Source organism: Methyloversatilis sp. RAC08 (assembly GCF_001713355.1).
GTDB lineage: Bacteria > Pseudomonadota > Gammaproteobacteria > Burkholderiales > Rhodocyclaceae > Methyloversatilis.
Genome location: NZ_CP016448.1, coordinates 3,811,936 through 3,869,033, shown reverse-complemented (window position 1 = coordinate 3,869,033; position 57,098 = coordinate 3,811,936). Strand labels below are relative to the sequence as shown.

Annotated in this window: 51 protein-coding genes (2 of these 51 only partly in view); 22 read left to right on the top strand and 29 right to left on the bottom strand. The window is 66.1% G+C overall.

Annotated elements, in window-relative coordinates; genetic code table 11:
- The 5 genes from BSY238_RS17570 to BSY238_RS17550 all read right to left on the bottom strand — a co-directional run.
- On the bottom strand, positions 1–164 hold the beginning of the coding sequence (locus BSY238_RS17570; protein WP_069040285.1) for a putative bifunctional diguanylate cyclase/phosphodiesterase. It extends 1,954 nt beyond the left edge of the window; 164 of the gene's 2,118 nt are visible here — the first part of the coding sequence; it begins with the start codon at positions 162–164; its stop codon lies beyond the left edge, outside the window.
- 284 nt (positions 165–448) lie between these two features.
- The gene (locus BSY238_RS17565) at positions 449–3,487 is read right to left on the bottom strand and encodes a chemotaxis protein CheB (RefSeq protein ID WP_069040284.1); all 3,039 of its coding nucleotides are present in this window, start codon (positions 3,485–3,487) and stop codon (positions 449–451) included.
- A 138-nt stretch (positions 3,488–3,625) separates the two neighbouring features.
- Positions 3,626–4,771 (bottom strand): methyl-accepting chemotaxis protein, encoded by a 1,146-nt coding sequence (locus BSY238_RS17560; RefSeq protein WP_223300201.1) that lies wholly within the window; start codon positions 4,769–4,771, stop codon positions 3,626–3,628.
- A gap of 205 nt (positions 4,772–4,976) precedes the next feature.
- Positions 4,977–5,672, bottom strand: coding sequence for a Bax inhibitor-1/YccA family protein (locus BSY238_RS17555; protein WP_069040282.1), 696 nt, complete (start codon positions 5,670–5,672; stop codon positions 4,977–4,979).
- Positions 5,673–5,691: 19 nt separating this feature from the next.
- Positions 5,692–6,036 carry an HPF/RaiA family ribosome-associated protein gene (locus BSY238_RS17550; RefSeq protein WP_069040281.1) on the bottom strand — a complete coding sequence of 115 codons (345 nt, stop codon included), beginning with the start codon at positions 6,034–6,036 and terminating at the stop codon, positions 5,692–5,694.
- A 109-nt stretch (positions 6,037–6,145) separates the two neighbouring features.
- On the opposite strand from BSY238_RS17550, the gene BSY238_RS17545 reads away from it, so the two are divergent.
- On the top strand, positions 6,146–7,015 hold the full coding sequence (locus BSY238_RS17545; RefSeq protein WP_069040280.1) for a LysR family transcriptional regulator: 870 nt from the start codon (positions 6,146–6,148) through the stop codon (positions 7,013–7,015).
- A 311-nt stretch (positions 7,016–7,326) separates the two neighbouring features.
- Here the strand turns inward: BSY238_RS17545 and BSY238_RS17540 are convergent, their stop codons facing one another.
- The 4 genes from BSY238_RS17540 to BSY238_RS17525 all read right to left on the bottom strand — a co-directional run bounded on the left by BSY238_RS17540 (position 7,327) and on the right by BSY238_RS17525 (position 11,743).
- The gene (locus tag BSY238_RS17540; RefSeq protein WP_069040279.1) at positions 7,327–8,175 is read right to left on the bottom strand and encodes a DUF429 domain-containing protein; all 849 of its coding nucleotides are present in this window, start codon (positions 8,173–8,175) and stop codon (positions 7,327–7,329) included.
- A 42-nt stretch (positions 8,176–8,217) separates the two neighbouring features.
- Entirely contained in the window at positions 8,218–10,041 is a 1,824-nt protein-coding gene (locus BSY238_RS17535) for an ATP-dependent DNA ligase (RefSeq protein WP_335625440.1), read from the bottom strand.
- 116 nt (positions 10,042–10,157) lie between these two features.
- Positions 10,158–10,802, bottom strand: a complete 645-nt coding sequence (locus BSY238_RS17530) for a lamin tail domain-containing protein (protein WP_069040278.1) — start codon at positions 10,800–10,802, stop codon at positions 10,158–10,160.
- Between the two features lie 29 nt (positions 10,803–10,831).
- Positions 10,832–11,743 (bottom strand): SdiA-regulated domain-containing protein, encoded by a 912-nt coding sequence (locus tag BSY238_RS17525; RefSeq protein ID WP_069040277.1) that lies wholly within the window; start codon positions 11,741–11,743, stop codon positions 10,832–10,834.
- A 390-nt stretch (positions 11,744–12,133) separates the two neighbouring features.
- Here BSY238_RS17525 and BSY238_RS17520 point away from each other — a divergent pair, with 390 nt between their 5' ends.
- On the top strand, positions 12,134–12,706 hold the full coding sequence (locus tag BSY238_RS17520; RefSeq protein ID WP_223300200.1) for a PEP-CTERM sorting domain-containing protein: 573 nt from the start codon (positions 12,134–12,136) through the stop codon (positions 12,704–12,706).
- On the opposite strand, the gene BSY238_RS17515 is transcribed toward BSY238_RS17520, so the two are convergent.
- Positions 12,635–13,717 (bottom strand): ligase-associated DNA damage response exonuclease, encoded by a 1,083-nt coding sequence (locus tag BSY238_RS17515; protein WP_069040275.1) that lies wholly within the window; start codon positions 13,715–13,717, stop codon positions 12,635–12,637. The two genes, BSY238_RS17520 and BSY238_RS17515, sit on opposite strands and share 72 nt — an antisense overlap.
- Positions 13,718–13,741: 24 nt before the next feature.
- On the opposite strand from BSY238_RS17515, the gene BSY238_RS17510 reads away from it, so the two are divergent.
- The gene (locus BSY238_RS17510) at positions 13,742–14,188 is read left to right on the top strand and encodes an MEKHLA domain-containing protein (RefSeq protein WP_069040787.1); all 447 of its coding nucleotides are present in this window, start codon (positions 13,742–13,744) and stop codon (positions 14,186–14,188) included.
- A complete protein-coding gene (locus tag BSY238_RS17505; RefSeq protein WP_069040274.1) occupies positions 14,185–15,411 on the top strand; it encodes a M20 aminoacylase family protein in 1,227 nt (408 codons plus the stop codon). Before BSY238_RS17510 ends, BSY238_RS17505 begins: the two co-directional genes overlap by 4 nt.
- A 32-nt stretch (positions 15,412–15,443) precedes the next feature.
- Here the strand turns inward: BSY238_RS17505 and BSY238_RS17500 are convergent, their stop codons facing one another.
- Together BSY238_RS17500 and exaC are read right to left on the bottom strand one after the other, a co-directional pair.
- The gene (locus BSY238_RS17500; protein WP_069040273.1) at positions 15,444–15,821 is read right to left on the bottom strand and encodes a DUF779 domain-containing protein; all 378 of its coding nucleotides are present in this window, start codon (positions 15,819–15,821) and stop codon (positions 15,444–15,446) included.
- Between the two features lie 187 nt (positions 15,822–16,008).
- Positions 16,009–17,523 (bottom strand): acetaldehyde dehydrogenase ExaC, encoded by a 1,515-nt coding sequence (gene exaC, locus BSY238_RS17495; protein WP_069040272.1) that lies wholly within the window; start codon positions 17,521–17,523, stop codon positions 16,009–16,011.
- 121 nt (positions 17,524–17,644) lie between these two features.
- Between exaC and BSY238_RS17490 the strand changes: the two genes are divergently transcribed.
- The gene (locus BSY238_RS17490; RefSeq protein WP_069040271.1) at positions 17,645–18,835 is read left to right on the top strand and encodes a helix-turn-helix domain-containing protein; all 1,191 of its coding nucleotides are present in this window, start codon (positions 17,645–17,647) and stop codon (positions 18,833–18,835) included.
- Positions 18,836–18,848: 13 nt separating this feature from the next.
- Here BSY238_RS17490 and BSY238_RS17485 read toward each other — a convergent pair whose 3' ends face one another.
- Positions 18,849–19,937, bottom strand: a complete 1,089-nt coding sequence (locus BSY238_RS17485) for a substrate-binding domain-containing protein (protein WP_069040270.1) — start codon at positions 19,935–19,937, stop codon at positions 18,849–18,851.
- Between the two features lie 123 nt (positions 19,938–20,060).
- Here BSY238_RS17485 and BSY238_RS17480 point away from each other — a divergent pair, with 123 nt between their 5' ends.
- From BSY238_RS17480 to BSY238_RS17470, 3 genes are read left to right on the top strand one after another with little or no spacing between them, the layout of a single operon-like run.
- Positions 20,061–20,765, top strand: coding sequence for an ABC transporter permease (locus BSY238_RS17480; RefSeq protein WP_069040269.1), 705 nt, complete (start codon positions 20,061–20,063; stop codon positions 20,763–20,765).
- Positions 20,758–21,465: an ATP-binding cassette domain-containing protein gene (locus tag BSY238_RS17475; RefSeq protein ID WP_069040786.1), complete on the top strand. Its 708-nt coding sequence runs from the start codon at positions 20,758–20,760 to the stop codon at positions 21,463–21,465. The genes BSY238_RS17480 and BSY238_RS17475 overlap by 8 nt, the downstream gene beginning before the upstream one ends.
- Positions 21,456–22,286 carry a substrate-binding domain-containing protein gene (locus tag BSY238_RS17470; protein ID WP_069040268.1) on the top strand — a complete coding sequence of 277 codons (831 nt, stop codon included), beginning with the start codon at positions 21,456–21,458 and terminating at the stop codon, positions 22,284–22,286. The genes BSY238_RS17475 and BSY238_RS17470 overlap by 10 nt, the downstream gene beginning before the upstream one ends.
- A 231-nt stretch (positions 22,287–22,517) precedes the next feature.
- Here BSY238_RS17470 and hyi read toward each other — a convergent pair whose 3' ends face one another.
- Positions 22,518–23,318, bottom strand: coding sequence for a hydroxypyruvate isomerase (hyi, locus tag BSY238_RS17465; protein ID WP_069040267.1), 801 nt, complete (start codon positions 23,316–23,318; stop codon positions 22,518–22,520).
- A gap of 109 nt (positions 23,319–23,427) precedes the next feature.
- Here hyi and BSY238_RS17460 point away from each other — a divergent pair, with 109 nt between their 5' ends.
- Positions 23,428–24,177 (top strand): 2OG-Fe dioxygenase family protein, encoded by a 750-nt coding sequence (locus BSY238_RS17460; protein WP_069040266.1) that lies wholly within the window; start codon positions 23,428–23,430, stop codon positions 24,175–24,177.
- A gap of 111 nt (positions 24,178–24,288) precedes the next feature.
- On the opposite strand, the gene BSY238_RS17455 is transcribed toward BSY238_RS17460, so the two are convergent.
- The 7 genes from BSY238_RS17455 to BSY238_RS17425 all read right to left on the bottom strand — a co-directional run bounded on the left by BSY238_RS17455 (position 24,289) and on the right by BSY238_RS17425 (position 30,853).
- Positions 24,289–24,744: a GFA family protein gene (locus BSY238_RS17455; protein ID WP_083224093.1), complete on the bottom strand. Its 456-nt coding sequence runs from the start codon at positions 24,742–24,744 to the stop codon at positions 24,289–24,291.
- A 195-nt stretch (positions 24,745–24,939) separates the two neighbouring features.
- Positions 24,940–25,302 (bottom strand): Na+/H+ antiporter subunit G, encoded by a 363-nt coding sequence (locus BSY238_RS17450; RefSeq protein WP_069040264.1) that lies wholly within the window; start codon positions 25,300–25,302, stop codon positions 24,940–24,942.
- An 11-nt stretch (positions 25,303–25,313) separates the two neighbouring features.
- Positions 25,314–25,583, bottom strand: a complete 270-nt coding sequence (locus BSY238_RS17445) for a K+/H+ antiporter subunit F (RefSeq protein WP_069040263.1) — start codon at positions 25,581–25,583, stop codon at positions 25,314–25,316.
- Entirely contained in the window at positions 25,580–26,086 is a 507-nt protein-coding gene (locus tag BSY238_RS17440; RefSeq protein WP_069040262.1) for a Na+/H+ antiporter subunit E, read from the bottom strand. The genes BSY238_RS17445 and BSY238_RS17440 overlap by 4 nt, the downstream gene beginning before the upstream one ends.
- On the bottom strand, positions 26,086–27,702 hold the full coding sequence (locus BSY238_RS17435; protein ID WP_083224092.1) for a monovalent cation/H+ antiporter subunit D: 1,617 nt from the start codon (positions 27,700–27,702) through the stop codon (positions 26,086–26,088). Before BSY238_RS17435 ends, BSY238_RS17440 begins: the two co-directional genes overlap by 1 nt.
- Complete coding sequence (locus BSY238_RS17430) at positions 27,699–28,040, bottom strand: Na+/H+ antiporter subunit C (RefSeq protein ID WP_069040260.1); 342 nt, start codon at positions 28,038–28,040, stop codon at positions 27,699–27,701. Before BSY238_RS17430 ends, BSY238_RS17435 begins: the two co-directional genes overlap by 4 nt.
- Positions 28,037–30,853, bottom strand: coding sequence for a monovalent cation/H+ antiporter subunit A (locus BSY238_RS17425; RefSeq protein WP_069040259.1), 2,817 nt, complete (start codon positions 30,851–30,853; stop codon positions 28,037–28,039). Before BSY238_RS17425 ends, BSY238_RS17430 begins: the two co-directional genes overlap by 4 nt.
- Positions 30,854–31,074: 221 nt before the next feature.
- Between BSY238_RS17425 and BSY238_RS17420 the strand changes: the two genes are divergently transcribed.
- The 4 genes from BSY238_RS17420 (at position 31,075) to BSY238_RS17405 (ending at position 34,506) form a co-directional block, all read left to right on the top strand.
- A complete protein-coding gene (locus BSY238_RS17420; RefSeq protein WP_069040258.1) occupies positions 31,075–32,316 on the top strand; it encodes a tyrosine-type recombinase/integrase in 1,242 nt (413 codons plus the stop codon).
- A gap of 163 nt (positions 32,317–32,479) precedes the next feature.
- On the top strand, positions 32,480–32,770 hold the full coding sequence (gene bufA2, locus BSY238_RS17415; protein ID WP_069040785.1) for a BufA2 family periplasmic bufferin-type metallophore: 291 nt from the start codon (positions 32,480–32,482) through the stop codon (positions 32,768–32,770).
- Positions 32,771–32,893: 123 nt separating this feature from the next.
- Positions 32,894–33,742 carry an MNIO family bufferin maturase gene (gene bufB / locus BSY238_RS17410; protein ID WP_069040784.1) on the top strand — a complete coding sequence of 283 codons (849 nt, stop codon included), beginning with the start codon at positions 32,894–32,896 and terminating at the stop codon, positions 33,740–33,742.
- Entirely contained in the window at positions 33,739–34,506 is a 768-nt protein-coding gene (locus tag BSY238_RS17405; protein WP_069040257.1) for an HvfC/BufC N-terminal domain-containing protein, read from the top strand. The genes bufB and BSY238_RS17405 overlap by 4 nt, the downstream gene beginning before the upstream one ends.
- A gap of 52 nt (positions 34,507–34,558) precedes the next feature.
- Here the strand turns inward: BSY238_RS17405 and gdhA are convergent, their stop codons facing one another.
- Entirely contained in the window at positions 34,559–35,902 is a 1,344-nt protein-coding gene (gene gdhA / locus BSY238_RS17400) for an NADP-specific glutamate dehydrogenase (protein WP_069040256.1), read from the bottom strand.
- A gap of 270 nt (positions 35,903–36,172) precedes the next feature.
- Here gdhA and BSY238_RS17395 point away from each other — a divergent pair, with 270 nt between their 5' ends.
- Positions 36,173–37,375, top strand: coding sequence for an ammonium transporter (locus BSY238_RS17395; RefSeq protein ID WP_069040255.1), 1,203 nt, complete (start codon positions 36,173–36,175; stop codon positions 37,373–37,375).
- Between the two features lie 106 nt (positions 37,376–37,481).
- Positions 37,482–38,687 carry a phospholipase A gene (locus BSY238_RS17390; protein WP_069040254.1) on the top strand — a complete coding sequence of 402 codons (1,206 nt, stop codon included), beginning with the start codon at positions 37,482–37,484 and terminating at the stop codon, positions 38,685–38,687.
- A gap of 45 nt (positions 38,688–38,732) precedes the next feature.
- Here BSY238_RS17390 and BSY238_RS17385 read toward each other — a convergent pair whose 3' ends face one another.
- From BSY238_RS17385 to BSY238_RS17375, 3 genes are read right to left on the bottom strand one after another with little or no spacing between them, the layout of a single operon-like run.
- Positions 38,733–40,745, bottom strand: coding sequence for a sensor histidine kinase (locus tag BSY238_RS17385; RefSeq protein WP_223300198.1), 2,013 nt, complete (start codon positions 40,743–40,745; stop codon positions 38,733–38,735).
- Positions 40,746–40,792: 47 nt separating this feature from the next.
- Positions 40,793–41,662: an NAD(P)-dependent oxidoreductase gene (locus BSY238_RS17380; protein WP_069040252.1), complete on the bottom strand. Its 870-nt coding sequence runs from the start codon at positions 41,660–41,662 to the stop codon at positions 40,793–40,795.
- Positions 41,659–42,558 carry an NAD(P)-dependent oxidoreductase gene (locus tag BSY238_RS17375; protein WP_335625448.1) on the bottom strand — a complete coding sequence of 300 codons (900 nt, stop codon included), beginning with the start codon at positions 42,556–42,558 and terminating at the stop codon, positions 41,659–41,661. The genes BSY238_RS17380 and BSY238_RS17375 overlap by 4 nt, the downstream gene beginning before the upstream one ends.
- A gap of 86 nt (positions 42,559–42,644) precedes the next feature.
- On the opposite strand from BSY238_RS17375, the gene ybiB (BSY238_RS17370) reads away from it, so the two are divergent.
- Positions 42,645–43,559 (top strand): DNA-binding protein YbiB, encoded by a 915-nt coding sequence (gene ybiB / locus BSY238_RS17370; protein ID WP_069040250.1) that lies wholly within the window; start codon positions 42,645–42,647, stop codon positions 43,557–43,559.
- 55 nt (positions 43,560–43,614) lie between these two features.
- Here ybiB (BSY238_RS17370) and BSY238_RS17365 read toward each other — a convergent pair whose 3' ends face one another.
- Positions 43,615–45,102, bottom strand: a complete 1,488-nt coding sequence (locus tag BSY238_RS17365) for a methyl-accepting chemotaxis protein (protein ID WP_069040249.1) — start codon at positions 45,100–45,102, stop codon at positions 43,615–43,617.
- Entirely contained in the window at positions 45,099–45,287 is a 189-nt protein-coding gene (locus tag BSY238_RS17360) for a hypothetical protein (RefSeq protein WP_069040248.1), read from the bottom strand. Before BSY238_RS17360 ends, BSY238_RS17365 begins: the two co-directional genes overlap by 4 nt.
- A gap of 733 nt (positions 45,288–46,020) precedes the next feature.
- Between BSY238_RS17360 and nirB the strand changes: the two genes are divergently transcribed.
- The 6 genes from nirB to ybiB (BSY238_RS17330) all read left to right on the top strand — a co-directional run bounded on the left by nirB (position 46,021) and on the right by ybiB (BSY238_RS17330) (position 56,051).
- Positions 46,021–48,489, top strand: a complete 2,469-nt coding sequence (nirB, locus tag BSY238_RS17355) for a nitrite reductase large subunit NirB (protein WP_069040247.1) — start codon at positions 46,021–46,023, stop codon at positions 48,487–48,489.
- 124 nt (positions 48,490–48,613) lie between these two features.
- Entirely contained in the window at positions 48,614–48,931 is a 318-nt protein-coding gene (gene nirD / locus BSY238_RS17350; RefSeq protein WP_069040246.1) for a nitrite reductase small subunit NirD, read from the top strand.
- A gap of 268 nt (positions 48,932–49,199) precedes the next feature.
- A complete protein-coding gene (locus BSY238_RS17345; protein WP_069040245.1) occupies positions 49,200–50,414 on the top strand; it encodes a nitrate/nitrite transporter in 1,215 nt (404 codons plus the stop codon).
- 17 nt (positions 50,415–50,431) lie between these two features.
- Positions 50,432–52,243, top strand: a complete 1,812-nt coding sequence (locus BSY238_RS17340; RefSeq protein WP_083224091.1) for a bifunctional protein-serine/threonine kinase/phosphatase — start codon at positions 50,432–50,434, stop codon at positions 52,241–52,243.
- 29 nt (positions 52,244–52,272) lie between these two features.
- Entirely contained in the window at positions 52,273–55,002 is a 2,730-nt protein-coding gene (locus tag BSY238_RS17335; protein WP_069040244.1) for a nitrate reductase, read from the top strand.
- 44 nt (positions 55,003–55,046) lie between these two features.
- On the top strand, positions 55,047–56,051 hold the full coding sequence (ybiB, locus tag BSY238_RS17330; protein ID WP_069040243.1) for a DNA-binding protein YbiB: 1,005 nt from the start codon (positions 55,047–55,049) through the stop codon (positions 56,049–56,051).
- Positions 56,052–56,082: 31 nt separating this feature from the next.
- Here ybiB (BSY238_RS17330) and BSY238_RS17325 read toward each other — a convergent pair whose 3' ends face one another.
- Both BSY238_RS17325 and BSY238_RS17320 read right to left on the bottom strand, forming a co-directional pair.
- A complete protein-coding gene (locus BSY238_RS17325; protein WP_223300197.1) occupies positions 56,083–56,964 on the bottom strand; it encodes a dienelactone hydrolase family protein in 882 nt (293 codons plus the stop codon).
- Between the two features lie 12 nt (positions 56,965–56,976).
- Positions 56,977–57,098, bottom strand: partial view of a hypothetical protein gene (locus BSY238_RS17320; protein ID WP_069040241.1) — the final stretch only. The gene runs 469 nt beyond the window's last position; only the last 122 of its 591 coding nucleotides appear in the window; the start codon falls outside the window, past its right edge; it ends in the stop codon at positions 56,977–56,979.

Genomic DNA, 57,098 nt, shown 5'->3' with positions numbered 1-57,098 from the left:
GCGCCGGTCAGGTTGATGGCGCTGATCTGGTCGCTGCGGGTCAGCGTGATGTAGCCGATCGGCGCCAGTTCGTAGAGGTCTAGGTAACGGTCGCGCGACTCTTCCAGCGCGATCTGGGCCTGGACGAGGGCCTCGTTCTGCATTTCGAGCTCGAGCTGGTGCACCTGAAGTTCGTACAGCAGTTCGTCCGCAGGGCGTGGGTGCCCGTCCGCAGCGCGTGCGCTCGGGTGATCAAGCCTTGCTTCCGCGGCGATTCGAAGACCCGCTGGAGCGTAGTCCCGTTGTTTTCCTCTCATCGGCAACGGCCTCTCCGGGTGAAGCGCGCGATTGTCCGGACGCGCTTGGGTCTTCGCCTCATCTACTCCTTAGGTAGTATCGCTCGCAGCCGGCCACGCCGCGTCGCCGCAAAGCAAAAAAAGGTGACGCGCTTCCGCAGGCCGGCAGAGGCTCAATCGTCGGCAGACGGGATCGTCAGAGGGCCCGTCTCCATCGCCAGCAATATGAGCGGCTTCTGGCCGCTTTCACCGACGATGCGACGCGCGTTGAGCGTCATGCGGCAGCGCACGCCGGCAGAGGTTTCAAATTCCATTGCAAAGTCGTTCATGCTCTCGTCGCGCGGCAGAAGGTTTTCCAGCAGTTCGCGCAGCGCTGGCACATTCCACTGACCTTTGCCCCGGTCTTTGCTCCGGCCTTTGCTCCGCTCCATGCCCAGTTCGTAGAGCGATCGTCCCACGGTGTCGTCCGGGTCGGTATCGAAGTACCGGTAAAAAGAGCGGCTCGCCGACACCACCCGCATGTCGGCGTCGAGCACGACCAGCGGCTCGCGCACCGTATCAACGATGCTTTCGGCCAGCTGACGGGCCTTGTGTTCAGCGGCTTCGGCCTCGATGCGCCGGCTGATGTCGTTGAAGGTCAGCACCACGCCTTCGATCACGTTGTCCAGCGTGCGATAGGGCTGGATCCGTGCGAGATAGCTGGCACCGGCAAGCGTGCGTACTTCGCGCTCGAACGGCACCAGCGTGTCGAGCACGCTCTGCGCCGCGCCGCCGAGCTCTTCGGTCAGATCCGATTTGATGTCGCCGAGGGAACGCCCGACATCCGTTGCGACCAGCCGGTAGATGCGTGCCGCCTCCCGCGTATAGCGGCGAATCGCCAGGTGCTGGTCGAGAAAGACGGTGCCGACATTGATGTTGTCGAGCACGTTCTTCATGTCGTCCTGCATGCTCGCCAGCTGTTCGATCTTGGCCTGCAGTTCGGTATTGACGGAAATCAGCTCCTCGTTGACCGACTGCAGTTCTTCCTTGGACGTTTCGAGTTCTTCATTGGTCGACTGCAGTTCTTCATTGGTCGACTGCAGTTCTTCGTTGGCAGACTTCAGCTCCTCGTTCGAGGCCTGCTGCTCTTCTATCGTCGCCTGCAGGTTTTCCCGCGTGTAGGCGAGGTCGCGTTCAAGTTCGCCGATGCGCTGCATTTCCGGTGAGCCCTCCTTCTGCAGCTTGCGCCGGCGCTTCTGCGGAGCCGGTTCATTCACGTCCTCGAAGCTCACGAGCAACAGATTCTGGCCGCTTTCCGGGCCCGGTAGCGGGCGCACGCTGAGTTTCACCTTCGGCGCATCACTGCCGTCGGGACCAATAGACGCCTCCCGGCCCAGCATCGCCTGACCCTGTGCAACCGCGGCATTCAGCGCGGCGCGCAGTTCGACCTGCAGCCCTTCGCGTGCCATGTCGACCACGTTCAGAGACGCCTGCCCCGGCGCCGGCCGCAGATACCTGCCGGTTTCGCCATGCACGAAAAGGATGTTGCCCTTCAGGTCGGTCACCACCGAGGCCGGGGCGTAGGACTGCAGCAGCACGCGCCGCGTGAAGTCCGAAAAGTTCGCTGCCTTGACCACCTTTGTCGTCGCTCCGGCTTCCTTGCTGCCGCTTTCGGCCGCCGCCGCCGGGTGGTCGCTCAGCATGAGCCGCATCGGCAGCACCGAATGCACTGCCCGATAGAATTTCCACTTCCGGTTGATCGCCGAAAAAAGCTCCGGGTGGTTGCCGGTGCTTTCCGATGGCGACAGGAAGAGCACGCCACCGGGTTTCAGGGCGTAATGAAAGGTGCTGATCAGCCGATTCTGCAGCTCCGGCTCGAGATAGATCATCAGGTTGCGGCAACTGAGCATGTCCAGCCGGGTGAAGGGCGGATCCTTGATCGCATTCTGAGCCGCGAACACGACCATTTCCCGGATCGCCTTCTTCACCCGGAATCCGATCTCTTCTTTGCTGAAGAAGCGGCGCAGCCGCTCCGGCGTGATGTCGGGCGTGATGTTCGGCGGATACAGCCCGGCGCGGGCCAGCGCGATCGCATCGTCGTCCAGATCCGTGCCGTAGAGCTGGACCTTCAGCTCCTGATGCGTGTCGTCCATGAATTCGCGCAGCACCATGGCGATGGAGTACACCTCCTCGCCGGTCGAGCAGCCGGCCACCCAGATGCGGATTACGTAGTCCTCCGGCTTTCCGGCGAACAGCAGCGGCAGGATGTCCTGCTTCAGAACGTCGAACGCTCCGGGGTCGCGGAAGAAGCTGGTGACGTTGATGAGCAGTTCCTTGAACAGCGCCTGCGTCTCTTCGGGATGTTCCTTCATGTAACGCGCATACAGCTCGATGTCATCAAGGTCGTGCTGCGCCATGCGCCGCTCGATGCGACGGCCTATCGTGCTTTTCTTGTAGAGGGAGAAGTCGTGCCCGGTGGCCGTGCGCAGCAGGCTCAGCAGGCGATCGATGCCTCCCTTGCGCACGGGTTCTGCAAGGGGCTGAGTGGCCTCGGCACGTACCTGGGCGGGTTCGGGCAGCTTCGGCAGATTGGCAAGCAGCAGCGGCGGCATTTTTTCGACCGGCAGCACATGCATCGCGTAACCGGACTGAATGGCGCTGAGCGGCATGCCTTCGTATCGGGCGCTCGCCGGCTCCTGCGCCAGCGTGATGCCGCCAGCGCCGAGGATGGCACGCAGGCCCTGAGTACCGTCGGTGCCCGTGCCTGACAGGATGATGCCGACCGCGCGTTCGCCCTGATCTTCGGCCAGCGACCGGAAGAAGGCGTCGATCGGCATGCGCTGCCCGCGCGGTGCGTCAGGCAGCGACAGCAGCAGCGTGCCGTTCGCGATCGTCATGTCGCGGTTGGGCGGAGCGACGTAGAGCGTGTCGGCCATGACGACCATGCCGTCCTGTGCCTCGACGACGCGAAGACCGGTGTAGCGCTGCAGTATTTCCGTCAGCATGCTGGCGTGGCTGGGGTCGAGATGCGCGACCAGCACGAAGGCGAGGCCGCGGGCCGCAGGCATGCTCCGGAAGAAGGCCTCGTAGGCGTCGAGCCCGCCGGCCGAGCCACCCAGCGCAACGATGGTACGCGGCAAAGATGCAGCGATATCGGCGGATGCTTCAGGGACCGGCTGCGCGGCCTTGCCCGAGTGGCGCCGCGGCGTGCTGCTGTTCTTCTTTTCGGTCATCGTCGTTCCATCACCGCGTTTCGAGGCCCTGGCGGGCTGTTACGCTTGGTAATGTAGCCGGGTGACGACCGTTTTGTTCAGTCCGATCCGTTGAATTTTCCGGTCGCCCGGTGGGCCGGCGCTTCCCCGCTTGCCGGGTCAGATGCGGAAGGCGCTGGCGGCTTCCTGCAGCGCCTGCGCCGAACTGGCCAGCTCGTCGCCCTGACGCGCCGTATCCTCCGCGCCGTGCGCGTTCTGCTGCGACAGGTTGAACAGCAATTCGGTGTTGCGGACGATTTCCGCGACCGAAGTCGTCTGTGCGCCGAGGCTGCTGGAAATCGTCCCCGACTTGCCGGACAGGGACTGCAGCTGCTGCAGGATGGCCTCGAATTCGCTCACCGCCCTGGCGGTATCCTGCATCGCGCCTTCGACTTCTTCACTCGAACCGCGCACCAGCGTGATGGTTTCTTCCGCGTCGTCGCGGATGCGCACCACCAGTTCGCTGATGTCGTTCGACGAGGCCTGGCTGCGCTGCGCCAGCTTGCGAACTTCGTCGGCCACCACCGCAAAGCCGCGTCCCTGTTCGCCGGCACGTGCGGCCTCGATGGCCGCATTGAGTGCCAGCAGATTGGTCTGGTCCGACAGCTCCTTGATCAGTTCGTTGATGCGGTTGATGGCGCGTGAATCATCGACCAGCCGTTCGATCACGGCGAGCGAGTCGGCCATCTTGCCGGACGCCGCGTGCACGCTGCCCAGCGCACCTTCGAGAGTCCGCTTGCCGACCTGCGACGCGGCCCCCGCAGCTTGCGACAGATCGCTCGCTTCGCGCGACAGCGATTCCACATCCTGGATCTTGCCGCTCATCTGCTCGATCGCACTGCCGACCGCGCGGATCGAATCGAGCTGACGCGTGACCGTTTCACGTGCTTCGCCCGACGCCTGCGACAGTTCCACTGCGGAGCCGGTAAGCGTGGTCGACAGCGCCTGCAGGCGCTCGACCAGCTGCTTTACGGCCTTGCGTGCCGCGTTGTATTCGTAGCCGAGCCAGGCGAAGTCGTCCTTGCCGTCGAGACTGATGCGGTGATCGAGCTGTCCCTTGGCCAGCGCGTGCAGGCCGCCGACGATGATTTCCGCCCGCGCGCCGTAGAAGCGGCCGATGAAGTGACCGGTCAGCGCGCCGCCCGCCAGCAGCAGCAGAGACACGCCGATCTGCAGCGGCCAGTTGCCACCCCCCGAAACCATGTTGAATGCGACGCAGCAGATCAGCGCAGACGACGCGCCGAACAGCGTGAACGCCTTTTTCACGCTCAAGTTCTTAAGCATGTCTCCCCCCGCACGAAGACATGGCGAACGATGGCCCGCGCAACTGTCCCGAACTTCTGATTACGGAAGATCGGCAGGTCAGCTTGAGCTCGGCCCTGCGAAATGGCCATCGCGGCCCGGCATGGGCGAAAAAAATCCGCGGGCGGACACGCCGCGCGCGGACAAGGGGAATGTCCTGCCGCAAGACTCAGTCGCTGCTGCTCATGAAGCCGAACAGCTGCAGCAGGGATGTGAAGAGGTTGAAGATGGACACGAACAGCCCGGTCGTCGCCATCACGTAGTTCGTCTCGCCGCCGCGCACGATGCGCTGGGTTTCGAAGGCGATCATGCCGGCCATCAGCAGCACCACTGCAGCGGACACGGTCAGCGACAGCGCGGGCATCTGGAAGAAGATCGCACCCAGACCGGCCAGTATCGCCACCACCATGCCGATGAACAGGAAGCCGCCCATGCCGCTGAGGTCGCGCTTCGTGACACTGGCCCACGTCGACATCGCCAGGAACACGCCAGCCGTGGCACCGAGCGCCATCGTCACGATCTGGCCGCCGCCGGGCAGCGCGACGACCGACGACAGCAGCGGGCCGATGGTGTAACCCATGAAGCCGGTCAGGGCGAACGTCAGCAGCACGCCGACTCCGCTGTCGCGGAAGCGGCTGATGGCGAACAGCAGTCCGAAGAAACCGGCCAGCGTCAGCAGGATGCCCGGCGCCGGCCACGCCATCGCCGCAGACGTACCGGCGATCAGCGCGCTGAAAGCCAGATTGAGGCCAAGCAGCATGTAGGTATTGCGCAGCACCTTGCGCGGCGCATCGGCCAGCGTCGAGCCGACCTCTTCATAGGGCAGCGTCGTGATATCGGCGCCGCGTTTCGATCTCAGTTCCATATATGCATCTCCTGTGAATTCAGACCGCTTCAAAGTCGTGGTCGGGCGCCGCCATCGTGGTGGCCTGACGGGCGCGCCGCATGGTGCGCACCACACGCTGACTCGCCCGGGCGAGCGCGGTATCGATCGCCTTGCGCCAGTTGCGTCCGGTGGCGGACACCACGACCGGACGGGCGCCGGTCAGCCGCAGTTCCACCTGCACGTGCTTGTCTTCGCCACCTTTCGGCCCATTCAGATCGGACAGGCTGACCCGCGCCTTCGGTATCCGCCAGGCGAGACGCCGCAGCACCACGCGCAGCCGGTTTTCGGCCACGCTGCGCAGGGCACTTGATTCGGCACTTCGTGATTCGACGATGACTTGCATGACAGTCCTCCTTTGGATGAACGAGCGCTTACCTTACGCCTGGAGAAACTTCATTTAAATGTACATTTGTAGTATCTTTACTTCGTATTTTTAGAACCATGGAGTACCTGTGCTCAACTACCGTCACCTGTATTACTTCTGGGTCGCGACGAAGGAGGGCGGCATCGCGCGCGCGGCCGAGCGACTCGACATGGCGGTGCAGACCGTCAGCACACAGATCCACACGCTGGAAGCGGCGCTCGGCCATGCGCTGTTCAAGCCATCCGGCCGCAGCGTCGAGCTGACCGCCGCGGGCGTCGCTGCGCTGCGCTACGCCGAACAGATCTTCCAGCTGGGCGAACAGCTGCCGCTCGCCGTGCGCGAAGCGGCGTCATCGCAGGGGGTGCGCCTGTCGGTCGGCATTTCCGACGGCCTGCCGAAGCCGGTGGCGCGCCATCTGCTCCTGCCCGCCACCGATACGGAAGGCCTGCATCTGCTGTGCAGCGAAGGTGAGTTCGACGACCTGCTGGCCGATCTCGCACTGCACCGGCTGGATGTGGTGCTGGCTGACCGCCCGGCGCCGGTCAATCCGAATCTGAAGGTGTACAGCCATGCGCTCGGCGAGGCCGCGCTGATGTGGTACGCCTCGCCCGCGCTGCGCGCTGCGTCCGACGCGGCCTTTCCGGCCTGTCTCGACCAGATGCCGCTGCTGCTGCCGAGCCGCCACGCCGCGGTGCGCGCCCGCATCGACGACTGGTTCGACCGCAAGAACCTGCGCCCGCGCGTGGCGGGCGAATTCGAAGACAGCGCATTGCTGGCCACCTTCGGCGAAAGCGGTCTGGGTGCGTTTCCGGCGACCGAGTGGTCGCACGACGAGCTCACCGGCCAGCGCGGCCTGCAGCTGCTCGGTCGCTGCGACGAAGTGGTCGAGCACTTCTACGCCATCTCCGCAGAGCGCCGCGTGCAGCATCCGCTGGTGCAGAAGGTGCTCGGCCAGTAGCACTCCCGATCGGTCATCCGGCGGCGATGCTGGGCTGTGGGCCTGGGCTGTGGGCCTGGGCTGTGGGCCTGGGCTGTGGGCCTGGGCTGTGGGCCTGGGCTGTGGGAGCGGCGGCCTCGCCGCGATACTCACTCTGCAAGGCGATCATCACTGCACTGATCGCGGCGAGGCCGCCGCTCCCACAGCCGCTGCTCCCACAACCGCCGCTCTTACAGCCGCAACTCCCACAGTGGCCGCTCGCACAAAAACGGCGCGCAAGGGTCCCGCCGTGTTCCACCGCGCGCCTCGAATGAACCGACGCCGCGATCCGTTCAGTGCTGGCGCCCGTCCGGCGCACTGGCCGGCTGGACGCCGACAATCCATCCCTCTACCGGGTCGATCTGCAGCGGCAGCCCGTAGCCGGCATCGCGCCGCGTCCAGGCCCAGGCCGCTTCGACCAGGCACAGCACGCAGTCGAGCAGGTCGCCGGTGCCGTCGGTGGCCATCGCATCGGGCAGCGCGGCGTCGTCACAACGCAGGGCCACGCCGAGCGGATGGGCACCGCGCAGCAGCGCCTCGATGATGAGCATGCGGTTGGCCAGTCTTGCCTGCGTCTGGCCGACGGCCGATTCGCTCTTGTACGACGCCGGCACGATGCTGCGCGCCAGCCAGCCCGGGTAAGCCTCCAGCGCCACGCGTGATCCGTCTCCGCCATGCATGCCGGGCAGATGCACGCCGGCGTCGAGCAGACGGCGCGCACCTTCCTGAAACATCCAGCCGACCGGCGGATTGACGAATTTCATCGGGCTGTGGGAGCCGGCGGGTCGGTCGGTCGCGCGATGGGTGTATTTCTGCCCGACCGGCCGCGGCGCCCGTTCGGCATCGGCCAAGGCCTTGAATTCATTGCGGGAAAGTTGTGACACCGCACGCACCATACCCGCCCAGTGGGTCGGCCAGCCATGTTCCAGCACCGATTCGCGCGGCAGGCCGAACGGAAAATCGAACGCGCCCAGCCACGGACCTGGCCGCATCAGGAAAGCTTCGAAGGCGCTCCAGGCGGGCAGTCGTTCGATCGATTCGAGGATCAGGACGCCGTCGTCTGCAACGTGCCCGCGGGCAACAGTGACCGGTTTGCGTGACGACGGGGAAGAGGTGAAATCGATGCCGTACAGGGTGCTCATGGCGCAAAGGTAGCCCATCGCGCCGGCTCAGCCAACCCGGTGTCAGCCTGACTTGACACCTTGCGCAGCCGTGGGGGACCCGATCAGCGCGCGCAGCGCATCGATCGTATCCGCCTCTGCGGCCGGCTTGTCCAGTCGCCGCCTCAGCATGCGCGGGAAGCGTACGGCGATGCCGGACTTGTGGCGCGGCGAAGGCTGTATGCCCTCGAAACCCAGTTCGAACACCAGTTCGGGCGTGACCGAACAGACCGGGCCGAAGCGTTCGATCGTGTGGCTGCGGATGTAGGCGTCGACTTCGCGCATTTCGGCGTCCGACAGGCCGGAATACGCCTTGGCGAACGGCACCAGCGCGCGCGTGCCGTCGGCCGCGACCGACCAGACCGCGAAGGTGTAATCGCTGTACAGCCCTGCGCGTCGGCCGTGGCCGCGCTGGGCGTAGATCAGCACGGCGTCGATCGTGTAGGGGTCGATCTTCCATTTCCACCACTGGCCACGCGGGTCGAGCTTGGTGCGGCCGATGCCGTAAGGCGCGTCGGCGCGCTTGAGCATCAGGCCCTCGACGCCGTGCTCGCGGGCGCAATCGCGCTCGGCGGCCAGCGTGGGCCAGTCACCGCGCAACAGCGGCGACTGGCGCAGCACCGGCGTTGCCCTGCCGGCCAGCAGACCTTCAAGCCGCGCGCGCCGGATCGACTGCGGCTGCGCGCGCAGGTCAGCATCGTCGCATTCGATGAGGTCGTACGCCATGAATACCGCCGGCACGTCGTCGAGCAGGCGCCGCGTGAGCCGCTTGCGGGTGATTCGGGTCTGCAGCTGCGCGAATGGCAGCGGTGCGTCGGCGCGCCAGGCGAGCACTTCGCCGTCGAGCACGCAGCCGTCGGGCAGCGCAGCAGCAGCTTCGATCAGCTCCGGAAAGCGCTCGCTGATCAGCTCTTCGCCACGCGACCACAGCGCGACTGCGCCGGCACGGCGCACCAGCTGGGCGCGGATGCCGTCCCATTTCCACTCTGCCATCCAGTCGGCGGCATCGCCCAGCGCGTCGCCGGGGCTCGTCTGCAGCGGATGGGCGAGGAAGAAGGGGTAGGGCTGCATGCCGATTTCGTCGTCGCCGGCGGGTGCGACCAGCGCGACAAAGCGCGCCGCACCCATGCCGGTGCGCGCCGGGTCGGCCGCCAGATAGCCGATCAGACGCTGTGCGACAAGTTCGGCCGGCACCTGTGCAAACGCCGCCAGCGCCCGTGTGACCAGCAGGCGCGACACGCCGACGCGCAGCGCGCCGGTAATCAGCTTGTTGAACAGGAAGCGCTCGCCGCTGCCCAGCACCTGCCAGGCGTCGTTCAAGAGGTCGGGCTTTTCGTCGGGGGGTGAGGCGCGCAACGCACCCAGCACGCCGACCCAGTGGTGCAGCGGAAGGTCGGTGACGGCTCGCGGTGGCGGCAGGATGAGCGCCAGCGTTTCCGCCAGATCGCCGACCGCCTCGTAGCATTCGTCGAACAACCAGTCCGGCATACCGGCGGCTCGCGCGCCGGTTTCGCGCAGCACGCGCGTGCCCACCGCCTGACGCGGCTTGCCGCCGGCCAGGAAGTACACCGCCCACGCGGCGTCTTCCGCCGGCACCTGCGCGAAATAGTCCTGCATCGCCTGCACGCGATGGCGGGTCGAGGTGCTGCTGTCGAGCGACAGGTAAAGGGCGGCGAATCGCTGCATCGGGCCATCGTAACCGGGGGACGCCGCTTTGATGGCGCACCGGTGCAGCGGTTCGGCCACTTCGACCCGCAGTGCCGCACCATCCCGCCGCTGCGCGCGCAGTTCGACCGCGAGGCCCTGCGCGCCGCGCTCGCCGACGGGCACAGCGGGATCGTTGGGCATCGCTATGCTCACCCCAACCTACTGGGCAGCAAGTCAATTGGGGTGGGCGCAGCAACAGTCGCTCAGTCAACGAAAAACGCCGGCCAGCGGCCGGCGTCTGCCTGCGCGCCAGACGATCACGCGCGGCGACGGGCCATGAAGCCGATCAGACCGAGACCGGCCAGCAACATGGCGTAGGTTTCGGGTTCCGGCACCGGTGCGGCAAAGGAGGTCATGCCAGGACTCGCCACGGCACCGCTGAGCGACTGGTACGACCCTTCGACGTCGCCGACCGACGACAGCACCCACAGCGTCGCATCGTTGGCACCCAGTGCCGCTGCCGTGGCGGCGCGGCCGCTGGCGTTCTGGGTGCGCGGGCCGCCGATGGTTGCATCACCGTAGGCCAGCCGATCGACCAGCGAACCGTCGCCATCGAACAGGTTCAGTTCATCGGCGCGGCCGATGTTGTTGGTGTAGCCACCGAGCACCTTGACGCTGTCGGCGAGGCTCCAGTCGAGACGGAAGGTCGCTGCTTCGGTTTCGGTGATGACGACCGATTCGCCTGCGCCGACCAGACCAAAGCCGCTGAGGCTGAACACACCGGGTGTCCGGCTGTCGTCGTCATAGCTCCAGCCGGTGAAATCGACCGCCGAGGTACCCAGGTTGGTGAATTCGATGAATTCACCGCTGCCGCCCGAGTACATCCATTCGGTGATGCGGACATCTGCCTGGGCCTGCGATGCGAAACCTGCGACGAGCAGTGCGGCGAGAAGCTTGTTCATGGTGTGACCTCCTTGTTGGATTGAACGAATCAGATAAGACGACGGCGGGCGGCGGCGCCGATCAGGCCGAGACCGGCCAGCAGCAGCGCCCAGCTTTCGGGTTCGGGAACGGCGGCAATCGGCGCCAGCACGTAAAGGCGCGGGGTTTCTCCGACGATGTAGATGACTCCATTGCCGTCTATCGTCACGCCTTCGGCGTCTTCGGCGATGGCGGAGAAATCGAACTGGCTCAGCACTTCGCCGCTGCGCGTGACTTCCATCAGGCGCGGCGTTTCCTGGCTGTAGATGAGCAGGTTGTCCTGGTCGGCGGTACCACGCAGCGACATGACAGTGGTCAGCGTCTGCACGTCGGACAGGTCCAGCGTGTCGAACAGTCGTGCGAACTGATTCGCCGGCGGCACCAGCTCGGTCACGGTGGCAATGCCTGTCGTGAAATCGAGTGCCGCGTCATACACGGCTTGCGGCGTCTTTTCCTTCACGATGATGAAGCGGCCGCTCAGCGGGTCGTATGACAGGCCTTCCAGCCCCACATTGCCGACCGTCGGCCCGACCGACACCGCAGGCGTTGCGTTGCGACCGATCGCGCCCCCCGCGGTGTAGCTGAAGCGATAGACGTCCTGCAGGCGTTCCTCGACGAGAACGAACTGCCCGTTGCCGACATAGCTCAGCCCCTCGGTGTCGTCGAAGCCGAACAGGTTCATCGAACTGATCAGCTGGCCTTGCTTGTTCACCTCGACGACATAGTCGCCTTCGTCGCCGAGGACGAACAGCGTGTCGCTATCCCAGTTCCAGGTCACCGCCGACGCTTCGGACGCCTGGACCGACGGCAGGTCGTAGGTGGCGACCAGACGGTAGTCGGCAAGATCGAGCGAATTGATGGCGGCCGATGCGGAGCCCGTAGCGATCAAGGCAAAGGCGGCCGCGAGATGGGAGCGGAACATGGAAAGACACCGGGACACAGGAAAGAGCCCGGACGGTGACGCAGGGTTGTTGCCGGTTGATGAAGGCGAATAGTCTTTTCGGACTACTTTGCGCGAAAGGTGGCAGACCCGTGCATGGCTCGCTGCCTTAGACGGCGACGACCCAGGATCAATCGGATTGCGGAGTCGCCGCCTCGACCGGTGACGTGGCGTCGACAGTTTTTACAGCACGCATGCGCTCACGCTGCACACAACAGAAATTCATTTCCGAATCATCAACTTACTGTTTCGGCTCATTATTTGCATTTAAATTGATGCAGTGGTTGATCAACTACAAAAAGGATGATTTCCGTGACTCGATGCATTTCGCTCCTTCGCGCACTCACTGTCGCACTTGTCGCTGGCGGCGTCATGCAGGCCCAGGCCGCCACGCTGGCTGGCAGCTACACCGCTGACGACAGCCTGAAGATCTACCTGTCCGCCGATCTGACGGCCACGCTTGACGAACTGGTCACGACCAAGTCGTCATCGTGGGGGCCGACCGAATCGTTCTCCGGTTTTGCGCTGGCGCCGGGGCAGAGCGTCTATCTGCTGGTCGAGGCCTACAACGTCAGCGGGCCGGCGATGTTCGTCGGCAATTTCGACATCACCGGCGACGGCTTCACGTTCGCCAACGGCACTACCTCTTTGCTGACGAACACGCTGGACTGGACGGTCGGCGAAACCGGCTTTGCCAGCGCCACCGCGCAGCCGGTGTCGCTCGGCGCGAACGCACCCGGATTGCAGATCTGGGGGCAGCGTGCGTCTATCGACGCAGAGGCCGAAGCGATCTGGGCCTACTACGCGGACTGGTCGGCAGGTCGCACCGGATCGGCCTTTTTCGTCACGCAGATCACCGCGGTACCCGAACCGTCAGCCGGCGGCCTGTTCGTCGCCGGTCTGGCCGCCGTCGGCTTCGCGTTGCGACGCAGCCGTCGCAGCTGAGTCCGTCGCTACCGCGTCGTCGTCTGCCTCCTGGCCGAAGGCGGTCGCGAACGCGCCGGCTTCGATGCCGTGTTCGGTCAGCCAGCGCACAAGCGGCTGAACATGGCCATGGGTGACGATGACGCGCGAGGCGCCGGTGGCGCCGATGGCACTCAGCAGCCCGGGCCAGTCGGCGTGGTCCGACATCACCAGACCGCGATCGACGCCGCGCCGCCGGCGCGCGCCGCGCACCTGCATCCAGCCTGATGCGAAGCAGTCGGCGTAGTCGCCGAAGCGCTTCATCCACGGCGTGGACTGCGCCGACGGCGGTGCGATGACCAGCGCACGGCGCAGCGCCGCGGCGTCCAGACCGTCCGACACCATGGCGGTGGCGGGCAGGGCGATGCCGCTGTCGCGGTAGGCGCGGTTCAGCGCCTCGACCGCGCCGTGGCACACGATCGGGCCGATCGCCGGATCGAGGCCGGCGAGGATGCGCTGCGACTTGCCGAAGGCGTAGGCGAACACCACGCTGGCGCGCCCGGCGTCGGCATTGCCGCGCCACCATTCGTTCAGTTCGGCCAGCAGCGCGTCCTGTGCCGGCCAGCGGTAGATCGGCAGGCCGAAGGTGGACTCGGTGATGAAGGCATGCGCCCGCACCGGCTCGAACGCCGTGCAGGTCGCGTCCGGCTCGAGCTTGTAGTCACCCGAGGCGACCCACACTTCGCCGGCGACTTCGACCCTGACCTGCGCCGAACCGAGCACATGGCCGGCCGGATGCAGCGACACGGCGGCATCCCCTATATGCATGCGCTCGCCGTACGTCAGTGTCTGCAATGCGATGTCGCCCAGCCGTGCGCGCAGCACCCGCTCGCCTTCGGCACTGGCGAGATAGCGACGGTGACCGGTGCGCGCATGGTCGGCGTGGGCATGGGTGATGACGGCGCGATCCACCGGTCGCCACGGGTCGATGTAGAAATCGCCGGCCGGGCAATAAAGCCCTTCCGGGCGCAGGGTGATGAGATCGTGACGCATGGTGGCGATGGTATCGTTCGCTTCATGAGCGTGATGCCCGATCACAAGTTCCTGCGCGAACACAGCCGGCTGCTGGCCGAGAGCTTCGAGCGCCTGACCGGCCAGCGGCTGCCGTCGGATTCGCTCACGCTGTACAACGCGCACTTCGCCCTGGTGTCTCACGGCACCCAGACGGATCCGGTATTCAATTACGCCAACCTGTTCGCACAGCGACTGTTTGGCTACCCGTGGGACGAATTCGTCACGCTGCCGTCGCGCCTGTCGGCGCGTGAGCCGGAACGCGACGAGCGGGCCCGACTGCTCGAAATGGTGACCCAGCAGGGCTACATCAGCGACTACTGCGGGGTGCGGGTGCGCCGCGACGGCACGCTGTTCCGCATCAGCCACGCCACGGTGTGGAAGGTGCTCGATGCCGACGGCCAGTTCTGCGGACAGGCGGCGATGTTTTCGGAAGTCGAGGAGTTGCAGTGAGCAGCACCGACAGCAGCCCGCATCCGCTGGTCGAAGCGTTGGGCGAGCGGCACGCGCGCTGGACGTCGATCCGGCGCGACCTGCATGCGCACCCGGAACTGGCTTATGAGGAAACGCGCACCGCCGCCATCGTGGCGCGCACGCTGCGCGCGTCCGGAATCGAAGTGCATGAGGGCATCGGCCGCACCGGCGTGGTCGGTGTGCTGCGCGCCGGCCACAGCAAGGCGACCATCGGCCTGCGCGCCGACATGGACGCGCTGCCGATGACCGAACAGAACACCTTCGCCCATCGCTCGACCCATACCGGACGCATGCACGGCTGCGGTCACGACGGCCATACCGCGATGCTGCTGGCGGCGGCCGAATATCTGGCGGCGACCCGCTGTTTCGACGGTACGGTGAATTTCATCTTCCAGCCGGCCGAGGAGGGCAGGGGCGGCGCGGCGGCGATGATCGCCGACGGCCTGTTCGAGCGTTTTCCGATGCAGTCTGTGTTCGGCCTGCACAACTGGCCGGGTCTGCCGGTCGGCGAAATGGCGGTGCATGACGGACCAGCCATGGCCAGCAGCGACGAGATCGAAATCGTCATCGAAGGTCGCGGCGCGCATGCCGCGATGCCGCATCTGGGCGCCGATCCGGTACTGGCTGGCTCGGCCATCGTGCAGGCGCTGCAGTCCATCGTGTCGCGCACCGTATCGCCGGTCGACTGCGGAGTCGTCAGCATCACGCAGTTCCATGCCGGCGAGGCCTACAACGTCATTCCGCAGTCGGCCACGCTGCGCGGCACGGCGCGCGCGTTTTCGCCCGAGGTGCGCGACCAGCTCGAAGCGGGCATCCGCCGTGTGGCTGAGGGTGTGGCGGCGGCGCACGGCGTGACGGCTGCGGTCAGCTATCGGCGCGGTTATCCGCCGACCGTGAACAGCCCGGCCGAGGCCGCGTTCTGCGCGGCCGTGGGGCGTGAGCTGCTGGGCGACGCCTGCGTGCGCACCGACTACCCGCCGAGCATGGGAGCGGAGGATTTTGCCTACATGCTCGAATGCAAGCCCGGTTGCTACATCTGGCTCGGCAATGGTGGCGGGCCGGATGCCGGATCGCGCCCGGGCCATGAAGAAGGCGGCGGCTGCATGCTGCACAACCCGCGCTACGACTTCAACGATGCGGTCATTCCGCTCGGCGTGGCTTACTGGACACGTCTGGTCGAGCGCTTCCTGCAGCCGGAGTGACACCGTCGGAACCCGACCGCGGCGTGCGTGCGTCAGCCGTGTCTGGGTGCGCCCAGCAACACCAGTTCGGCTTCCTCGTGCGGTTCGTACAGCCGCGAGCGGGTCAGGAAGCGGATGCCTTCCGGTGATTCGATCGAAAAGCCGGCGCCCCGTCCGGGCACCGCGTCGATGATCAGATGGGTGTGCTGCCAGTACTCGAACTGCGATTCGCTCATCCAGAACGGCATGCCGCCGATCTCGCCCAATTGCACATCGGAACTGCCGAGCGTGAATTCTCCCTGCGGGTAGCACATCGGCGCACTGCCGTCGCAGCAGCCGCCTGACTGATGAAACATCAGCGGGCCATGTTTGCGCGCCAACCGGTCTATCCAGTCCAGCGCCAGCGGTGTTGCAGAGACGCGGGTCACCATGATGTTCCCTCGCAAAACATGAAGTTGAATCGAGATATACGATTCAATTTCATGATTAATAATGATTTGTATGGATGATACGGTGCCGGATGAACAAAGAGGCGGACGATCTGCACCGTCCGCCCCGTCACGTCACGTCGGGGTCACCTTGCCGCAGCGACCCGGATCTGCCTGCCCGCTTGTCGGATCAGAAGAATCCGAGCGCCTTCGTCGAGTAGCTGACCAGCAGGTTCTTGGTCTGCTGGTAGTGGTCCAGCATCATCTTGTGGTTTTCGCGGCCGATGCCCGATTGCTTGTAGCCGCCGAACGCGGCATGCGCCGGGTAGAGGTGGTAGCAGTTTGTCCACACCCGGCCCGCCTTGATTTCGCGGCCCATGCGGTAGCTGCGATGCACCGAGCGCGACCATACGCCGGCGCCCAGGCCGTACAGCGTGTCGTTGGCCATGGCCAGCGCGTCGGCTTCGTCCTTGAAGGTGGTCAGTGCCAGCACCGGCCCGAAGATTTCTTCCTGGAACACGCGCATCTTGTTGTGCCCCTTCAGCACGGTCGGCTGGATGTAGTAGCCGCCCGCTTCCGCTTCCTTGCGCACGCCACCGCCGGTCAGCACCTCCGCGCCTTCCTGGCGACCGATGTCGATGTAGGACAGGATCTTTTCGTGCTGGTCGGAACTGGCCTGGGCGCCGATCATGGTGTCGGTGTCCAGCGGATGACCGCCGCGCACCATGTTCACGCGGGCAATGGCGCGCTCGATGAACTTGTCAGCAATGTTTTCCTGGACCAGCGCGCGGCTCGGGCAGGTGCACACTTCACCCTGGTTCAGCGAAAACATCGCGAAACCTTCGAGGCACTTGTCGAAGTAGTCGTCGTCGGCGTCCATCACGTCGTCGAAGAACACATTCGGCGACTTGCCACCCAGTTCCACGGTCGAGGGGATTATGTTCTGGGAAGCATATTGCATGATCAGTCGCCCGGTCGTAGTTTCCCCGGTGAAGGCGATCTTGGCGATGCGCTTGTTGGTGGCGAGCGGCTTGCCGGCTTCGATACCGAAACCGTTGACGATGTTCAGGATGCCCGGCGGCAGCAGGTCCTGGATCAGTTCGATCAGCACCAGCAGGCTGACCGGGGTCTGTTCCGCCGGCTTCATCACGATGCAGTTGCCCGCAGCCAGAGCCGGTGCGATTTTCCATGCAGCCATGAGGATCGGGAAGTTCCACGGAATGATCTGGCCGACAACGCCCAGCGGTTCATGGAAATGGTAGGCGACGGTGGTTTCGTCGATTTCCGACAGCGCGCCTTCCTGTGCCCGGATGCAGCTGGCGAAGTAGCGGAAGTGGTCGATGGCGAGCGGGATGTCGGCCGCCAGGGTTTCTCGCACCGGTTTGCCGTTTTCCCAGGTTTCGGCGACGGCCAGCAGTTCGAGGTTGGCTTCGAGGCGGTCGGCGATCCGGAACAGCACGGCGGCGCGTTGCGCAGGCGCCGTGCGGGCCCAGCCTTCGCGCGCCTTGTGGGCGGCGTCGAGCGCCAGTTCGATGTCGGCGGCCTGCGAGCGGGCGACCTGGCAGAACACCTTGCCGGTGACCGGTGTCGTATTGTCGAAGTACTGCCCTTCGACCGGTGGCACCCACTCGCCGCCGATGAAATTGTCGTAGCGGGCCTTGAAAGTGAGTTTGGAACCGGGTTGACCGGGGTCGGCGTAGCGCATTATCTGTCTCCTCGAATGATCGGTTGCCCTGCGGCCGACGTCGAATGCGCGGCACAAGAACACAGGGTCGACCCGCACGTTAGTCCGTGCGGGGTAGGTATCCGGTAGGTGGAGGAGGCATATGAACAATACGTCTGGCCGTCTGGCAGATCGCCGGCGGCGCATCGAATCGCTGCGCCGCGGTGAGCGCAGCGCCGGCGAGAACATCGTCGTGGTCGGCATGGACATCGCCGGCTCATGGCAACGATCGCGGGAAGCCGTGTCCGAAACCTGCTCGGCGGCGCCGCTCGACGACACCGCACCGGACTGGACCGGCTCGGCCTATGGTCAGGCGCTGGTCGCCTGCGTCGACGAACTGGAAACGGTGGCGATCGAAAGCGGCATGGTGGCGGCGGTCAGCGACGCCGATGGCCGCCTGCTGTGGACCGGCTGCAGCCGCAGCATGCGCAACCGCGCCGAGCGCGTGCACTTCGTGCCCGGCGGCCGCTGGGACGAACGTTCGGTCGGCACCAATGCGCTGGCGCTGGCGTTGCGTCATCGCCGTCCGGCCAGCGTGTTTTCGGCCGAACATTTCATGCCGGCGGTGCAGGACTGGGTGTGCTATGCCGCGCCGGTGCGTGACACGATCAGCGGCGAGGTGATGGGCGTGGTCGACCTGTCGACTACCTGGAACCGCCATTCGCCGCTGGCGCTCCATGCGGTCGAGCGTTTCGCCGAGCGGGTGTCGCAGGCCCTGCAAGGGGTCAGCCAGGCGCCGGTGCTGCGCCTGCGCATGCTCGGCACACCGCAGGCCTCGATGCACGGCAAGCTGCTGGCGCTATCGCCGCGGCAGATGGAAATCCTCTGCCTGCTGGCACTGCATCCGGAGGGCATGGATCTGGAACGGTTGCACGCGGCCATCTACGGTGACCGCACGGTCGGTGTGGCCACGCTTAAGACCGAAGTGTCGCAGTTGCGCGAACGGCTTGGCGGGGCGATCGGCTCGCGCCCGTACCGCCTGCTGGTGAACTGGCAGGCCGATTTCATGGATCTGGAGCAGGCGCTGAATGCCGGTCGGGTCGAGGCCGCACTGGCCGGCTATCGCGGCGACTTTCTGCCGCGCACCGAAAGTCCGCTGCTGCGCACCTGGCGCGACTGCCTCGAATCACGGCTGTCGGACGCCATCTTCCGCATCGACGACCCGGACCTGCTGCTGACCCATCTCGGTCAGTCGCCCGAAGCGGTCGATGCCGTCGAGCGGCTGGTCGAACTGTTGCCGGGCGACCATCCGGTGCGCGCGCGGCTGCTGCAGACCCGCGACAGCGAGCGCTGACGGGAGCGGCGGGTCAGGCGCCGAACAGCAGGCGTCCGGCCTCCGGCACGTCGTATTCGACCCCGGCCTCGTCCAGCGTGTAACCGCTCAGGCCCTGCGTCCGCGCCCGCCAGTCCGGCTGGCGCAGCAGGCTGCCCAGCACGTCCAGCGTACGGCGCGAGGCCGGGCCGTCGCGCAGCGCCAGAAAGTACATTTCCTCGAACAGCGGCAGGAACTCCAGGCCCAGCCGTCGCGCGAAGGCCTCGAGGCCCAGGCCCGCATCCGCCTCGTCACTGGCGATCAGCGCCGCCACCGCGGCATGGGTGTGCTCTTCGTCACCCTCGTTCAATGCCCGCGTATCAAGTCCGGCCTGGCGCGCCAGCTGGTCGAATGCGAGCCGCGTGCCGGCGCCGGGCTGGCGATGCACGAAGCGCAGGTCGGCACGCGACAGATCGCTCAGCCCGCGCACGCTCCTCGGATTGCCGCGGGCGAGGATCAGACCTTGCGTGCGGCGCGCGAAACCGAGCAGACGCAGCCGCGGCAAGCCGTGCTGCGCCAGGTAGAGCGTCCAGATGTCGCGCCCCAGTTCGCCGATCGGGCAGTGGAAGCCGGCGATGTCGCAGCGGCGTGCCGCCAGCGCGAGCAGCGATTCCAGGCTGCCATGCGTGCTCAAGGTCGCGCTGCCGCCGTCGTGGCGCAGCTGGCGAATCAGGTCGTTCAGCAGCGGATCATGGCTGGCGGCGATGCGCATCGCACCTGCGACAGCACCGGATGATTGCCGCGGCAGAGCGCGCATCGGCTGGCTGGCCATGTGCAGCGCGGCAGCAAGCGACTGCCGGGCATCGCGGTCAACCGCCAGCAGCTGGCGGGCAAAGTCGTCCAGCGTCGAGCCGCTGGCACGAGCGGTCGAAATCAGCGTCTGGCCGAAGTAAACCTGCCAGGCATTGATCAGCCCCCACGCGTTGCGATACGACAGCCCGTTCTGGCGCGCGGCGCCGGCGATCGAGCCGGTCGCCTCGATGGCCGCGAGCAGCGACAGCAGCCGGCCGATGCCGGCCGGTGCATCCGGACCGAAATCCCACTCGATACCGAGCCGCGGCGTATTTACGGCAATCTCGGACATATAGGAAACCTCAAGGTAGAGCGATAGCTTACGGAATCTTATGTGTTTCCGAATGCAGATAATGGGTTTTCACTGGCGGAGCCCCCCCACCCGGCCGCGGATCACGGCCGCAGCCCGCAGGCCATGAGCACACTCACCGAAAGCTTCCTGACCGCCGGCGGACTGATGCTCGCCGGCGATCCGCAACTGCTGGGCATCGTGACGCTCAGCCTGCAGGTCAGCCTGAGCGCGGTATTTCTTGCGTCCTGCCTCGGCCTGCCGATCGGTGCAGCCGTGGCGGTCGGCCGTTTTCCCGGTCGCAAGCCGCTGACCGTCATCCTGAACGGCCTGATGGGGCTGCCGCCGGTGGTCATCGGGCTGCTGGTCTACCTGCTGCTGTCGCGCGCCGGCCCGCTCGGCTCATTCGGCCTGCTGTTCACGCCGACCGCGATGGTGATCGCGCAGGTGGTGCTGATCACCCCCATCGTCGCCGCGCTGTCGCGCCAGATCGTTGCCGATGCCTGGCGCGACTACGAAGAACAGCTGCGCTCGCTCGGCGCCTCGACGCCGCGCGCCGCCTTCACCCTGCTGGTCGATACCCGCTTCTCGCTCAGCACCGCAGTGCTGGCCGGACTCGGCCGGGCGGTGGCGGAGGTCGGTGCGGTGATGATCGTCGGCGGCAACATCGACGGCGTCACCCGCGTCATGACCACCAGCATTGCGCTCGAAACCAGCAAGGGCGACCTGCCGCTGGCGCTGGCGCTCGGTTTCATCCTGATTGCCATCGTGCTGCTGCTCAATGCGCTGGCGCACGCGGTGCGGGAATGGGCGGTACGGCGCCATGGCTGACGCGCTGCTGACCCTCGATGCACTGCGCTACGACGCCGGCGGCCGCACGCTCATCCGCGACGTGTCGCTGCGTATCGAAGCAGGGCGGCGCACGCTCATCCTCGGCCCCAACGGCGCCGGCAAGAGCGTGCTGATGCGCCTGATGCACGGGCTGATCGAACCGAGCGCCGGCCGCATCCTGTGGAATGGCGGCAGCGGCCGCCCGGCGCAGGCCATGGTGTTCCAGCGGCCGGTCATGCTGCGGCGCAGTGTGCTCGACAACGTCATCTATGCGCTCGATCTGGCCGGCGTTCCGGCGGCCGCCCGCCGCGCGCGCGCGCTCGACGTGCTTGAGCGCGTCGGTCTGACCGCGCTGGCCGACCGGCCGGCGCGCGTGCTGTCTGGCGGCGAGCAGCAGCGCGCCGCGCTGGCGCGCGCCTGGGCACTGCGCCCGCGCGTGCTGTTCCTCGACGAGCCGACCGCCAGTCTCGATCCCGGTGCAGCGGCCGAAGTCGAGCGGCTGATCCGCGTCATCGCCGACGAAGGCTGCAGCATCGTAATGGTCACCCATCATCTCGGTCAGGCGCGTCGCCTGGCCGACGACATCGTGTTCGTCGACGCCGGCCGCATCACCGAACACACGCCGGTCGCTGAATTTTTTGCGTCACCACGCTCGGCCGAAGCCGGGAATTACCTCAGAGGAGAGCTCTCATGGACCTGATCCGCCGTTCCTTCATCGCCTCCGCAGTGGCTGCCGCCATCGTCATGGGCGCGCCATTCGCCAGCGCAGCCGACCGCTTCATCACCGTGTCGTCGACCACCTCGACCGAACAGTCCGGCCTGTTCAAACACCTGCTGCCGGTGTTTCAGGCGAAGACCGGCATCGAGGTGCGCGTGGTTGCGCTCGGCACCGGCCAGGCGCTGGACATGGCGCGCCGCGGCGACGCCGACGTCGTGTTCGTGCATGACAAGGCGGCGGAGGAGAAATTCATCGCCGAAGGCTTCGGCGTTAAGCGTCAGGAGGTCATGTACAACGATTTCATCCTGGTCGGTCCGACGTCGGACCCGGCGAAAGTCGGTGGTGGCAAGGACATCACCGAAGCGCTGAAAGGCATCCAGGCGGCGCAGGCACCGTTCGTGTCGCGCGGCGACAAGAGCGGCACGCACGCCGCGGAACTGCGGCTGTGGAAGGCGGCCGGCATCGACCTGGACGCGGTGAAGGGCGCGTGGTACCGCGACACCGGCTCCGGAATGGGTCCGGCACTGAACACCGCCGCGTCGATGAACGCCTACATCCTGGCCGACCGCGGCACCTGGCTGTCGTTCAAGAACCGCGCCGACCTGACCGTATCGGTCGAAGGCGACAAACGCCTGTTCAACCAGTACGGCGTGATCCTGGTCAATCCGGACAAGCATCCGCACGTGAAGAGGGCCGACGGCCAGGCCTTCATCGACTGGGTGGTGTCCGCCGAAGGCCAGACCGCCATCGCCGGCTACAGGATCGACGGCCAGCAGCTGTTCTTCCCGAATGCGGTGAAGTAGGGGGCTGCAGGTGCCGGGCACGGGTGTTGGGCATCGCTGCGCTCACCCCAACCTGCGTGTGGGTGCGAAGGTCGGAGAGGTGAGTGTTGGGCATCGCTGCGCTCACCCCAACCTACAGTGGGTTCCGACACGTGCCAGGCGGGTATCGGGCATCGCCGCGCGCGGCCCTACCGAGGTTGAGCAGGGCGGTGGGTTTAGTAGGTTGGGGTGAGCGCAGCGATGCCCAACACATCACTCGACTTGGCCGCACCCAACGTCGCGCCGGTCGCGCATCCAGCCCAGACCGGCCTCCGTATCGCCTGCAGGAATGTATTCGGCGCTGACCCAGCCGGTGTAGCCGATGCGATCGAGCCAGTCGAACAGGAAGGGGTAATTGATTTCGCCGCTGCCCGGTTCGTGGCGACCGGGGTTGTCGGCGATCTGCACGTGGCCGATGCGTGCGCGTTCGCGTTGCAGCGTGCGGGCGAGGTCGCCTTCCATGATCTGCATGTGATAGACGTCGTACTGCAGCTTCACATTCGGCTCGCCGACCCGTTCGATCAGCGCCAGCGTGTCATCCGAACGGTTCAGCAGGAAGCCGGGCATGTCGCGTGTATTGATCGGTTCGACCATCAGTTCGATGCCCTCGCGCGACAGTGCGCGCGCGGCAAAGCGCAGGTTGCGTTCCATGATGGCCAGCAGTTCCGCACGGTCTGAATCGTCCGGCGCCAGCCCGGCCAGGCAGTTGATGCGCCGGCAACCCAGCACGCGCGCGTAGTCGAGCGCGTGCGCCACACCCGCTTCGAATTCTTCCACCCGGTCGGGCAGGCAGGCGATGCCGCGTTCGCCGGCCGACCAGTTGCCGGGGGGCAGGTTGAACAGCACCTGTTCGAGCCGATGCGCGAGCAGTTCAGCCGCAAGTACGTCGGCCGGCACGGCATACGGAAAGTGGCATTCGACGCCGCTGAAGCCGGCGCGCGCAGCCGCGGCATAGCGCCCGACGAAGGGCTGTTCCGTGAACAGCAGTGACAGGTTGGCGCAGAAGCGGGGCATGTGACGTCAATCCGGGTGAGGCGATGATTCTAATTGGCGGCGGACATGCGTTGTCCTGTCGCGCGGAGTATCTTCTGAGGCTTCGCATTTTTTTCGCCCGGTCCCGTTCATGCCCGCTCACATCACACATGGCGATGATCCGCATGCCCTCGCGGAATGCATCGCCACGCATGACTTCTGCTTCCTGCCGGCCGATCACACGAAAAACGGTCTGGCCAGCCTCGAAGCGGGCTGGAACAGTGACTGGGAAAGGTTTGCCGCCAGTTGGGGCTCGCTGGAGCGCGATACCTACATGGCTGACGGCGGCCGCTACCGGCGCCGTCGCTACGCGGTACTGAGCGCGCCGGCCGACAGTCTCGACGCAGTGCTCGAAGCACATCAGCCGCATTATCAAAGCCTCGACTACAACAACCTGAATGGTGGCGTCGCACGCCATTTCGCGCCGATCGCACCCGAGGTGATGCAGGGCGCAACCATGCAGACCGCGATCCGGCTTGGTCTCGGCGTGTTCCAGCGCCTGCATCCGGGTACCGCGGCGCACATCGAGGTGCACCAGTTCCGCATCGAGGCGCTGCCCGATGGCGCCGGCAAGCCGACGCCGGAAGGCGTGCACCGCGACGGCGTCGATTTCGTGCTGGTGATGATGGTGCGGCGAGAAAACGTCGAAAGCGGCACGACCGAAATCTTCTCGCCCGAAGGCGACCCGCTGGACAGCTTCACGCTGACCGCGCCGTGCGATGCGGCGCTGGTGAATGACCAGCGCGCGCTGCACGGCGTCACACCCATCCATCCGCTGGACCCGTCGAAACCGGCCTGGCGGGATGTTCTGGTGGTGACCTACCGACGCGCGATGCGCTGAAGCCGCCCCTCGCGCGCTGCCTGATCGGCCAGCGGGCGAGCAGGGGTGGGCAACGTCGCGTCACTGCGGTCGAGATTTCGGTTCGGCGGGCGGCATCACGAACGACGGTGCTCAGAGATCGAGCGCCTCCTGCAGCAGGGCGTTGAATCGCTGTTCGTCGGGCGCGGTGTCGAGGCATTCGATGGATCGGTCGAAGCGGCTCCAGGCGGGCGCGCTGCGGGTCCATACATTGATCTGCGGCCAGAATATTTCCGGATCGTCCAGGCTGCCTGCCCACACACCCTGCATGTCGGGCACCAGATCGGCCAGTATGAACAGATTCGAGCCGCAGGCCGCGCACAGCCCGCGGCTGACCTTGCGACCGCTCTCGGCGTGCAGCGAGGCATAGCGAGGTTCGGGACCGGAAATCGTGAGCGCGCCTTTCGATACGTACATGACCGGGCAGTACGCACTGCCGCTGGCGCGCTGACAGTCGCGGCAATGGCAGTTCCACGAGAAAAGCGGCTTGGCCGAACATGTGTAGCGGATGGCTCCACACGAGCAGCCGCCCGAAAAAGGAGTGTTCATTGCACCTCCGGATTGTCATCGAGTGATGGGAGTGACCTCACGACCGCATCGATAACATAGGTGAAGGCGCGACGGCTTTCCAGAATCAGTGCGCCGGAAGCGGATATGGGATGTCTGATACTTACTTCTGAAAACAGTAATTTTCAGAACTTGTAGATTCCGGTTCCGGCAGCCCGCCCGAACCCTTTCGCCCGCTCAGCCTTGCTCGCCCTGGGTTTGCGCGCCATCGTCCATGCCCGCCGGATGACCCGCCTTCGATTGCACCTTCAGGTGCAGCGCAGCCTTGGCCATCAGATTGGCCGATACCGGCGCGGTGATGAACAGGAACAGCGTGATCAGCAGTTCGGGCACACCGAAGCGGCCGCTGGCCCAGCTGTGGATCATCGCGGCGATCAATACGCCGCCGACGCCCAGCGTCGTGGCTTTGGTCGGTGCGTGCAGGCGCATGAAGAAATCGCCGAAGCGCACGAGGCCGATGCCGCCGACCAGCGTGAACAGCGCGCCGATGACGAGCATCAGCGATATCAGGGCTTCGACCAGTGGATGCAGGGTGTCCATATGTATATGCCTTACTCGATCACGTCGCCGCGTGTCAGATAGCGCGCCAGCGCCACGGTCGACACGAAACCCAGCATGGCGACGATCAGCGCCGCCTCGAACAGCAGTTCGGTCTGCTGGCGGATGCCAAGCAGCACGACCAATGCCACCACATTGATGTAGAGCGTATCGAGCGCCAGCAGGCGGTCGGTCACCTCCGGGCCGCGGAACAGCCGGAAGGCGCACAGCAGCATGGCCAATGCAACGGCGGCGACGGCAATGTCGAGGGCCAGCAGCATCATTCGAAAATCTCCCGCAAGGGTCGTTCGTAACGATTCTTGATGTCCTGCGCCATCGCAGCCGGGTCGCTGCAGTCGAGCGCATGCACCAGGATTTCGTGGCGGTCCTCGTCTATCACGCACGACACCGTACCCGGCGTCGTCGTGATGATGGTCGCCAGCAAGGCGATGCCGTTCGGGTGACGGATGTCCAGCGACACCGGCACCCACGCAGGCTGCGGCTCGCGCGCTGGATTGAGGACGATTTTCGCGACCGTGATGTTGGACACCACGATGTCCCACAGCACGATGCCGGCAAAGCGCACGACGGTTGCCCAGGACGACACCTTCACCTGCGGCCCGAGAAAACCCGCCAGTACGCGTGGCAGCAGCAACGCAAGCACCGTGGCGGTGATCAGCTGCGGTACGGCGAACGACTGCTGCAGCAGAAGCCAGCTGACCGCGATGATGGCGGACATGAAAGGGTGCGCGAGCCAGCGCTTCGAACGGGCTGTTTCGGTCGCCATCACGGCCCTCCTTCCGTGCCCTGCCCCACCGGCACACCTGGCGCCGGTCGCGGGAAAACATAGGGCAATGTGGTGTCGACACCCTCGCCGCCCAGCACGCCGAGCGCGTAGGCACGGTGGTCGGTCAGCTGTGCGGCCGCAGCATCGGTGTAGCGCTTCAGCGGATCGGCCAGCACGGTCATCGCAACGCCACCGACCAGCAGCGCGATCGTCGCGAGCACCAGCTTGCCGCTGGCGCCCGCTGCGGTACCGGTGCCCGCCAGCTCGGGGCGCGTGCTCCAGAACAGCAGACTGCCGGCGCGCGCCAGTCCGACCAGCGTCAGGAACCCGACCGACAGCACGACAATCCAGATCCACACCTGCGCATCGTGACCGCTGGACGCCTGCAGCACCATCAGCTTGCCGATGAAGCCGGGCAGCGGCGGCAGGCCGGCAGCCGAGGCGGCGGCGAGCAGCAGCATCAGGCCGAGCAGCACCGGCTGTGCCACCGGTGCGCCGGCTTCGAGCCGGCTGTCGGCGTCGCCGCGTTGCGACGCGACCAGTTCGACCAGCAGGAACAGCGCTGCGATGACCAGCGTGCTGTGCGCCATGTAATACAGAGCGGCGGACCAGGCAGCGGTGCTGAACAGACCGAGTGACGCGAGTATCGTGCCGACCGACGCGATCGTCAGATAGGCGACCAGCCGCGGCAAGGTCTGTGCGGCCAGTGCGCCGAATACCGCCAGCGCGCTGGTACCCAGCGCCAGCGGCAGCAGCCAGGGCTCGGCAACCAGCGCCGACGCACCGCCATCGGCGCCGAAAATGACGCCATGCACGCGCACGATGCTGTAAACGCCGACCTTGGTCATCAACGCGAACAGCGCCGCCACCGGCGCGCTGGCTGCGGCATAGGTCGCCGGCAGCCAGAGGTACAGCGGCAGCATGGCCGCTTTCACACCGAACACCACCAGCAGGATGAGCGCCGCCGCCTTCAGCACCAGCGCCTCGTCACCGGTGACCTGCGGCACGCGCTGCGCCAGATCGGCCATGTTCAGCGTGCCGGTCACGGCGTAGATCAGCGCCACGCCGATCAGGAACAGCGCCGACGCGGCGAGATTGATCGCCACATACTGAACGCCGACGCGGAAGCGCTCCTTGCCCTGACCATGCACCAGCAGCACGTAGGACGCGATCAGCAGCACTTCGAAAAACACGAACAGGTTGAACAGGTCACCGGTGACGAAGGCGCCGCACAGACCCATCAGCTGAAACTGGATCAGCGCATGGAAATGCCGGCCGTGACTGTCCCAGCCACCGCTCGCGTACAGCAGCACCGGCAGCGCGACCGCCTGCGTGAGCACCAGCATCAGCGCCGACAGCCGGTCGATCACCAGCACGATGCCGAACGGTGCCGGCCAGTCGCCGACGCGATACACGCGCAACTCACCGTCATGCGCGTCGAGCGCAAGCTTGAGCGCCAGCAAGAGGCCGAGCGCGACCGATGCCAGCGCGATGCGCCGCGCCAGCACCAGGCGGTCTCGACTGTCGCCGATCAGCACCAGCAGCATCGCGGTGAAGGCGGGCAGCAGCACAGTGAGCACCGGCAGATGCGGCGAAATCAGGCTGACCATGCTCATGCGCCGGGCTCCTTGCCGTCGACCTGGTCGGTACCCGACTCGTGATGGCTGCGCAGTGCCAGCTCGATGACGAAGCCGGTGGTGGCGAAGCCGATGACGATGGCGGTCAGCACCAGCGCCTGCGGCAACGGATCGGCCACCACCTCGCCGTTGCCGATGATGGGCTGCGCACCGGTCCACAGACGGCCCATCGCGAAGATGAACACATTCACCGCGTAACCGATCAGCGTCAGGCCAAGCACGACCGGAAAGCTGCGGCCGCGCAGCATCAGAAACACGCCGCAGGCGGTGACCCAGCCGATGCCGCTGGCGACCAGAAACTCCATGCTCACATTCATCCGTGATTCTCCTTGCTGGCGGCGCCGAGCACCGACAGCATCAGCAGCGTTGCGCCGACCACGGTGATGTAAACCCCGAGGTCGAACACCGCTGCGCTGGCCAGCGGCAGTTCTCCGAGCACGGCTACCGTCGGGTGACCGTGCGCGCTGGTCAGGAAGGGTTTGCCGAACACGAAGGCGGCCACACCGGTCAGCCCGGCGATAGCCAGGCCGCTGCCTATCCAGCGGCTGAAGCGGCGCCCGGCCGCGCCATGCAGCGCCGATTCGGCACGCGCCTGGCCGAGCGCCATGAATTGCAGCACCAGCGCCACTGCGGTGACGAGACCGGCGATGAAACCGCCGCCCGGCAGGTTGTGGCCGCGCCAGAAGATGTAGGCCGACACCACCAGCGCCAGCGGCAGCACGATGCGCGCCGCAACGCGCAACAGCAGCGGCTGCTGTTCGAAGGTCCACGCACGCCCGGCGGTATCGACCGCCGGCCGCTTCACGCGCAGGCCGTCGAGCAGCGCCAGCGCGCCCAGCGCGGCGATGCCGAGCACGGTGATTTCGCCGAAGGTGTCGTAGCCGCGGAAATCGACCAGGATCACATTCACCGCATTGGTGCCGCCACCGCCGGGCAAGGTGTTGTCGAGGAAGAACCAGGAAATCGACGAATGGTCGCGCGTCAGCATCAGCCAGGCCAGCGCCGCCACGCCGCCGCCGGCTGCCAGCGCGAGCGCGGCGTCACGCCCGTAACGCAGCGAACTCGACTCGCGCGGCGAGGTCTGCGGCAGCAGCGCAAGCCCCATCAGCAGCAGCACGGTAGACACCACTTCGACCGACAGCTGGGTCAGCGCCAGATCGGGCGCCGACAGCGCGACGAAAGTGAGCGCGGTCACCATGCCGACGACGCCGGTCAGCACGACCGCCTGGAAGCGAGCGTGGTGCGTCCACACCAGGGCCGCGCCCGCCGCGAGCAGCAGCGCCCACACGACGATGGCCAGAGGCGGCGCGTCGAGCAGCGTGCGACTGCCGGCCTGGGGCAGATTGTCCGCGGCACCGAAAGTCGCCGCGGCCAGCACCAGCACCAGCAGCACCATCAGTGCCAGCGAGCGCTGGAGCGATCCGTTTTCAATGCGGCCGGTCAGCCGGCCGGCGAAGGCGAACAGGCTGTCCATCAGGCAGGTGAAGCTGGCCTTGCCGGACCAGCGCTGCGGCGTGTAGCCCGGCAGGCCGAACGACTTCTGCAGCGCAAAGTACAGCGCCAGACCGCCCGCCACGGCGATGGCGCTCATCAGCAGCGGCAGATTGAAGCCGTGCCAGATCGCCAGGTGATAGTCGGGGGGGGCGGTACCAAGCAGCGCGGTCGCGGCCACGTGGACCAGCGGGCCGTAGGTGATGGCTGGCAGCACACCGACGACGACGCACAGCACGGCCAGCAGCGCGACCGGCGCCAGCATGCCGATCGGCGGGTCGTGCGGATGTGCATCCGGCGGCAGATCCTTCGGCGCGCCATTGAAGAATGTGGCGTGCACCAGTCGCACCGAATACGCCATCGAACAGATGCCGGCGAAGGTGGCGATGACCGGCACGGCCGCACCCCACGGCAGCGTCGACTCGACCGCTTCGTGGAAGAACATTTCCTTGGACAGGAAACCGTTGAACAGCGGGATGCCGGCCATCGCCGCGGCGGCCGTCATGGCGAACGTGGCGGTCCAGGGCATCAGCCGGTACAGGCCGCCGAGGCGGCGCAGGTCGCGCGTGCCGGTCTCGTGGTCGATGATGCCGGCGCTCATGAACAATGCCGCCTTGAAGGTGGCGTGATTCAGGATGTGGAACACGGCGGCCACCGCCGACAGCGGCGAACCCAGCCCGATCAGGAAGGTGATGAAGCCGAGGTGGCTGACCGTCGAGTAGGCGAGCAGCGACTTCATGTCGTGCTTGAAGATCGCCACCCATGCCGCGAAGGCCACGGTTGCCAGTCCGAAACTGGCGACCACCCCCTCGAACAGGTCCGTGCCGCCGAGCGCCGGATAGAGCCGGGCGAGCAGGAACACGCCGGCTTTCACCATGGTGGCCGAATGCAGATAGGCCGATACCGGCGTCGGGGCCGCCATCGCTTCCGGCAGCCAGAAGTGGAAGGGCACCTGCGCGCTCTTGGTGAAGCAGCCGACCAGGATCAGCCCGAGCAGCAGCGGATACAGCGGGTCGGCCTTGATGATGTCGCCGCGCGTCAGCAATTCGCTCAGTTCATAGGTGCCGGCAACCTGGCCCAGCAGCACGAAGCCGGCCAGCATGACCAGACCGCCGCCGCCGGTGACCGCCAGCGCCATGCGCGCACCCGCCCTCGCCTCTTCCTTGTGGCCCCAGTAGCCGACCAGCAGGAAGGACGACACGCTGGTCAGCTCCCAGAACACCACCAGCAGCATGATGTTGTCCGACATGACCACGCCGAGCATGGCCGCCATGAACAGCATCAGCAGCGTGTAGAACTTGCCGGCCGGGTCCGATGCCGCCAGATAGAAATGCGCGTAGATGACGATCAGCAGACCGATGCCGGTGATCAGCAGCGCGAACAGGAGCGCCAGGCCGTCGAGCCGCCAGCCGATGGCCAGACCGAGCGACGGCACCCAGTCGGTATGGGCGATCAACGTCTGGCCGGCCAGTATCTGCGGTGCGAGTGAAAGCAGAAGCGCCAGCGCAGCGACGGTCACGCCGCCGGCCGCCAGGGCGGTCAGCGTGCGGCGGGCGGGCGAATTGTCCCGGCCGAGGCCGAAACACAGCAACGTGCCTGCCAGCAAGGGCAGCAGCACTATCGTGGCAAGTGGATTCATGGGCGCTGCGAAGTCGGGCTACGTCTGTCCGGCCGAAGAATAACCTTGTTTGATCCGAGTGCTCCGATGGGCGGAGCGCTCGACAGGCTCGTGTCGTTGTCGAGTCCGGATGATCGTATCCCTGACTGACGCGAACCTGACCGGTGCAATCGCCGGTTGGTTCCGCAGGCCGGTTACCATCCGGCTGCCCTGCCCTGCAACGTTGTCCGCCCGATTCTGCCATGAGTGACGAAAGCGCCCTGCCCGAACTGCCGGTTCCGATCCGTCCGCTGGATGAAGTCACCGTGCCCGCCGCGCTCGACGGTCACGATGGCATCAACCGCGCAGATGCCGCGCGCCTGCAGATCAGTGCCTCGAACGACGTCGACGCCATCCGCTGCTTCCTGACCGAGTACGAACAGTCGCCCGGCACGCACCGCATCTACCAGCGCGAATGCGAGCGGCTGCTGCTGTGGTCGCTGATCGAATGCGGCAAACCGCTGTCGAGCCTGAACCGGCAGGACTTCGAAGGCTATCTGCACTTTCTCGCCGATCCGCAGCCGGCGAAGCTGTGGTGCGCGCCCAAGGTGCCGCGCGTGAAGCCCGCATGGCGGCCCTTCGTCGGCCCGCTGTCGGATTCGGCGGTACTCACCGCCATCGCTGCGATCAATTCGCTGATGGCCTATCTGGTGGACGCCGGCTACCTGTCGGGGAACCCGCTCGGGCTGATCCGGCAGCGCCGGCGCAAGCTGAACATGGCGGCGACCGGGCCGGCCCAGGTGATCGCGCAGACCGAGGAAATGCAGAAGATCGAGCGTTTTCTCGATGCGGAGATGTGGCATGCGGTCACCCGTGCCATCGAAGCCCTGCCGCGCGAAACCGACGGAGAACGCGACGAGTACGAACGCGCACGCTTCATCGCCGCCCTGCTCTACATGCTGGCACCGCGTGCCGGCGAGCTGGAATCGCATCGCATGAACAGCTTTCGCGAGGAACGCGGCCGCTGGTGGTGGCATGTTGTCGGAAAGGGCGGCAAGCAGGCCAGAGTGCCGGTAGCCGACGACATGGTGCATGCGCTGGTGCGTTACCGGAAACATCTGGGGCTCAGCGCCATGCCGAAACGCACCGACCTCACGCCGCTGCTGGTGTCGATCAAGGACCGCAGCCCGATCACCGCACGCCGGCTGAACCAGATCCTGAAAAAGCTGTTCAACGCCGCCGCCGACCTGTTGCCCGAGGCGTCGGAACACAAGCGCGAAAAGCTGCGCGCCGCATCGGCGCACTGGGGACGCCATACCGGCATCACGGCCAAGCTCGACAGCGGCATGAACGAACGTTTCGTACAGAAGGACGCCCGTCATACCGACGCGCGCACGACGCAGCGCTACATCCACGAAGAGGAAGAACGCTGGCATGACGAAGCGCAGAAGCAGCAGTTGCCCTGGGCCAGTCCGTCCGATGACGATGCACTGAAGAAGCCCTGACCGGCAGACAGATATTTTTCTCCGGGTGAAGTAAGCATGGTGATGGCGACCGGGTCTAGTGGCGGGAGAGCGCAATGCGCAGCCACCGGCCGGCGGGTGTTGTTCTCGCACAGACCCAGACGGGCACACGCCCCTACACAAGCCCATTACCCAGGAGAACATGATGACCACATTGAATTTCGGTGCTTCGATTGCCGCTGCCGCTGCTGCGCTCGCCCTGTCCGGTTCGGTTTTTGCCGCGGACGCGCCGGCGGGTTCGAAGGGCATGGCCATTGGCGCCAGCGACAAGGTGCATTGCTACGGCCTGCACGCCTGCAAGGGCAACAGCGACTGCGCCACCGCGGAGCACAGCTGCAAGGGCCAGAATGCCTGCAAGGGCCATGGCTTCAAGGGCATTCCGGCCAAGGATTGCCTGTCACAGGGCGGCACCATCGGCGATCTCGTCGCCAAGTAAGCCCGCGCACGCGTTGCGGCTATTCGCCGTTCGCGCACCGCTCGCCTGCCCGCAAGGGCATGTGGTCCGGTCGCGAACGGTTTTCCATCTCCCGCGATGTCGCCGGCGGACAAGACTGCCTCCATGAACAAACTGACGCGTGAATCACCCGGATTCGGACTGGGATTGCGCCCTGCCCACTACGCTGCGCTGCTCGAACAGCGGGCGCCGCTCGACTGGCTGGAAATCATTTCCGAAAACTTCATGGTCGACGGCGGCAAGCCGATGGCCATGCTGGACCGGCTGCGTGCGGACTACCCGATGGCCATGCACGGCGTGGCGTTGTCGATCGGCTCCGACGAACCGGTCGATCGCCACTACCTCGCCCGACTGAAGCGGCTGGCCGAACGCATCGACCCGCTGTGGATTTCCGATCACCTGTGCTGGACCGGCTTCAACGGCCGCAATTCGCATGACCTGCTGCCACTGCCCTACACCGAAGAATCCGCCCGCCTGCTGGTGCGAAAGATCGGTCAGGTGCAGCACGAACTGGGACGCCGGCTGGTACTCGAAAACGTGTCGAGCTATCTGGGCTACGGCATGTCGGATGCGACCGAGTGGGATTTCATCCGCGCGGTGGCCGACGAAGCGGATTGCCTGCTGCTGCTCGACGTGAACAACATCTACGTGAGCAGCGTCAATCACGGCTTCGACGCGCTCGACTTCCTGCACGCGATGCCGGCGAACCGCATCCAGCAGATCCATCTGGCCGGCCATTCGACGCATGACGATCATCTGGTCGACACGCACGACCATCCGGTATGCGAAGAGGTCTGGGCGCTGTACGACATCGCCTGCGGCATGTTCGGCAACGTGGCGACGATGATCGAGCGCGACGACCACATTCCGGAACTGCCCGAACTGCTGCACGAACTCGACCGCGCCCGGCGCATCGCGATCCGCGCCGAGACCTTCGAAAGGGCCGTGGCATGAGCGCACTCGCCAGCCTGCAGACGCAATTCATCGATTACCTGCACGACAGGCCGAACGACTTCCTGAGCACGCTGGCCGACGCCGGCGGGCTGGCGAAGGCGGCCCGCGCGCATATCTATTTCAATGCTTACCGCGTCCGCCTGATCGACACGCTGAAAGACAGCTTCGACAAGACCTGGGCGTGGCTGGGCGACGAGCGCTTCGAATCCACCGCCCTGGCCTGGGTCGCCGACCATCCGCCAAGCCAGTTCAGCCTGCGGCCGTTCGGCCGCACCTTCGCCGACTGGCTGGGTGCAGCATGGCCGGACGACCCGGAAGTGTCGGAGCTGGCCCGCCTCGACTGGGCGATGCGGCAGGCCTTCGACGGTGCCGACGCCGAACCGGTCACCGGCGCAACGCTGGCCGACTTCGGCGATGACGACTGGGCGCAGGTGGTGTTCCGCCTGCACCCGACGGCACAGTGGCTGCTCGTCACGCGAAATACGCTGGACCTGTGGCATGCGATGGACCGCAGCGACGCCCCGCCGCAGGTCGACGTGCTGGCCCGACCGGGCCGACTGCTCGTGTGGCGCAAGGGCTTCCAGCCGCACTTTCGCTCCATCGACGACGACGAAGCCGCCATGCTCGAGGCGATGGCATCGGGCACCCCCTTCGCCGCTGCGTGCGAATCGGTCACCGCCGAAGACGCCCGCACCCTGATCGGCGGCTGGCTGGCACGCTGGCTCGACGACGGGTTGCTAGTCGTGTCAGCGAACGCACCCTGACCCCGAGCGCAGGCTCACCTGCATCGCGTAAGGCGTTCGTTCGCGACGCGCGTCAGATCACGCCCTGCGCCAGCATGGCGTCCGCCACCTTGACGAAGCCGGCGACGTTGGCGCCATCGACATAGCTCAGGCGACCATCCGGCCGCTTGCCGTACTGCAGGCAGGCGGCATGGATGCCCTGCATGATGTGCAGCAGCCGGGCATCGACTTCGTCGCGCGTCCAAGACATCCGGATCGCGTTCTGGCTCATTTCCAGACCCGACGTGGCGACGCCGCCGGCATTCGAGGCCTTGCCCGGCGCGTACAGCACGCCGGACGACTCGAATGCGCGCACCGCTTCGAGGGTCGACGGCATGTTGGCGCCTTCGGCCACGCATTTCACGCCATTGGCGATCAGCGTGCGGGCGTCGCGCTCGTCCAGTTCGTTCTGTGTCGCGCACGGCAAGGCCAGGCCGACCGGCACCTGCCAGGGGCGCACCCCGGATTCGAAGCGCGCGCCGACCTGCTTCGCATAATCGCTGATGCGGCCATAGGCGCGGTTCTTCACATCCATCAGGATGTCCAGCTTTTCCGGCGTGAAACCGTCTTCGTCGATCACCGTGCCGGCTGAATCCGACGCCGTCACGACGCGCGCGCCAAAGGCCATCGCCTTTTCGATGGCGTACTGCGCGACGTTGCCCGAGCCGGACACCGCGACCCGCATGCCATCCATCGACTGGCCGGCGTGGCACAGCATTTCCTCGGCGAAATACACCGTGCCGTAACCGGTCGCCTCCGGGCGGATCAGCGAACCGCCGAAACTGAGGCCCTTGCCGGTGAACACGCAGTCGGCCCGATTGCTCAGCTTCTTCATCATGCCCGCCATGAAGCCGACTTCGCGGCCGCCGACGCCAATGTCGCCAGCCGGCACGTCGGTGTCCGAACCGATGTGGCGGAACAGTTCCGACACGAAGGCCTGGCAGAAGCGCATCACCTCTCCCGGGCTGCGGCCTTTCGGATCAAAGTCCGAACCGCCCTTGCCGCCGCCCATCGGCAGCGTGGTCAGCGCGTTCTTGAAGGTCTGTTCGAAAGCCAGAAACTTCAGGATCGACAGGTTCACCGATGGATGGAAGCGGATGCCCCCCTTGTACGGACCGATGGCCGAACTGTGCTGGATGCGGTAGCCGCGATTGACCTGCACATCGCCCTGATCATCGACCCAGGACACGCGGAACATCAGGACGCGCTCGGGTTCGACCAGCCGGTCGAGCAACGCGTGTTCGGCGTAACGCGGATGCATTTCGATATGAGGCCACAGGCTTTCCATGACCTCGGTCACCGCCTGCAGATATTCCGGCTGCCCCGGATTGCGGGCGTCGACATGGGCGATGAATGCTTCGAAATTGCTGTGTTTCACTCGTTTCTCCAGAAAGAGGCGGGACATCCGATGCACCAAGGGCGCGCATTCTGAGGTAAATCATGACATTCCGCACTTGTTTGGTGCGGCATCGCCTGCAACAACCTTGCACTTGTCAGCCGACCTTCCGCACTGCAGCAGTGCGTGCAATGGCGCACCCTCCATGAAACGGCATCCCTGCACATGATCGGTGCAATCCTCCGGTCATGAACGCCTTCCTATGGTGCGTTCTTTGCTTTTCGCACCGCCACGGTGAATCGTGGAGGAATCATGGAAAGTTTCAAGACATCGACCGATGTGCTGTTCGTACTGCTCGGCGCCATCATGGTGCTGGCGATGCATGCCGGTTTTGCCTTTCTGGAAGTCGGTACGGTCAGACGCAAGAATCAGGTCAATGCCCTGGTCAAGATTCTGGTCGATTTCTGCGTGTCGACCTTGCTTTACTTCTTCGTCGGCTACGGCATCGCTTACGGCGTCAGCTTCTTCGGCAGCGCAACCGCGCTGACCCAGTCGAGCGGCTACGATCTGGTGAAGTTCTTCTTCCTGCTGACCTTCGCGGCAGCCATTCCGGCCATCGTGTCCGGCGGCATCGCCGAGCGCGCGCGCTTCTGGCCGCAGGTGGCCGCCACGGCGCTCATCGTCGGCCTGCTGTATCCGTTCTTCGAAGGCATGGTCTGGAACGGCAATTTCGGTTTCCAGTCGTGGATGGAGGCGCAATTCGGCCATCCGTTCCACGATTTTGCGGGGTCGATCGTGGTGCACGCCGTAGGCGGCTGGATCGCGCTGGCCGCGGTGCTGCTGCTCGGCGCACGGCGCGGGCGCTATTCGCGCGACGGCGGCATTTCGGCGCATCCGCCATCGAGCATTCCCTTTCTCGCGCTGGGCGCCTGGATACTGACCGTGGGCTGGTTCGGCTTCAATGTCATGAGCGCCCAGAAGCTCGAAGGCGTGAACGGGCTGGTGGCGGTCAATTCGCTGATGGCCATGGTCGGCGGCACACTGGCCGCGCTGGTCGCCGGCCGCAATGACCCCGGCTTCACGCACAACGGGCCGCTGGCCGGACTGGTTGCCGTATGTGCCGGATCGGACCTGATGCATCCGCTCGGCGCGCTGATGACCGGCGCGGTTGCCGGCGGCCTGTTCGTGTGGATGTTCACGCTGACCCAGAATCGCTGGAAGATCGACGACGTGCTCGGTGTGTGGCCGCTGCACGGCCTGTGCGGCACCTGGGGCGGCATCGCGGCCGGCATCTTCGGCATGCAGGCACTGGGCGGGCTGGGCAATGTGAGCTTCATGTCGCAACTGGTGGGGAGCGTCTCCGGCGTGCTGATCGCGCTGCTCGGCGGTTTCATCATCTACGGCCTGTTGAAGGCTTTCGTGGGCATCCGGCTTGATCCGGAACAGGAGCATGAAGGCGCCGACCTGGCCATTCACCGCATCAGTGCGTCGCCCGAACGGGAAACGCTGTGGTGATGCGATGGGCCCTGTAGGCGGGCGGTGACAGTCGGGGGCTGCGGCCGGCGACAGCCTGGACGAGCGGGAGAGCGCACAATCGCGCGGTCTTCCACGGAGCTTTCCCATGCACAGCACTTCCCGACCCCGTTTTTCCCTGGCGCGCCGGACCAACGTTCTGCTGGCCGGGCTGCTTGCGGCACTGACCACCCTGCCAGCCCACGCAGATCTGCTGCTGGCCACGCGCCAGACGCAGATCGAGCCGGGCCTGCCGCTGACGCTGACCGTGATCTCCACGGCCGGCGAAACGCTGCCTGACGATCTGAAGGCACGCGTCATCGTCGGCGTGCGGGCAGCCGACGTTGCGTTGCGCGCCAGGTCGCCGGCCGAGGCCGGTCGGCGCGAGTACGCCGCGGTCTTTCCGACCGATCTCGAAGGCACCGGCCGCATCGAACTGACCAGCGCGGCGTCCAGCGTACTGCTGGTGCAATTAAAGCCGGCGCCGCTGGCAGCCGGCGCCGTGGCTGTCACGACGCCGGACGCGGTCAAGGCCGCGAACGGAGATGCCGCCACGGCCGAACCGGTCGGCGTCGTGAATCTCGGCCGCAACCGACTCGGTCTGTCCACCCACGAACCGGTGTATTTCGTCGCCGGTTCGCGCGGCGACACGACGGGGCGCTTTCAGCTGTCGTTCAAGTTCAGGCTGTTCGATCCCGACGGCTGGGCGACCGTGATTCCGGTCGGCGAGCTGCTGACCGGCCTGCACTTCGGCTACACGCAAACCTCGATCTGGGACTGGAGCAGCGATTCCAAGCCATTCCGCGATACCGTCTACAAGCCGAGCTTCTTCTATGAATTCGGCCCTTACAGGCAGATCGGCTCGCGCCACACCTTCACCGCACAGGCCGGTTACGAGCACCAGTCCAACGGTCGCGACGCCGACGAATCGCGCTCGATCGACACCTTGTTCGTGAAGCCGTCATGGCGCTGGGACCTTGACCACAACACCCATGTCGGCGCCTCGCTGAAGGTATTCGACTACACCGACCGCGACCCGACCAACCGCGACATTTCACGCTATCGCGGCTATGCACTACTCGGCGTCGAGGTGGGCAACGATGACGGCTGGCTGCTCAAGGCCGAAAGCTATCCAGGCAGCCAGGGTTCGCTGCAGATCGACCTGTCGTACCGCCTCAAGCGCCTGCTGATCGCAGACGCGGGCGCCGGCGGCTTCCTGCACTTCCAGTACTTCAACGGCTATGGCGAAAGTCTGGTCGACTACAACCGCAGCGGTCCGGCCCAGTTCCGGGTTGGTTTTTCGATCGTGCGGTAACGACGTCCTGCCGCGGATGGGTGCGATCAAACCATCCGGCATACGTCAGGCGTGCGGCACGCCATCGCTGCTGCGGAATACCGGTTCGGCCAGCAGATGCACGGTGAAACAGCTGCCTTCGCCCGGCGTGCTGCTCACCGTGATGCTGCCGCCGTAGCGTTCGACCAGTCCGAGCGACACGGACAGGCCTAGACCGGTGCCTTCGGCGCGCTTGGTCGTGAAGAACGGATCGAATACGCGGCCGAGGTTTTCTGCGGTGATGCCGTGGCCGGTGTCGCTTACCAGAATGTCGGCTCCGGGTGCGGCTCCCGCCGAATCACTGCGCTCGCGGCTGGCCAGCGTCAGCGTGCCGCCGTCGGGCATGGAATGCAGCGCATTGATCATCAGGTTCACCAGAACCTGCTGCAGTTCGTCGCGGTTGATGCGCACGCGTGTCTGCGCCTGCAGATCGAACACGATGTCGACCGCCGGTGCCGGTACCTGATGCAGCACCAGCGGCAGCGTTTCGCGCAGCAGCGCCGATACGTCCACCTCGTCGATGTAGCCGGCAAACTCACCCGGCCGCGCGTACTGCAGCAGCTTGGTGACGATCAGCCGGATGCGGTTGATCTGTTCATCGAGCAGGCGTATTTCGGTCGAGACACTGCTCGCGGCATCGCCCAGCAGTTCGCGCATCAGGTCCAGATTGCCCTGCATGACGGCGATCGGATTGTTTATTTCGTGTGCCACGCCGGCCGTCAGCTGGCCGATTGCGGCCAGTTTTTCCGAGCGGACCAGCTGACGCTGCGTTTCGCGCAGTTCCGCCGTGCGCTCCACCACCTTGTGGTCAAGTTCGGCATTGAGCTGTTTCAGTTCCGCCTCGCGCGCTGCCACGGTGTCAAGCAGGGTGTCGAGGTGAGCCGCCAGACGGGCCACTTCCTCACCACCCGACACCGCACCGGTGCGCGCTGCGGCGTCGCCCTGCTCGACCGCGCTGATCGTTGCATCCATGCGCTCGATCGGCCGGAAGATGCTGCGCGCCCCGCGCAGCGACAGCACGACCCCGGTCGCCATGATGAGCGCGAACAATCCGATCAATGCCGCGAGGATGTTCTGCTTCACGTCGCGGAACGGTGCTTCGAGAAAACCGACGTACAGCATGCCGACGCGCCGCCCCTCGCCGTCGACCACCGGCTCGTAGCCGGACACATACCAGTCGTTCACGACGAAGGCGCGGTCCAGCCAGCGTTCGCCGTTGTCGAGCACGCGGTGGCGCACCGCCGCCGACACGCGAGTGCCGAGTGCGCGGTCGCCACCGAACATCCGCACATTGGTCGCGATGCGCACGTCATCGAGAAACAGCGTGGCAGTTCCGCGCGAACCGAGCGGCAGCGCGCCGTCGTTGTAGACCAGATCGTTGATCGTATCGACAAAGTCGAGGTTGCGATTCAGCAGCTGGCCGCCTTCGAGCACCGCGATCTGCCGCCCCTGGGCATCGACCACCGGACTGGCGACATGGATCACCATGCCGCGCTCTTCTTCGGTGCGCGGATCCGGGCGGGCGTTCTCGGTCGGCACGATGGCCAGGCGTGCGCGTTCGCGCAGCGGCGGGCCGACCTGTTCAAGCTCGGGCGCGCTGAAGATGGACAGGGCCACCTGCGCTTCACCGGCCAGCGCCGCAGCGACCACCGGCCAGTGGCTGCGCGGCGTCGTGCCGGTGTCACGGCGGTGCGTGCCGTATTCGTCGGTGGAACTGGCGACGACGCGGCCGGCGTCATCGAGCAGGTGCAGGTAGTCGAAGCGGCGCGAAGAGGCCTGCTGCGCCAGCATGGCACCCAGCGTGGCGTCATCGCCCATGGCGCTGCGCAGGCGGCCTGATCCGGCCAGCCCGGCCACCGCCAGCTTCTGCGCTTCGAGCACCCGGTCCAGATACTGACGGGCAATCGTCAGTTCGGCATTGACCTTGTACACCAGCAACCGGTCGTAAGCCGAATTGCCCCAATACACGACCAGGCCGATCAGCAGCGGCAGCATCAGCAACGGCGGCGCCAGCACCAGCAGCAGCAGGCGCGCGCGCACCGAACCCCCTCGCAGAGCTGAAAACAATCGCATAGGGCAAGGCGCCGTCAGTGTGGCGATGCCTCGAGCACGGTCAGCAGTGCCGAGGTGTCGCGGCTTGCGCCGCCCTGACCCATCAGCGCATTGAGCTGCTGCCATACCGCAGCCGACAGCGGCAGCGCCAGTCCGAGCGACGCCGCCTCGTCGAGCACGATGCCCATGTCCTTATGGTGCAGTCGGGCCTGCACGCCGGCCGAAAAGTCGCGCGCGGCCATCCGGCCGCCGAACAGATCGAGTGCCCTCGAGCCTGCCGAGCCGTGCATGACCGCCTCGCGCACCGTGCCGAAATCGACGCCATTTGCGCTGGCCAGCCGCGCCGCCTCGGCTGCCGCTTCGATGAAGGCGCACAGCAGAAGCTGGTTGCATGCCTTGGCGACCTGGCCGGCACCGTTCGGCCCGACATGCACCAGCGTGCTGCCGACCGACGACAGCAGCGGCCGCATGCGCTCGAACACCGCCGCATCGCCGCCCGCCATGATGGACAGGCTGGCGTCGATTGCGCCCCGTTCGCCGCCGGACACCGGCGCATCGAGCATGTCGATGCCGCGTCCGGCCAGCGCAGCGGCGATGTCGCGCGCGGTGGAGGGCGGAATCGTGCTGTGGTCGATGAACACGCAACCGGGCGACGCGCCTTCGATCACGCCGTCGGCGCCGAGCGCAACCTGACGCACGTCCGGCCCGGCGGTGACCACGCACAGCACGGCATCGGCGCCGCGCGCGCAGTCCGCGGGCGACGCGGCCGCACGGGCGCCGAGTGCGACCAGCGGCGCCATCGACTCGGCGCGACGCGCCCACACGGCAACATCATGGCCGGCGCGCAGCAGATTGGCGGACATCGCCCGCCCCATCGCGCCGAGGCCGATGAAGCCGGCCTTCATCCTTCGATGCCGCCCAGACCTTCCAGCACCTTGAGCACGGCGATCGAATCTTCTTCGCCCAGCCCCTGGCCGACCATGGCATTGAGCATCTGCGCGGCGGCGGCGGCGGCGGGCAGCGCCAAACCCATCTGGTGCGCCTCGTTCATCACGATGCGCAGATCCTTCTGGTGCATCCAGGACTTGAAACCCGGTTTGAAATTGCGGTCCAGCATGCGCTGGCCGTGATTTTCCAGGATGCGGCTGTAGGCGAAGCCGCCGAGCAGCGCTTCGCGCACGCGTGCCGCGTCGACACCGCTCTTTTCGGCGAAGGCAAAGGCTTCGGCCAGCGCCAGCACGCCGACACCGGTGAGAATCTGGTTGCAGGCCTTGGCCACCTGTCCGGCACCGCTGTCGCCGACCCGGGTCACGTTCTTGCCCATCAGCTGGAACAGCGGCAACACGTGGTCGAAGGCGGGCTGCGGTCCGCCGGCCATGATGGTGAGCGCCGCGTTGATGGCGCCGACTTCGCCGCCCGATACCGGCGCGTCGATCATCGCCACGCCCTTGGCTGCCAGCCGCGCGGCGATCGAACGCGCAGCGTCGGGCGCGATGGTGCTCATGTCGACGAACACCAGATCCGTGCGCCCGGCCGCGCCTTCGGCCACACCCTGCGGGCCGAGCGCGACCGCCTCGACGTCGGGTGCGTCGGCCACCATCGAAAACACGATGTCGGCTTCGCGCGCCACATCGGCGATCGACGTGTGCAGCGTGGCACCGCTGTCGCGGAACGGCGCCAGCGACTCCGGACGACGTGCCCACAGGTGCAGGCTGTGGCCGCCCGCGGCAAGGTGGCCGGCCATGGGCCGCCCCATCAGTCCCAGTCCGATGAAACCGATCTTCATGCTGTTCTCCTCGATTCGTTGTGCGCGCCTGTACCGGCGCTGCAGGGACTGCCGACTATAACGCAGCAGGCCACGCCGCCCGCGCGGGCATAATCCGGGCCATGGACTACACGAAACAGATCAAGGAAATCGGCCGCGGCGCCAAGGGCGCGCGCGCGCTGTCGCGCGATGATGCACAGGCGCTGTTCGGCGACATGCTCGACGGTCGCGTGCCGCCGCTGCAACTGGGCGCCATCGTGCTGGCGATGCGCATCAAGAGCGAATCACTGGAGGAACTGCTGGGTTTCAAGGCGGCGATCGATGCGCGCCTGACGCACATCGAGGCACCGCCCGGCCCGCGCACCGTGGTGCTGCCGACCTACAACGGCGCGCGCCGCCGCCCCAACCTGATGCCGCTGCTGGCCATGATGCTGGCGCGCGAGGGGGTGCCGGTGCTGATCCACGGCCACTTCGATTTCGACAGCCGGGCCGATCCTTTCGCACTGCTGGCCGCGCTCGAACTGCCGCTGGCCGACAGCGCCGCACACGCAGGCGAGCTGCTCGCGCACGGGCGCATCGCCTGCATCCAGGTCGCGAAACTCAGTCCGGGGCTGGACACGCTACTGTCGCTGCGGCCGCAGCTGGGCGTGCGCAACTCGGCGCATTCGATGACCAAGATGATCGATCCGCTGCCGGGGCGCAGCGTACGCGTCGTGCCGGTGACGCATCCGGAGTATCTGGACAAGATGTCGCAGTTCCTGCGCCTGGATGGCGGTCATTCGATGCTGTTGCGCGGCACCGAAGGTGAGGCCTATGCCAATCCGGCGCGCCGGCCGGCCCTGACCGGCTTCTTCGATGGCATCGAAAAGGTGTTGTGCGAGGCAGACGACAGCGCCGCTGCGCTGACCCAGCCGGAAGCCGGAATCGATGCGGCGGCCAATGCGGCGTTGATCCGCGAAATGCTGGCAGGCCGTCTGCCGCTGCCGGCGCCACTGCGGGCACAGTTCGACGCCTGCCGGGAACTTGCGGGGTGTTGACGCAAAAGCGGGGTCCGCGTTTTCAACGCAGACCCCGATATCGCTTTGATGGCCCCTAGTTCAGCTTGAACTGCCGGCTCGCGCCGACCAGCGACTCCGCCGTGTCGCCGAGCCGTGCAGCGGTGGCGCGGTCTTCCTCGGCGATCACCGCAGTGTCGTGCGCCAGCCCGGTGACCTGTTCGATGCCCTGCGCAATGCCGGTCGCCGCTCGCGTCTGTTCGCGCATCGATTCCGACATGCCGACGATGATGTCCATCATGGCGCCGATCTCGGATGACACGGCGGCGATGGAATCGCTGACCGATGCCACCTGATCGACCCCGCGCTGGGCTGTCGCCACGGTGTTGGCCACACTTTCGAGCGCGCGGTCCTTGCTGGTCTGCATCGCGTCGACCGTGCGGGCGATGTCTTCGGTCGCCAGGCGGGTGCGTTCCGCCAGCTTGCGCACCTCGTCCGCGACCACCGCAAACCCGCGCCCCTGCTCACCTGCCCGGGCAGCTTCAATGGCGGCGTTCAGCGCCAGCAGGTTGGTCTGATCGGCGATTTCCTTGATCAGCGCGACGATGGACTTGACGCTGTCGAATTGCGAGCCGATCAGTTCCATGCTGCTTTCCACCTCGTGGATCGCCTCGCCGGTCTGCCGGATGTCGCCGGCAAGCCCCTGCATGACGGCCACCCCGTTGTCGGCCGATTGACCGCTGCGCTGCACCCGCGCGCTCGCTTCATCCGCTTCGCCGGAAATGTGCTGGATCGACGTGGTCATCTGATGAACCGCGGCAGCCATGCGTTCGCTCGCTTCGCACTGTTCTCCGGTCGAGCGCGTGATGCGCTCCGAATTGACGCGCAGCGTATCCGCCACGTTGCGCGCGCTGACCGACTCGGTGACTATCAGACTGACCGTCTGCGCCAGTTTCAGTCGCATCGATTCCATCCTGCCCAGCAGCGGCATGCCCGGGTGCTGCGGCACATCCGACACCAGATCGCCCGCACCGATGCGCTCCGCGATGTCGCCGATCCACGCAGCCTGCAGGGCATCGCGCTTCAGGCCGATCGCCATGTAGCACAGCAACCCGGCCTCGGCCACGACGAACGCCGCATGTACGAACACCATCAACAGATTGGCGCCATCGGCGAACACGAAGACGCCGACACCGGCTGCCTGCATGAAATTGAACGCCAGGTGATGCACCGCGATCACGCCGGCGGCCATCACGATCGGACGCCAGTCACGGTAATAGAGCAGGAAGGCCAGCATGACGAAAATGGCGAAGTGCGCTTCGATCAGGCCACCGGTGAGCTGGATCAGCAGCGCCGCCAGCACCATGAACGCACTCGCGCAGGCCAGGCGGGTGACCAGTGCGCCCGGCGCCAGGTGATGGATCAGCAGCGGCACCACCGCCGCCGGCAAGCCGACCAGCAGCGAAACGAGCAGGTCGCCGTAAGCGGCGCCGACGGCTATGCAGACGATGGACAGCAGTGACGCGCTGATCAGCATTACGCGATCCGCCGCCGAATGGGCCGATTGAAGTACGTGTTCGTTCATGGCGAAACCTTGTAGGTGACAGTCGGGGTGCGCGGGGTCGTGCAGAGGTCCGCAGGCTTGTCCAGCATGTGCCCGGCGAGCGCAACGCCGCTGGCCACCAGCCAGCCGGTCAGCAGCAGCCACGCCAGTCGATCTGCAGAACGGTTGTGCGGCCGGGCGGGACATGAGATCGATCGGTCAGTCATGATCTGCTTAACGGCAGAAGGCGCTGACTTCTTGAAAGGCCCGGGCGGCGCACCACAAGGGTGCATTGATGCAGCCTGGCCGCCACCGCGGTGCGCAAGCACCCGTGTTTGGCGTCTGCGTGACAGTGCGCCACACCGGGCGACAGCCAGCTGAAAGCCTTGTTGGCCGGGCGTTGCCGCCGGTCAGGCGCTGCGTGCCGGCAAGTCGCGAACGCGATGGCAAAGGATTTGCTTAGTGTTTTTCGGTCACGTTGCATCCACGCGTGGTGGAACCTGACCGAAGTTCTGTTCATGTCACGATCATTCCTGCCGACTCGATTGCGCAACGCGCACCCGACCGGAGGACTAAAGAGCCAGGCAACCACGACGCAACGACGCGTCCTGCCTCGCCCGATGCGCGACCGCTGAACCGGGCCAACAACTCAGAGCGGTTTCGACCGCCCCTACATCGCGTCGAGCATCGCGCCTCGACAGCATCAATGTCGCGTCAGGCTCAGCCCGCCCGATGCGACCCGGCAGCAAGCGGCTTCCTCGTCCAGCGGCGGACAGGAACCGGCATCCACTCATTCGACCGGCACGTGCCGGTCACGATCATCTGAAACCGACAGCCATCGGCGCCGACGCCGGTGCGTGCGTCCTCTCACGTGCGGGGTTCTCGACCCGACCGCCGGGCGACGCCGCTGACGGATCGTCGGCCGCGCGATTCGCGGTCAGTACTCGCAGGAAGCAGACCATGGAAAAGAAACGTCTTGTGATGGTGGGCAACGGGATGGCGGGCTGTCGCACGCTGGAGGAGCTGATCAAGATCGCGCCCGGGATGTACGACATCACGGTGTTCGGAGCCGAGCCGCATCCCAACTACAACCGCATCCTGCTGTCGCCGGTGCTGGCGGGCGAAATGACGGTGCAGGACATCATCCTGAACGACTGGGACTGGTACCGCGACAACGGCATCACGCTGCACGCAGGCAAGAAGGTGGTGAAGATCGACCGCATCGCGCGCAAGGTGGTGGCCGAAGACGGTACCGAAGCCGAATACGACCGCCTGCTGCTGGCGACCGGCTCCAATCCCTTCATCCTGCCGGTGTCGGGCAAGGACCTGCCGGGCGTGATCGCCTATCGCGACATCGCCGATACCGACGCGATGATCGAAGCGGCTGCGAACCACCGGCACGCGGTCGTGATCGGCGCCGGCCTGCTCGGTCTGGAAGCGGCCAATGGTCTTGCGCTGCGCGGCATGCATGTCACCGTGGTGCATCTGGGCGCATGGATCATGGAACGCCAGCTCGACCGGCCGTCGGCCGACATGCTGCAGGCCTCGCTGGAAAAGAAGGGGCTGGCCTTCCTGCTCGAGAAGCAGACCGAGTCGCTGATCGCCGGACCGGATGGCCGCGTGTCGGCGGTGCGCTTCAAGAGCGGCGAAACGATCCCGGCCGATCTGGTCGTGATGGCGGCCGGCATCCGCCCGAACACCACGCTGGCCGAATCGGCCGGCATCCACTGCAACCGCGGCATCGTCGCCAATGACACGATGCAGACTTACGACCCTAAGATCTACGCGGTCGGCGAATGCGTCAGCCACCGCGGCATCGCCTACGGTCTGGTCGCGCCGCTGTTCGAACAGGCCAAGGTGTGCGCCAACCACCTCGCGCAGTACGGCATCGGCACCTACAAGGGTTCGGTCACCTCGACCAAGCTGAAGGTGACCGGCATCGACGTGTTTTCGGCCGGCAACTTCACCGGCGGTCCGGGCTGCGATGACATCGTGCTGCACGACCCGTCTGGCGGCGTCTACAAAAGGCTCGTGCTGGAAGGCGAACGTCTGGTCGGTGCCTGCCTGTATGGCGACACGGCCGATGGCGCCTGGTACTTCCAGCTGATCAAGGACGGCCAGGACATCCACGCCGTGCGCGACCACCTGATGTTCGGCCAGAACCACCTGGGCGACGTCGGCCACAAGGGTCAGACGCAGGCCGCCTCGATGCCGGACACGGCCGAAGTGTGCGGCTGCAACGGCGTGTGCAAGGGCACCATCGTCAAGGCGATCAAGGAAAAGGGTCTGTTTTCGCTGGATGACGTACGCAAGCACACCAAGGCGTCGAGCTCCTGCGGTTCATGCACCGGCCTGGTCGAGCAGATCCTCGCCTCGTGCATCGGCGGCGCCTACACGCCGGCCAGCTCCACCTCCAAGGCGATGTGCGGCTGCACCGACATGAACCACGGCGACGTGCGTGCGGCGATCCGCGACCGCCATTACATCGACATTCCGACCGTGATGCGCGAACTGCAGTGGAAGACGCCCAATGGCTGCGCGTCATGCCGCCCGGCGCTCAACTACTACGTGCAATCGAGCTGGCCGCACGAGGCGAAGGACGACCCGCAGAGCCGCTACATCAACGAGCGCGCGCACGCCAACATCCAGAAGGACGGCACCTACTCCGTGGTGCCGCGCATGTGGGGCGGGCTCACCACGCCGAACGAACTGCGCGCCATCGCCGACGCTGCGGAAAAGTACAAGGTGCCGACCGTCAAGGTGACCGGCGGCCAGCGCATCGACCTGCTGGGCGTCAAGAAGGACGACCTGCCCGCCATGTGGGCCGACCTCGCGCAGGCCGGCATGGTGTCGGGCCACGCCTACGGCAAGAGCCTGCGCACCGTGAAGACCTGCGTCGGCGCCGAGCACTGCCGCTTCGGCACCCAGCTGTCGATGGGTCTGGGCGTGAAGCTGGAAAAGATGCTGTTCGGCATGTACAGCCCGCACAAGGTGAAGCTCGCCGTGTCCGGCTGCCCGCGCAACTGCGCCGAAGCCGGCATCAAGGACGTCGGCGTCATCGGCGTCGAATCCGGCTACGAAATCTACGTCGCCGGCAACGGCGGCATCAAGACCGAGGTGGCGCAATACTTCTGCAAGGTGACCAGCGACGACGAGGTGATGGAGTACTCCGGCGCCTTCCTGCAACTGTATCGCGAAGAAGGCTGGTACCTGGAACGGACGGTGCATTACATCGACCGCGTCGGCCTCGATTATGTGAAGGGCAAGGTGGTCGACGACGCCGAGAACCGCAAGGCCCTGTACGAGCGGCTGCTGTTTGCGCTGCAGGACTACAAGGATCCCTGGCTGGAACGCGCGCAGGCGGATGCGAAGTCCGACCTAGGCCGCGAATTCCGCACCATCGCCATCCGCCAGGCCATGCAGGCTTGATTTGGGGACTGGAAACTAGGGGCCAGGGATCAGGGGCTCACCCCTCGCGCGGCAAAGCCGCGCCTGTTCCCTGGCCCCCAGCCCCTCACCCCTAGCCCCTCCAGATACACAAACAGGAACCCTCATGAGCACCGAAACCATCACGTGGGCGCCGGTCTGTGCCCTCGAAGACATTCCCCACCTGGGCTCGCGCGTCGTGCGCAGCGACACCGGCGACATCGCCATCTTCCGCAATGACGAGCAGGTGTTCGCGGTGCATGACAAGTGCCCGCACAAGGGCGGGCCGCTGTCGCAGGGCATCGTCCACGGCAATACCGTCACCTGCCCGCTGCACAGCTGGAAGATCCAGCTCGATTCCGGCGACGCCATCGCACCGGACGTCGGCTGCACGCGCAGCTTCGAAGTGAAGGTCGAAAACGGGCAGGTGCTGCTGAAAGCCTGATCCACCGCGTACGCCCCGTCGGTCGGGGTGAACGCGGTCCCGCAGGTTGGGGTGAGCGTAGCGATGCCCAACAAGAGCTCGTTACACATCGCACTCGGAGGCATCAGCTCGTTGGGCATCGCTGCGCTCACCCCGACCTACACATGATTACCGATGTACCGCGGAGCGATGCTCAGCGACTCACCCATTTGATTCACCGCAATCCCGAAGAACGGCTGTCCGCAACGACGCGCGCAGGCCGGACCGATAACGGGGAGGTCATCCACCGATGGACAGGAAAGCATTTCTCAAGGCCGGCCACACGCCAACGCTGTTTGCCGCCTTTCTCTATTTCGATCTCGCCTTCATGGTGTGGGTGCTGCTCGGCCCGCTCGGCGTGCAGATCGCGCATGACCTGCAACTGACCCACGCGCAGAAGGGCTTCATGGTCGCCGTGCCGGTGCTCGCCGGCGCGCTGCTGCGCCTGCTGATGGGCGTGCTGGTCGACCACCTGCAGCCGAAGAAGGCGGGCGCGATCGGCCAGGTCATCGTCATCGCAGCGATGTTCGTCGCCTGGCACTTCGGCATCCAAAGCTACGAACAGGCACTGCTGTTCGGCTGCTTCCTCGGCTTCGCCGGCGCCGCCTTCGCGGTCGCGCTGCCGCTGGCGTCGCGCTGGTATCCGCCGGAACACCAGGGCACCGCACTGGGCATCGCCGGCGCCGGCAACTCGGGCACCGCGCTGGCCGCGCTGTTTGCGCCAGGCCTGGCGGTCGCGTTCGGCTGGGTCAACGTGTTCGGTCTGGCGCTGATCCCGCTGGTGGCCGTGTTCATTTTCTATCTGCTGGTGGCCAGGGACGCGCCTGAATGCCCGCCACCCAAGACGCTGGCCGAGTACCTGAAGGTGCTGCGCGACCGCGATGCCTGGTGGTTCATGTTCTTCTACAGCGTCACCTTCGGCGGCTTCGTAGGCCTCGCCTCGTCGCTGACCATCTACTTCAACACCCAGTACGGGCTGGACGCGCAGATGGCCGGTTACTTCACTGCCGCCTGCGTGTTCGCCGGTTCGCTGGTGCGGCCGATCGGCGGCAACCTCGCCGACCGCATTGGCGGCATCCGCACGCTGACCGTCATGTACGTGATCGCCGCCGCCTTCCTGTTCGGCGTGAGCTTCGGCCTGCCGCAGGCCTGGATGGCGGTGGTCGTGTTCGTCGGCGCCATGCTGGCGCTGGGCATGGGCAATGGCGCAGTGTTCCAGCTCGTGCCGCAGCGCTTCCGGCGCGAGATCGGCGTCATGACCGGTCTGGTCGGCATGGCCGGGGGCATCGGCGGCTTCTATCTCGCATCGTCGCTCGGCTATTCGCGCGAAGCCACCGGCAGCTACCAGACCGGCTTCATCATTTTCGGACTGCTGGCCGTGCTCGCGCTGGTCGGGCTGACGCGGGTAAAAACACGCTGGCGCACGACCTGGGGGGCCGCACACCTCACCAACGCACGCATCTGACGCAGGGTTCCCCGGTCATGACATTGAAGGTGTCCATCGGTCAGTGCTCGATCGCCGGGCCGCGACCGCGCAACGAGGATTTTGCCGGTGCGGTGACGCCCGCCGGCGAAACGCTGGACGCCAAAGGCTTGCTGTTCGCCGTGGCCGACGGCGTCGGCGGGCACGCCAACGGACGGGAAGCGGCCGAGCTCACCGTGCGCGGCCTGCTGAACGACTATTACGCCACGCCCGATACCTGGAGCATCACGCAGTCGATCGACCGGGTACTCGGTGCGCTCAATCGTTGGCTGATTGCGCACGCCGCGCGCACTCGAGAAACCGCGGGCATGGCCACCACGCTGTCTGCGCTGGTACTGCGCGGCACCCGCTGGCACCTCGCCCACGTCGGCGATTCGCGCATCTACCTGTACCGCGCCGGCTGCCTGACGCAGCTCACCGAGGATCACACCTGGGCGCACCCGGAACTGTCCAATGTGCTGCACCGCGCGGTCGGCCTCGATGCGCGCTTTGCAGTCGACCACGCCGACGGCGAACTCGAAACCGGCGACTGCTTCGTGCTGTTGAGCGATGGCGTCTGGAACACGCTGCACGACGAAGGCATCGCCGGCGAGCTGGCGTGCCACAGCGAACCCGAGTCGCTGGCTTCGGCGCTCGCGCTGCAGGCAGAAGCGCGCGGCGCCAACGACAACTGCACCGCGCTGGTGGTGCGCGTCGACGCGCTGGGGCAGGCGGCGCTGCGCGACCGCCTTGCGCAGGCTGCGCAACTGGAATTGCCGCCGCGGCTGCATGCGGACGATGTCATCGACGGACTGAAGGTCGAGGCGGTGCTGCACGAATCGCGCGTGACGCTGCTCTATCGCGTGCGAGATCAAGCAAGCGGCGACATCAAGGTGCTCAAGACCTTGCGCGCGGACGCGGCCGACCCGGATGCCATCGCCGCCCTGGTGCACGAGGAATGGCTCGCACGGCGCGTGGTGTCGCCATTGTTTCCGCAGGTGTCGAGCCATGCCGGTCGAAGCTGCCTGTATTACCTGATGAGCTGGCACGAGGGAGCGACGCTGCGTGCCCGGCTCGATGCTGGCCACCATTTCGATGTCGAGCAGACTGTCCGGCTGGGCTGCACCGTCCTGCGCGCGCTCGGCACATTGCACCGGCTCGGCATCGTGCATCGCGACATCAAGCCGGACAACCTGCACCTGGACGCTCAGGGCGCGTTGCGCGTACTCGACCTCGGCGTCGCGGCGTCCGATGGCGAAGCGTTTGGCGAGATCAATAACCCGGGTACGCCGAGCTACATGGCGCCGGAACTGTTTGCCGGCTCGGTCGCCAGCGAGTCGAGCGACCTGTTCGCGCTCGGCGTCACGCTGTACGAACTGCTGACCCGGCGTTACCCGTACGGCGAGATCGAACCTTTCCAGCGACCGCGTTTCGGCGATCCGCTGCCACCCACGCGTTTTCGCCCGCAAACACCGGAATGGCTCGAAGCGGCGTTGCTCAAGGCTGTGGCACGCACACCCGACTCGCGCTTCGAAACGGCCGAAGAGTTCCTGCTCGCGCTGGAACATGGCGCACACCGCCCGCTCGCCCTGCCGCGACGGACGCCGCTGATCGAACGTGCGTCGGTGCGGCTGCTGCGCGTATTGCTGACCCTGTCGGCACTGTTGAATCTGCTGCTGCTGTGGGCACTGCTATCGCAAGGACCGAACGCGGCGCGCACCAGTGGCATGCATGCACCATTCAGCGCGCCCCGCGAAGGAGCGCATGCGTACAGCTTCGCGGCAAAAGCGCTCACCCAGGCGCGCAAACAGGCCTTCAGGAACGTGGCATAAGCCTTGCTAAACGTCAGGCGGAGACAATAATGACCGACACCCGACACGAAACCCGCTCGACCTGCTGCTACTGCGGTGTCGGGTGCGGCGTGATCATCGAACACGACGGCAGCCGCATCAGCGGTGTTCGCGGCGACCCCGAGCATCCGGCGAATTTCGGCCGGCTGTGCTCCAAGGGGGCGACGCTGCACCTCAGTGCGAGGCCAGAAACGCGCGCGCTGCATCCGGAACTGCGCCTTGCGCGCGACGCGCAGCGCACGCGCGTCGGCTGGGATGCTGCGCTCGGCCATGCCGCCGAACGGTTTGCGTCCCTCATCGAAGCGCACGGCCCGGATTCGGTTGCCTTCTACATTTCCGGCCAGCTGCTGACCGAGGATTACTACGCCTTCAACAAGCTGGCGAAGGGCCTGATCGGCACCAACAATGTCGACACCAATTCGCGCCTGTGCATGAGTTCGGCCGTGTCGGCCTACAAGATGACGCTGGGCGCCGACGCGCCACCCTGCTCCTACGAAGACATCGACCAAACGGACTGTCTGCTGATCGCCGGTGGCAACCCGGCCTACGCGCACCCCATCGTCTATCGCCGCATCGAGGACGCGCGGCGCGCCAATCCGGCACTGAAGGTGATCGTCATCGACCCGCGTCGCACCGACACCGCGTCCGACGCGGACCTGCATCTGGCGCTTCTGCCCGGCACCGATGTCTGGCTGTTCAACGCCATGCTGCACGTGCTGCTGTGGGAAGGTCATGCCGACGACGCCTTCATTCGTGCGCACACCGAAGGCTTCGAGGCACTGCGCAGGCACGTGCGCGACGTGACACCGGCGGTCGCGGCGGAAATCTGCGGCCTGCGCGCCGAAGACATCGTCACCGCCGCGCAGTGGTTCGGTTCGGCGAAGGCCGCGATGTCGATGTGGTGTCAGGGCCTGAACCAGTCGCATCACGGCACGCACAACGGCACGGCGCTCATCGCGCTGCATCTGGCCACCGGCCAGATCGGCCGCCCGGGTGCCGGTCCATTCTCGCTGACCGGGCAGCCCAATGCGATGGGCGGACGCGAAGTCGGCGGCATGGCCAATCTGCTGTCCGGCCATCGTGACCTCGCCAACCCGGAACACCGGGCCGAAGTCGCCCGGCTGTGGGGTATCGATGAGGTCCCGGCGCAACCCGGCCTGACCGCGGTCGAGCTGTTCGAGGGTGTGCGCAGCGGCAAGGTTAAGGCGATCTGGATCGCCTGTACCAATCCGGCGCACTCGATGCCCGATCAGGCGCTGATCACCGAAGCGCTGCAGGCGGCCGAATTCGTCGTCGTGCAGGACGCCTGCCGCAGCACCGAAACGGCCGCCTTCGCCGACCTGCTGCTGCCGGCGACCACCTGGGGCGAAAAGGAAGGCACGGTCACCAACTCGGAACGCCGCATCACACATGTGAAGGCGGCACTGCCGGCACCGGGCGAAGCGCGCGCCGACTGGCGCATCGCCTGCGATTTCGCTCACGCGCTGGCGCCCCGGATCGGCCGCGACGCGATGAGTCTGTTCCCTTACGACACGGTGGAACAGCTGTTTGACGAACACGCCGGAACCACGCGCGGACGCGACCTCGACATCACCGGTCTGAGCTACGCACTGCTCGACCGGCTCGGTCCGCAGCAATGGCCCTTCCCCGCCGGCGCCGATGCCGGCCGGGCACGCCTGTACACCGAGTGCACGTTCGCGACCGCGGACGGCCGGGCACGCTTTGTCGTACCGGTCACCACCACCACCGCTGAAAAGATCGATGCGCGCTTCCCGCTGCACCTGAATACCGGCCGCCTGCGCGACCAGTGGCACTGCATGAGCCGCACCGGGCTGGTGGCGCAGCTGTACAGCCATGTCGACGAGCCACGCGTCGAGGTACACGCCGACGATCTGGCGCGCCGCGGTCTGGCAGACGGCGATCTGGTGCGCGTTCGGAGCCGGCGCGGCAACATCGTGCTGCGCGCGCACGCCAGCGCGGCCCAGCGACCGGGCAGCGCATTCGTCGCGATGCACTGGGGGCGCAACACGCTTTCGAACAGTGGTGCCAATGCACTGACTGCCGGCCGGACCGACCCCTACTCGAAGCAGCCGGAACTCAAGCACGCGGCAGTGCAGATCGCCCGCGCCGACCTGCCCTATCAGGCGCTGCTGCTACGCACCGAAGCCAGCGACGAGGCCGCCGTCAGTGCCGCGCTGCAGCGGTCGGAGGCGCTGGCTCCGGTGTTGGCACGGTTTGCCTACGCTGCACTGTCACTGGCCGGCCGGGAGCGCCCGGTGCTGGTGCTGCGCATCGCGCACGACGCACCTATTCCGGACGACTGGCTGGCCGACATAGACCGCATCTGCGCGCTCGACAACCCGGCCTGCCTGGTCTATCGCGACGCGCGGCGCGACATCACGAAGCGCGCGCTGATCGAGGACGGCCTGCTGACCGGCATACGGCTGACCGGCGAAACCGCAGCAGCCGGCTGGCTGCGTGACGTCATGACCGGACGCCAGCCGACGACCGATCTGCGGCGCTGGCTGTTCGCACCGCTGGTCACGCCGCCGGTGGCCACCGTCACGCGCGGGCGCATCGTGTGCAATTGCCTCGATGTCGCCGAGCCCGACATCGCGCTCGCCATCGACGCCGGTGCGGATCTGTTGTCGCTGCAGCAGTCACTGCGTTGCGGCACCTCATGCGGGTCCTGCGTGCCCGAGTTGAAACGCATGCTGGATGCACGACGGCAGGCGGCATAACAATATTTCGAGGAGACGAACATGAGCATGGAGCGAGTGCTGCGATGTTGAGCCAACAGACCCTGACAGACATGCTGTCCGCGTTGGGCCGCGGTGGCGAAGAAGGCCGGGATCTGGCGGAAGAAGAGGCATACGGCCTGTTCGCCGACATGCTGGACGGCCGCATTCCTGCGCTCGAACTCGGTGCCGTGCTGGCCAGCCTGCGCTGGAAGAACGAGTCGGCCGACGAGCTGGCCGGCTTTGCGCGCGCGCTCAACGAACGTGTCCCGGTCATCGAGCTGCCGCAGCATAGGCCTCGCATGGTGGTCATTCCAAGCTATTCGCGCGCCGGTCGGGCACCCAACCTGATGCCGCTGCTTGCGCTTATGCTGGCGCGTCTCGAAGTGCCCGTGCTGGTGCATGGACTCGTGGGCCATGGTACTCGGGCGGGCAGCATCGACGTGTTCGAGCGACTCGGGCATGCGCCCTGCAGCAGTCTGGCCGACGCGCAGACCACGCTGAACTCTGGGCGTTGTGCAGTGCTGCCGACCGAATTGCTCAGCCCTTCGCTGGACAGTCTGATCCGCCTGCGGGATCGCATGGGCAACCGCAATACTGCACACGTCGTCGCAAAGCTGCTCGATCCGGCACCGCTGCGCAGCCTGCGCGTCATCTGCGCGGCCGATGCCCAGCTCCTGTCGCGACTGCACGACATGTTCCTGCGCGCACCGGAGCGTGCGCTGCTGATGCGCGCCCCTGACGACGATTCGTTTGCCGATCCAATGCGCCGACCGCGCATCCAGATGTTCGAACACCAGACCGCCCGCACGCTGTTCGAAGCAGAGATCGGTACGCCGCAGCTGGTCAATCCGCTGCCGCCTGCGGAAGACATCGACGCCACCAGCGTATGCATACGTGAAATGCTGGAAGGTCACCGGGCCATCCCGCAACCGCTGCTCAACCAGGTGGCTGCCTGCCTGTTCGGCAGCGGTTCGGCACGCGACCTGACGCATGCCAAGGCCACCGTTTCGCTCGGGCTGGCGCACGCAACACCGCACTCGGCCCACTGACGCTCACCGCCGGAATCGGTGCTGCGCGGCGTCAGGCGCCGTTGGCGGACATCCAGTCAAGGCAGCGCTGCCAGCCATCCCTGGCGTCGGCTTCACGATAGCTCGGCCGGAAGTCGGCGTGAAAACCATGCGGCGCCTCCGGATACAGCACGATGTCCGACCGTCGCGCCGCCTCGGCCGGCGACTTCGTCAGGGCATCACGCATGGCATCGACGTCGCTGTTCGGAATGCCCTGATCCTTGCCGCCGTACAGGCCGAGCACCGGCGCCTTGAGCGCGTCGGCCAGATCGATCGGATGATTCGGCGTGAGCTCGCCCGGCAGGCCGTCAAGCTTGCCGTACCACGCCACACCGGCGCGCAGCGCGGGTTGATGCGCGGCGTACAGCCAGGTGATGCGGCCGCCCCAGCAGAAACCGGTTGCCGCCAGACGGGCCGCATCGCCACCGGACTGCGCGGCCCAGGCGACGCAGCTGTCGAGATCGCTCATCACCTGCGCATCGCCGACGCGCGACACGATGCGTTCGAGTATTTCCGGCACGCTGCTTATCTTCGACGGATCGCCCTGGCGAAAGTACAGCTCGGGCGCAATCGCGAAATAACCGGCCCGGGCAAAGCGCCGGCAGACATCACGGATATGTTCGTGTACGCCGAATATTTCCTGCACCACCAGCACCACCGGCGGCTTGGCCTTGCCTGCCGGGCGGGCGAAATAAACCGGCAGCTTCTGCGCATCGGCCGTATCGACCTCGGCCATGCCGGTGTCCAGACCTGTCGCGGGCGTCGTGATGATCTGCTGCGCCATCACCGGCTGCGCGGCCAGTGCGAAGCCGGCCACCGTTGCCGTACGCAGGAAGTCGCGCCGCTCCGGGTCGCCCGGCAGACCAGCGGCAGGTTTTGCAGCGCTCGAATCCACGGCCAGTCCTCCTCAGCGATTGATGAAGCCGGGCTCGCGTGCCGGCACCGAGTCTGAGAACTCGTTCAGCTGACGCGCCAGATCCATCTTGCCGGCGGTCGCCACCTGCGGCACGTAGTTGCGGAACAGTTCGC

Excerpts from the sequence above, each read along its gene's own strand:
- BSY238_RS17450 (WP_069040264.1), bottom strand. The coding sequence starts at position 25,302 with ATGGACACCCTGCATCCACTGGTCGAAGCCCTGATATCGCTGATGCTC.
- BSY238_RS17390 (WP_069040254.1), top strand. The coding sequence starts at position 37,482 with ATGCACAGCACTTCCCGACCCCGTTTTTCCCTGGCGCGCCGGACCAAC.
- BSY238_RS17535 (WP_335625440.1), bottom strand. The coding sequence starts at position 10,041 with ATGCCCAACGATCCCGCTGTGCCCGTCGGCGAGCGCGGCGCGCAGGGC.
- BSY238_RS17510 (WP_069040787.1), top strand. The coding sequence starts at position 13,742 with ATGAGCGTGATGCCCGATCACAAGTTCCTGCGCGAACACAGCCGGCTG.
- BSY238_RS17360 (WP_069040248.1), bottom strand. The coding sequence starts at position 45,287 with ATGACTGACCGATCGATCTCATGTCCCGCCCGGCCGCACAACCGTTCT.
- BSY238_RS17335 (WP_069040244.1), top strand. The coding sequence starts at position 52,273 with ATGACCGACACCCGACACGAAACCCGCTCGACCTGCTGCTACTGCGGT.
- BSY238_RS17420 (WP_069040258.1), top strand. The coding sequence starts at position 31,075 with ATGAGTGACGAAAGCGCCCTGCCCGAACTGCCGGTTCCGATCCGTCCG.
- BSY238_RS17345 (WP_069040245.1), top strand. The coding sequence starts at position 49,200 with ATGGACAGGAAAGCATTTCTCAAGGCCGGCCACACGCCAACGCTGTTT.
- BSY238_RS17520 (WP_223300200.1), top strand. The coding sequence starts at position 12,134 with ATGCAGGCCCAGGCCGCCACGCTGGCTGGCAGCTACACCGCTGACGAC.
- BSY238_RS17440 (WP_069040262.1), bottom strand. The coding sequence starts at position 26,086 with ATGGCGACCGAAACAGCCCGTTCGAAGCGCTGGCTCGCGCACCCTTTC.
- ybiB (WP_069040250.1), top strand. The coding sequence starts at position 42,645 with ATGGACTACACGAAACAGATCAAGGAAATCGGCCGCGGCGCCAAGGGC.
- BSY238_RS17455 (WP_083224093.1), bottom strand. The coding sequence starts at position 24,744 with ATGAACACTCCTTTTTCGGGCGGCTGCTCGTGTGGAGCCATCCGCTAC.
- exaC (WP_069040272.1), bottom strand. The coding sequence starts at position 17,523 with ATGCGCTACGCCGACCCCGGTCAACCCGGTTCCAAACTCACTTTCAAG.
- BSY238_RS17365 (WP_069040249.1), bottom strand. The coding sequence starts at position 45,102 with ATGAACGAACACGTACTTCAATCGGCCCATTCGGCGGCGGATCGCGTA.
- BSY238_RS17340 (WP_083224091.1), top strand. The coding sequence starts at position 50,432 with ATGACATTGAAGGTGTCCATCGGTCAGTGCTCGATCGCCGGGCCGCGA.
- BSY238_RS17565 (WP_069040284.1), bottom strand. The coding sequence starts at position 3,487 with ATGACCGAAAAGAAGAACAGCAGCACGCCGCGGCGCCACTCGGGCAAG.
- BSY238_RS17500 (WP_069040273.1), bottom strand. The coding sequence starts at position 15,821 with ATGGTGACCCGCGTCTCTGCAACACCGCTGGCGCTGGACTGGATAGAC.
- BSY238_RS17525 (WP_069040277.1), bottom strand. The coding sequence starts at position 11,743 with ATGTTCCGCTCCCATCTCGCGGCCGCCTTTGCCTTGATCGCTACGGGC.
- BSY238_RS17460 (WP_069040266.1), top strand. The coding sequence starts at position 23,428 with ATGCCCGCTCACATCACACATGGCGATGATCCGCATGCCCTCGCGGAA.
- ybiB (WP_069040243.1), top strand. The coding sequence starts at position 55,047 with ATGTTGAGCCAACAGACCCTGACAGACATGCTGTCCGCGTTGGGCCGC.
- BSY238_RS17530 (WP_069040278.1), bottom strand. The coding sequence starts at position 10,802 with ATGAACAAGCTTCTCGCCGCACTGCTCGTCGCAGGTTTCGCATCGCAG.
- bufB (WP_069040784.1), top strand. The coding sequence starts at position 32,894 with ATGAACAAACTGACGCGTGAATCACCCGGATTCGGACTGGGATTGCGC.
- BSY238_RS17470 (WP_069040268.1), top strand. The coding sequence starts at position 21,456 with ATGGACCTGATCCGCCGTTCCTTCATCGCCTCCGCAGTGGCTGCCGCC.
- nirB (WP_069040247.1), top strand. The coding sequence starts at position 46,021 with ATGGAAAAGAAACGTCTTGTGATGGTGGGCAACGGGATGGCGGGCTGT.
- nirD (WP_069040246.1), top strand. The coding sequence starts at position 48,614 with ATGAGCACCGAAACCATCACGTGGGCGCCGGTCTGTGCCCTCGAAGAC.
- bufA2 (WP_069040785.1), top strand. The coding sequence starts at position 32,480 with ATGACCACATTGAATTTCGGTGCTTCGATTGCCGCTGCCGCTGCTGCG.
- BSY238_RS17445 (WP_069040263.1), bottom strand. The coding sequence starts at position 25,583 with ATGATGCTGCTGGCCCTCGACATTGCCGTCGCCGCCGTTGCATTGGCC.
- BSY238_RS17480 (WP_069040269.1), top strand. The coding sequence starts at position 20,061 with ATGAGCACACTCACCGAAAGCTTCCTGACCGCCGGCGGACTGATGCTC.
- BSY238_RS17395 (WP_069040255.1), top strand. The coding sequence starts at position 36,173 with ATGGAAAGTTTCAAGACATCGACCGATGTGCTGTTCGTACTGCTCGGC.
- BSY238_RS17550 (WP_069040281.1), bottom strand. The coding sequence starts at position 6,036 with ATGCAAGTCATCGTCGAATCACGAAGTGCCGAATCAAGTGCCCTGCGC.
- BSY238_RS17475 (WP_069040786.1), top strand. The coding sequence starts at position 20,758 with ATGGCTGACGCGCTGCTGACCCTCGATGCACTGCGCTACGACGCCGGC.
- BSY238_RS17485 (WP_069040270.1), bottom strand. The coding sequence starts at position 19,937 with ATGTCCGAGATTGCCGTAAATACGCCGCGGCTCGGTATCGAGTGGGAT.
- BSY238_RS17380 (WP_069040252.1), bottom strand. The coding sequence starts at position 41,662 with ATGAAGGCCGGCTTCATCGGCCTCGGCGCGATGGGGCGGGCGATGTCC.
- hyi (WP_069040267.1), bottom strand. The coding sequence starts at position 23,318 with ATGCCCCGCTTCTGCGCCAACCTGTCACTGCTGTTCACGGAACAGCCC.
- BSY238_RS17405 (WP_069040257.1), top strand. The coding sequence starts at position 33,739 with ATGAGCGCACTCGCCAGCCTGCAGACGCAATTCATCGATTACCTGCAC.
- BSY238_RS17515 (WP_069040275.1), bottom strand. The coding sequence starts at position 13,717 with ATGCGTCACGATCTCATCACCCTGCGCCCGGAAGGGCTTTATTGCCCG.
- BSY238_RS17490 (WP_069040271.1), top strand. The coding sequence starts at position 17,645 with ATGAACAATACGTCTGGCCGTCTGGCAGATCGCCGGCGGCGCATCGAA.
- BSY238_RS17540 (WP_069040279.1), bottom strand. The coding sequence starts at position 8,175 with ATGAGCACCCTGTACGGCATCGATTTCACCTCTTCCCCGTCGTCACGC.
- BSY238_RS17430 (WP_069040260.1), bottom strand. The coding sequence starts at position 28,040 with ATGAATGTGAGCATGGAGTTTCTGGTCGCCAGCGGCATCGGCTGGGTC.
- BSY238_RS17425 (WP_069040259.1), bottom strand. The coding sequence starts at position 30,853 with ATGAATCCACTTGCCACGATAGTGCTGCTGCCCTTGCTGGCAGGCACG.
- BSY238_RS17435 (WP_083224092.1), bottom strand. The coding sequence starts at position 27,702 with ATGAGCATGGTCAGCCTGATTTCGCCGCATCTGCCGGTGCTCACTGTG.
- BSY238_RS17555 (WP_069040282.1), bottom strand. The coding sequence starts at position 5,672 with ATGGAACTGAGATCGAAACGCGGCGCCGATATCACGACGCTGCCCTAT.